At 71.6% G+C, this 56697-nt stretch carries 51 protein-coding genes (2 of these 51 only partly in view); 32 read left to right on the forward strand and 19 right to left on the reverse strand.

What is annotated here, in order from left to right; translation table 11 throughout:
• Positions 1-18: the final stretch of a VOC family protein gene (locus K8638_RS02800; protein WP_223752804.1), read on the forward strand. 384 nt of this gene lie to the left of the window's left edge; the window shows 18 of its 402 coding nt (coding positions 385-402); the start codon falls outside the window, past its left edge; the stop codon is at positions 16-18.
• Positions 19-90: 72 nt separating this feature from the next.
• On the opposite strand, the gene K8638_RS02805 is transcribed toward K8638_RS02800, so the two are convergent.
• The 3 genes from K8638_RS02805 to K8638_RS02815 form a co-directional block, all read right to left on the reverse strand.
• A complete protein-coding gene (locus tag K8638_RS02805; protein WP_223752805.1) occupies positions 91-1632 on the reverse strand; it encodes a DHA2 family efflux MFS transporter permease subunit in 1542 nt (513 codons plus the stop codon).
• 2 nt (positions 1633-1634) lie between these two features.
• Positions 1635-2885 carry an HlyD family secretion protein gene (locus K8638_RS02810; protein WP_223752806.1) on the reverse strand — a complete coding sequence of 417 codons (1251 nt, stop codon included), beginning with the start codon at positions 2883-2885 and terminating at the stop codon, positions 1635-1637.
• Positions 2886-2992: 107 nt separating this feature from the next.
• Entirely contained in the window at positions 2993-3535 is a 543-nt protein-coding gene (locus K8638_RS02815) for a MarR family transcriptional regulator (protein WP_223752807.1), read from the reverse strand.
• Positions 3536-3680: 145 nt separating this feature from the next.
• Between K8638_RS02815 and K8638_RS02820 the strand changes: the two genes are divergently transcribed.
• On the forward strand, positions 3681-3914 hold the full coding sequence (locus K8638_RS02820; protein WP_223752808.1) for a hypothetical protein: 234 nt from the start codon (positions 3681-3683) through the stop codon (positions 3912-3914).
• Between the two features lie 48 nt (positions 3915-3962).
• A complete protein-coding gene (locus K8638_RS02825; protein ID WP_223752809.1) occupies positions 3963-4514 on the forward strand; it encodes a metal-dependent hydrolase in 552 nt (183 codons plus the stop codon).
• 41 nt (positions 4515-4555) lie between these two features.
• Here K8638_RS02825 and K8638_RS44810 read toward each other — a convergent pair whose 3' ends face one another.
• Together K8638_RS44810 and K8638_RS02840 are read right to left on the reverse strand one after the other, a co-directional pair.
• Entirely contained in the window at positions 4556-5692 is a 1137-nt protein-coding gene (locus K8638_RS44810; protein ID WP_305071140.1) for a lipopolysaccharide assembly protein LapB, read from the reverse strand.
• A 13-nt stretch (positions 5693-5705) separates the two neighbouring features.
• Positions 5706-6911, reverse strand: a complete 1206-nt coding sequence (locus tag K8638_RS02840; RefSeq protein ID WP_223752810.1) for a hypothetical protein — start codon at positions 6909-6911, stop codon at positions 5706-5708.
• 489 nt (positions 6912-7400) lie between these two features.
• Here K8638_RS02840 and K8638_RS02845 point away from each other — a divergent pair, with 489 nt between their 5' ends.
• Together K8638_RS02845 and K8638_RS02850 are read left to right on the forward strand one after the other, a co-directional pair.
• Positions 7401-8861 carry a HAMP domain-containing sensor histidine kinase gene (locus K8638_RS02845; RefSeq protein WP_223752811.1) on the forward strand — a complete coding sequence of 487 codons (1461 nt, stop codon included), beginning with the start codon at positions 7401-7403 and terminating at the stop codon, positions 8859-8861.
• Positions 8861-10228 (forward strand): sigma-54 dependent transcriptional regulator, encoded by a 1368-nt coding sequence (locus K8638_RS02850; RefSeq protein ID WP_223752812.1) that lies wholly within the window; start codon positions 8861-8863, stop codon positions 10226-10228. The genes K8638_RS02845 and K8638_RS02850 overlap by 1 nt, the downstream gene beginning before the upstream one ends.
• 12 nt (positions 10229-10240) lie before the next feature.
• Here K8638_RS02850 and K8638_RS02855 read toward each other — a convergent pair whose 3' ends face one another.
• Entirely contained in the window at positions 10241-11053 is an 813-nt protein-coding gene (locus K8638_RS02855; RefSeq protein ID WP_223752813.1) for a glutaminyl-peptide cyclotransferase, read from the reverse strand.
• Between the two features lie 41 nt (positions 11054-11094).
• Positions 11095-11565 carry a response regulator transcription factor gene (locus K8638_RS02860; protein WP_223752814.1) on the reverse strand — a complete coding sequence of 157 codons (471 nt, stop codon included), beginning with the start codon at positions 11563-11565 and terminating at the stop codon, positions 11095-11097.
• Positions 11566-12138: 573 nt separating this feature from the next.
• Here K8638_RS02860 and K8638_RS02865 point away from each other — a divergent pair.
• Together K8638_RS02865 and K8638_RS02870 are read left to right on the forward strand one after the other, a co-directional pair.
• On the forward strand, positions 12139-13626 hold the full coding sequence (locus tag K8638_RS02865) for a Do family serine endopeptidase (protein WP_223752815.1): 1488 nt from the start codon (positions 12139-12141) through the stop codon (positions 13624-13626).
• Between the two features lie 159 nt (positions 13627-13785).
• Positions 13786-17811: a protein kinase gene (locus K8638_RS02870; protein ID WP_223752816.1), complete on the forward strand. Its 4026-nt coding sequence runs from the start codon at positions 13786-13788 to the stop codon at positions 17809-17811.
• Here the strand turns inward: K8638_RS02870 and K8638_RS02875 are convergent.
• Complete coding sequence (locus K8638_RS02875; protein ID WP_223752817.1) at positions 17795-19588, reverse strand: OPT/YSL family transporter; 1794 nt, start codon at positions 19586-19588, stop codon at positions 17795-17797. The two genes, K8638_RS02870 and K8638_RS02875, sit on opposite strands and share 17 nt — an antisense overlap.
• Positions 19585-21840: a PAS domain S-box protein gene (locus tag K8638_RS02880; RefSeq protein WP_223752945.1), complete on the reverse strand. Its 2256-nt coding sequence runs from the start codon at positions 21838-21840 to the stop codon at positions 19585-19587. Before K8638_RS02880 ends, K8638_RS02875 begins: the two co-directional genes overlap by 4 nt.
• Before the next feature lie 290 nt (positions 21841-22130).
• On the opposite strand from K8638_RS02880, the gene K8638_RS02885 reads away from it, so the two are divergent.
• The 9 genes from K8638_RS02885 to K8638_RS02925 all read left to right on the forward strand — a co-directional run bounded on the left by K8638_RS02885 (position 22131) and on the right by K8638_RS02925 (position 31774).
• Positions 22131-23540: a serine/threonine-protein kinase gene (locus tag K8638_RS02885; RefSeq protein WP_223752818.1), complete on the forward strand. Its 1410-nt coding sequence runs from the start codon at positions 22131-22133 to the stop codon at positions 23538-23540.
• A 488-nt stretch (positions 23541-24028) separates the two neighbouring features.
• Entirely contained in the window at positions 24029-24790 is a 762-nt protein-coding gene (locus K8638_RS02890; RefSeq protein ID WP_370643900.1) for a hypothetical protein, read from the forward strand.
• Positions 24791-25000: 210 nt separating this feature from the next.
• Entirely contained in the window at positions 25001-25483 is a 483-nt protein-coding gene (locus K8638_RS02895; RefSeq protein WP_223752820.1) for a hypothetical protein, read from the forward strand.
• 4 nt (positions 25484-25487) lie between these two features.
• Positions 25488-25853, forward strand: coding sequence for a hypothetical protein (locus K8638_RS02900; protein WP_223752821.1), 366 nt, complete (start codon positions 25488-25490; stop codon positions 25851-25853).
• Between the two features lie 5 nt (positions 25854-25858).
• Positions 25859-26254 carry a hypothetical protein gene (locus tag K8638_RS02905; protein WP_223752822.1) on the forward strand — a complete coding sequence of 132 codons (396 nt, stop codon included), beginning with the start codon at positions 25859-25861 and terminating at the stop codon, positions 26252-26254.
• A 224-nt stretch (positions 26255-26478) separates the two neighbouring features.
• Positions 26479-27444 (forward strand): sensor histidine kinase, encoded by a 966-nt coding sequence (locus K8638_RS02910; protein WP_223752946.1) that lies wholly within the window; start codon positions 26479-26481, stop codon positions 27442-27444.
• Positions 27445-27731: 287 nt separating this feature from the next.
• Positions 27732-29249 carry an FAD/NAD(P)-binding protein gene (locus K8638_RS02915; protein ID WP_223752823.1) on the forward strand — a complete coding sequence of 506 codons (1518 nt, stop codon included), beginning with the start codon at positions 27732-27734 and terminating at the stop codon, positions 29247-29249.
• A gap of 199 nt (positions 29250-29448) precedes the next feature.
• Positions 29449-30756 carry a hypothetical protein gene (locus tag K8638_RS02920; RefSeq protein ID WP_223752824.1) on the forward strand — a complete coding sequence of 436 codons (1308 nt, stop codon included), beginning with the start codon at positions 29449-29451 and terminating at the stop codon, positions 30754-30756.
• A 154-nt stretch (positions 30757-30910) separates the two neighbouring features.
• Positions 30911-31774, forward strand: a complete 864-nt coding sequence (locus K8638_RS02925; RefSeq protein ID WP_223752825.1) for an alpha/beta fold hydrolase — start codon at positions 30911-30913, stop codon at positions 31772-31774.
• Positions 31775-31789: 15 nt separating this feature from the next.
• Here K8638_RS02925 and K8638_RS02930 read toward each other — a convergent pair whose 3' ends face one another.
• The 3 genes from K8638_RS02930 to K8638_RS02940 all read right to left on the reverse strand — a co-directional run bounded on the left by K8638_RS02930 (position 31790) and on the right by K8638_RS02940 (position 33138).
• The gene (locus K8638_RS02930) at positions 31790-32575 is read right to left on the reverse strand and encodes a 2-keto-4-pentenoate hydratase (protein WP_223752826.1); all 786 of its coding nucleotides are present in this window, start codon (positions 32573-32575) and stop codon (positions 31790-31792) included.
• A 93-nt stretch (positions 32576-32668) separates the two neighbouring features.
• Positions 32669-32986, reverse strand: coding sequence for a hypothetical protein (locus K8638_RS02935; protein WP_223752827.1), 318 nt, complete (start codon positions 32984-32986; stop codon positions 32669-32671).
• The gene (locus K8638_RS02940) at positions 32983-33138 is read right to left on the reverse strand and encodes a DUF2625 family protein (RefSeq protein WP_223752828.1); all 156 of its coding nucleotides are present in this window, start codon (positions 33136-33138) and stop codon (positions 32983-32985) included. The genes K8638_RS02935 and K8638_RS02940 overlap by 4 nt, the downstream gene beginning before the upstream one ends.
• A gap of 160 nt (positions 33139-33298) precedes the next feature.
• Here K8638_RS02940 and K8638_RS02945 point away from each other — a divergent pair, with 160 nt between their 5' ends.
• Entirely contained in the window at positions 33299-33925 is a 627-nt protein-coding gene (locus tag K8638_RS02945; protein ID WP_223752829.1) for a hypothetical protein, read from the forward strand.
• 18 nt (positions 33926-33943) lie between these two features.
• Here K8638_RS02945 and K8638_RS02950 read toward each other — a convergent pair whose 3' ends face one another.
• The gene (locus tag K8638_RS02950) at positions 33944-34726 is read right to left on the reverse strand and encodes an SDR family oxidoreductase (RefSeq protein ID WP_223752830.1); all 783 of its coding nucleotides are present in this window, start codon (positions 34724-34726) and stop codon (positions 33944-33946) included.
• A gap of 179 nt (positions 34727-34905) precedes the next feature.
• On the opposite strand from K8638_RS02950, the gene K8638_RS02955 reads away from it, so the two are divergent.
• On the forward strand, positions 34906-36033 hold the full coding sequence (locus K8638_RS02955) for a UTP--glucose-1-phosphate uridylyltransferase (RefSeq protein WP_223752831.1): 1128 nt from the start codon (positions 34906-34908) through the stop codon (positions 36031-36033).
• A gap of 7 nt (positions 36034-36040) precedes the next feature.
• Here the strand turns inward: K8638_RS02955 and K8638_RS02960 are convergent, their stop codons facing one another.
• Positions 36041-38179: an ATP-binding protein gene (locus tag K8638_RS02960; protein WP_223752832.1), complete on the reverse strand. Its 2139-nt coding sequence runs from the start codon at positions 38177-38179 to the stop codon at positions 36041-36043.
• A 247-nt stretch (positions 38180-38426) separates the two neighbouring features.
• Here K8638_RS02960 and K8638_RS02965 point away from each other — a divergent pair, with 247 nt between their 5' ends.
• The 8 genes from K8638_RS02965 to K8638_RS03000 all read left to right on the forward strand — a co-directional run bounded on the left by K8638_RS02965 (position 38427) and on the right by K8638_RS03000 (position 46577).
• The gene (locus K8638_RS02965; RefSeq protein WP_223752833.1) at positions 38427-39581 is read left to right on the forward strand and encodes a serine hydrolase domain-containing protein; all 1155 of its coding nucleotides are present in this window, start codon (positions 38427-38429) and stop codon (positions 39579-39581) included.
• A gap of 189 nt (positions 39582-39770) precedes the next feature.
• The gene (locus K8638_RS02970; RefSeq protein ID WP_225936882.1) at positions 39771-41213 is read left to right on the forward strand and encodes an aldehyde dehydrogenase; all 1443 of its coding nucleotides are present in this window, start codon (positions 39771-39773) and stop codon (positions 41211-41213) included.
• Positions 41214-41234: 21 nt separating this feature from the next.
• On the forward strand, positions 41235-41663 hold the full coding sequence (locus tag K8638_RS02975) for a RidA family protein (protein ID WP_223752834.1): 429 nt from the start codon (positions 41235-41237) through the stop codon (positions 41661-41663).
• Positions 41664-42188 (forward strand): 3-hydroxyanthranilate 3,4-dioxygenase, encoded by a 525-nt coding sequence (gene nbaC, locus K8638_RS02980; RefSeq protein WP_223752835.1) that lies wholly within the window; start codon positions 41664-41666, stop codon positions 42186-42188.
• Positions 42185-43201 carry an amidohydrolase family protein gene (locus tag K8638_RS02985; RefSeq protein ID WP_223752836.1) on the forward strand — a complete coding sequence of 339 codons (1017 nt, stop codon included), beginning with the start codon at positions 42185-42187 and terminating at the stop codon, positions 43199-43201. The genes nbaC and K8638_RS02985 overlap by 4 nt, the downstream gene beginning before the upstream one ends.
• Positions 43198-44478 (forward strand): kynureninase, encoded by a 1281-nt coding sequence (gene kynU / locus K8638_RS02990; RefSeq protein ID WP_223752837.1) that lies wholly within the window; start codon positions 43198-43200, stop codon positions 44476-44478. Before K8638_RS02985 ends, kynU begins: the two co-directional genes overlap by 4 nt.
• A complete protein-coding gene (locus tag K8638_RS02995) occupies positions 44465-45862 on the forward strand; it encodes an NAD(P)/FAD-dependent oxidoreductase (RefSeq protein ID WP_223752838.1) in 1398 nt (465 codons plus the stop codon). The genes kynU and K8638_RS02995 overlap by 14 nt, the downstream gene beginning before the upstream one ends.
• Entirely contained in the window at positions 45840-46577 is a 738-nt protein-coding gene (locus tag K8638_RS03000; RefSeq protein ID WP_223752839.1) for an SDR family oxidoreductase, read from the forward strand. Before K8638_RS02995 ends, K8638_RS03000 begins: the two co-directional genes overlap by 23 nt.
• Before the next feature lie 27 nt (positions 46578-46604).
• Here the strand turns inward: K8638_RS03000 and K8638_RS03005 are convergent, their stop codons facing one another.
• Genes K8638_RS03005 through K8638_RS03015 form a run of 3 tightly spaced genes read right to left on the reverse strand, consistent with a single transcriptional unit; the run spans position 46605 to position 48002 of the window.
• Entirely contained in the window at positions 46605-47060 is a 456-nt protein-coding gene (locus tag K8638_RS03005) for a DUF4265 domain-containing protein (protein ID WP_223752840.1), read from the reverse strand.
• Positions 47057-47170, reverse strand: a complete 114-nt coding sequence (locus K8638_RS45090; protein WP_223752841.1) for an HNH endonuclease — start codon at positions 47168-47170, stop codon at positions 47057-47059. The genes K8638_RS03005 and K8638_RS45090 overlap by 4 nt, the downstream gene beginning before the upstream one ends.
• Positions 47171-47195: 25 nt before the next feature.
• A complete protein-coding gene (locus tag K8638_RS03015) occupies positions 47196-48002 on the reverse strand; it encodes a S9 family peptidase (RefSeq protein WP_223752842.1) in 807 nt (268 codons plus the stop codon).
• Between the two features lie 285 nt (positions 48003-48287).
• Between K8638_RS03015 and K8638_RS03020 the strand changes: the two genes are divergently transcribed.
• Positions 48288-49727 carry a glutamine synthetase family protein gene (locus tag K8638_RS03020; protein WP_223752843.1) on the forward strand — a complete coding sequence of 480 codons (1440 nt, stop codon included), beginning with the start codon at positions 48288-48290 and terminating at the stop codon, positions 49725-49727.
• Positions 49728-49924: 197 nt separating this feature from the next.
• Positions 49925-51457 (forward strand): hypothetical protein, encoded by a 1533-nt coding sequence (locus K8638_RS03025; protein WP_223752844.1) that lies wholly within the window; start codon positions 49925-49927, stop codon positions 51455-51457.
• Positions 51458-51492: 35 nt separating this feature from the next.
• On the opposite strand, the gene K8638_RS03030 is transcribed toward K8638_RS03025, so the two are convergent.
• A complete protein-coding gene (locus K8638_RS03030; RefSeq protein ID WP_223752845.1) occupies positions 51493-51909 on the reverse strand; it encodes a hypothetical protein in 417 nt (138 codons plus the stop codon).
• A 55-nt stretch (positions 51910-51964) separates the two neighbouring features.
• Positions 51965-52567, reverse strand: coding sequence for a hypothetical protein (locus tag K8638_RS03035; protein ID WP_223752846.1), 603 nt, complete (start codon positions 52565-52567; stop codon positions 51965-51967).
• Between the two features lie 311 nt (positions 52568-52878).
• Here K8638_RS03035 and K8638_RS03040 point away from each other — a divergent pair, with 311 nt between their 5' ends.
• The 4 genes from K8638_RS03040 to K8638_RS03055 all read left to right on the forward strand — a co-directional run.
• On the forward strand, positions 52879-54399 hold the full coding sequence (locus K8638_RS03040; protein WP_223752847.1) for a hypothetical protein: 1521 nt from the start codon (positions 52879-52881) through the stop codon (positions 54397-54399).
• Between the two features lie 230 nt (positions 54400-54629).
• The gene (locus tag K8638_RS03045; protein WP_223752848.1) at positions 54630-55142 is read left to right on the forward strand and encodes a hypothetical protein; all 513 of its coding nucleotides are present in this window, start codon (positions 54630-54632) and stop codon (positions 55140-55142) included.
• A gap of 5 nt (positions 55143-55147) precedes the next feature.
• Positions 55148-55822, forward strand: a complete 675-nt coding sequence (locus tag K8638_RS03050) for a hypothetical protein (protein ID WP_223752849.1) — start codon at positions 55148-55150, stop codon at positions 55820-55822.
• 95 nt (positions 55823-55917) lie between these two features.
• Positions 55918-56697, forward strand: the 5' portion of a protein-coding gene (locus K8638_RS03055; RefSeq protein ID WP_223752850.1) for a sigma 54-interacting transcriptional regulator. The gene runs 1047 nt beyond the window's last position; 780 of the gene's 1827 nt are visible here — the first part of the coding sequence; it begins with the start codon at positions 55918-55920; the stop codon falls past the right edge of the window.

Below are 56697 nucleotides of genomic sequence, written 5' to 3' on the forward strand. Positions count from 1 at the left end.
CCCAAGCACGTCCAGTAGCCCGTGCTCCACGGTGACGGGCGGGTCCCCCTGAATCGAGGGCCCGCCCGTCGTACAAGCGCCGGCCGGGCGTCAGTGCGCGCCTTCCACCTTCACGCCGGCGGCGGGCTTCTTCAGCATGAACACCAGCACCAGCGACAGGGCGAAGATGGCGGTGAGCACGGTGAAGTTGGCGTTGAAGGCGCGCACCAGCGCCTGCCCGTTGATGCGCTGGCCGATGAGGCTGTAGGCGGCGGACAGCGGGTCCGCCACGCGCGCGCCCACCGCGGCCTTGAGCGAGGCGACCTGCTCCTGCGTCACCTGGCTGTACGGGTCCACGTGCGACGACAGCGCGGTGACGTTCACCTTCGTCGCCCGGTTGAGGGCGCTGCTCATCCACGCGGTGCCGATGGAGCCGCCCAGCTCGCGCGTCAGGTTGTAGAGGCCCGCCGCGTTGCCGCGCTGCTCCGGCCGCAGGTTGCTCAGCGCCATGACGGACAGGGGCACGAAAATCAGCCCCAGCGAGCAGGCGCGGATGAAGACGGGCGCAATCAGCGCGGCCTCGTCCGCCGTGCTGGACAGGTGGCCGTTCGTCCACAGCGAGAAGCACATACCGGCGATGCCCACCCCCACCAGCACCCGGCCATCCACCTTCCCTCCGAAGCGGCCGATGAGCGGCATCAGCACTAACTGGATGGCGCTGCCCTTCAGGAAGATGAGGCCGATGTCGAGCGCCGAGTAGCGCATCACCGTGCCGCAGAAGAGGCTGAAGAGGAACGAGCCGGCGAACAGCGCCGTGCCGACGATGAGGTTGATGCCCGTGGCCGCCGTGTAGGAGCGGTTGGCGAACACGCGCAGGTCCACCACCGGCTGTGGCGTCTCCAGCTCGTGCACCACGAAGGTGATGAGCGCCACGGCCGCCACCACCGCGAGCACCGTGATTTCGAGGCTGTCGAACCAGTCCTTGCGGGTGCCCTCCTCCAGCACGAACTGGAGCGCCGCCATGCCCACTGCCAGCAGGGCGATGCCATACCGGTCCACCCTGTCCCGGGTGGGCTCGAAGGCCGGCTGTTCGATGTGACGCCACGCCATGTACGCGGCGAACAGGCCCACCGGCAGGTTGATGAGGAAAATCCAGTGCCAGCTCGCCGCCTCGATGAGCAGGCCACCCACGGTGGGCCCCAGCAGCGGCCCCGTCACCGCGCCCAGGCCGAACAGCGCGCCCGCCATGCCGTGCTCCTCGCGCGGGTAGCGGGCGAAGAGGATGGCCTGCGACGTGGGGATGATGGCCCCGCCTCCGACGCCCTGGAGGATGCGGAAGACGACCAGCGACGTCAGGTTCCACGACAGGCCGCACAGCACGCTGGCCGCGGTGAACACCAGGATGGAGCCGGTGAAGTAGCGCCGGTAGCCGAAGCGCCGCTGCAGCCACCCCGTCATGGGGATGACCACCACGTTGGCCATCATGTAGCCGGTGGACACCCAGGCAATCTGGTCCAGCGGAGTGCCGAAGCTGGCGCGGATGTCGCTGAGCGCCACGTTGACGATGGAGATGTCCAGCACGGACATCAGCGCCGCGGCCATGGCGGCGATGGTGATACCGGCCTTGGAGCCGGTGATGGTGTCACCGCTCACGGCTATCGGCTCCTCGTGTCCACCGTGACTTCGGCGCTCATGCCGGGCCGGAGCTGCACGTCCTTCGTGTCACCATCCAGGCGGATGAGCACGGGGATGCGCTGCACCACCTTCACGAAGTTGCCGGAGGCGTTGTCCGGAGGCAGCAGCGCGAAGCGCGCGCCGCTGGCGCCGGCCAGGCTGTCCACGTGGCCCCGGAACTCGCGGCCGCCGAAGGCGTCCACCGTCAGCGCCACCGGCTGGCCCGGCCGCATGTCCCCGACCTGGTCCTCCTTGAAGTTGGCCACCACCCAGATGTCGTCCTGCGGCACCAGCGCCATCAGCGGGCGCTCGGGGCCCACCACCTGCCCCACCTCCACCGTGCGGCGACTCACCACGCCCGACACCGGCGCGCGCACCTGCGTATAGGAGACGTTCAGCTCGGCCAGCCTCAGCGCCGCCTGGGCCTGCTTCAGCTTCGCCTCGGCCAGCTTCACCGCCGCCTGCGCCGCCTGCACCTGCACCTGCACCGTCTCCGCCGCCGCCAGCTTGCCCTGCGCCGCCTCCAGGCCGCCGGACGAGCCCTGCACACCCGCCTCGGTGGACGTCAGCCGCGCGCGCGCCACGTCCAGCGCCGCCTTCGCCTGGTCATACCCGGCCTGCCGCGCGTCCAGGTCCGCCTGCGTGACGGCCCCTTCCACCTTCAGCGTCTTCACGCGCGCCAGGTCCGCGTCCGCCAGCTTGAAGCGGGCCTCCGCCGCCTGCACGTCCCCGCGCGCCTGCTCCAGCGCCGCCTTCGACGAGTGGATGCCGCTGGAGGCCTGCACCACGCCGCCGCGCGCCTGGCGAAGGTTGGCGCCGGCGTTGGCCTCGGTGAGGGCGAGCTGCGACTGCGCGCTGGACAGCTGCGCCTCCGCGCTCAGCACGTCCGCGCGCGCCACCTCCAGCTTCGCGTTCAAATCGGAGGGGTCCAGCTCCACCAGCACGTCACCGGCCTTCACCGTCTGGTTGTCCGCCACCAGCACCTTCGCCACCTGCCCGGTGACGCGCGGCGACACGTTGGCGATGCGGCCCTCCACCTGCGCGTCGTCCGTGGACTCCTCGCCGAACGCCACCGCCCAGCGCGCGCCGCCGCCCACCAGCGCCACGGCCAGCAGGGCGGGCAGCACCCGCTTCGCCCGGGAGCGGGGCGCGGCGGGCTTCTTCACCTCGGCGGGCGAGGGGGCTTCGATGCTGGGGACGTCCTTCTCCAGGTTCACGCTCTGAGTGCTCATTTGAAAGACTCGAAGGTTCGACGGCTGATGATTTGGGGGCTAACCATCCGGCCCGACGAAGACGTCCGACGGAGCCGGAGGAAGGAATCAGGGGCGTGGGAGGGGCTTCAGGGGTCGCGGAGGGCGGGGATGCCGGAGGCGACCTTGGCCAGCAGCTCGCGGAGGGTGGTGCGCTCGGCCTCACTCAGGGGCGCCATGAGCCCCGCGACGCGGCGGTAATAGTCCGGCAGCATGCCCTCGAGCAGCTCCCGGGCCTTGGGGGTGAGGTGGACCGTGTACATGCGACGGTCCTCGGGGTGGTCCTGGCGCGAGATGAGGCCGTCCTTCTCCAGGGTGTCCAGGAGGCCCGTCATGGTGGCCCGGCTGACCGCCGAGCCCTCCGCCAGCTCGGCCGGGGTGAGCCCCCGCCCGGCCTCGGTCTCCTCCATGGAAAAGAGCCGGATGAGGACGATGAAGCGCCCCATGGACAGTCCGTGGCGCGCCATGTGCGCGTCATAGGCGCCCGTCAGTCCGTGCCCCAGATGCAGCATGAAGATGCACGTCTCGATGGCGCTCATGTCCATCTGGGGGAAGCGCGCGGCCAGCCGCTGCAGCCGTTCGTAGCGGGGCACTGGAGGAAGCGTCGGGAAGGAGGGTGTTCGTGTAGCCACTGTGCCCTTACCATAAGGCCCCTAACTATTTTGGCAACGGGAAGTGCGGGGGTGTGCTCCGACGGTTGCTCCGTGCGGGGAGTCGAGCGCGGGCCCGCCCGGCCGCCGGGCCTCACTCCCGGGCCCGCGCCGTTATGGAGTCGGGGTGCTGGACGTGAAGGACCCCACGGTGCAGGCCGCGCTGCGGCGCGCATGCGAGGAGGCCGGGTTGCCGGACTCGTTGCGGGGCTGCGTCTATCCGCTGCTGAGGGACGCGGAGGGCGAGTGGCCCCCGTGCTGTGGCGGAGGCTGCCATCCGTGTTCGTCGACGCTGGTGGACGTGGCCGTGCGCACGCTGGAGTTGCTGGGCACGCCCCGCCGCTCGCCCGTTGTGGGGTAGGCCGGGACCTGGGGGCGCATGCGCCGCCAAGGGCATACGCTGGCGGCAATGAATCCCATCGTCCATGGCGAGCTCGCGTGGCTCGCGGCCCAGGGCCTGCGCGAGCGCAGGGACCGCATCCTCGTCGTCTGCGCGGGGCTGGCCCCGGACCTGGACGGGCTCACCCTCCTCGCGGGTGAGGAGTGGTACGGGCGCTATCACCACGTCCTCTTCCATGGCTACGTGGGCGCGCTCCTCACCACCGCGGTGTGCGCGGCGCTGGCGCGGCAGCGCGCCTGGGTGGCGGGACTGTCGCTGTTCGCATTCCACCTCCACATCCTCTGCGACCTCGCGGGCAGCGGCCCCGGCTGGCCCATCCACTACTGGTGGCCGAACAGCATGAAGGAGTGGTTCTGGGACGGGCAGTGGGACCTGGCCTCGTGGCAGAACAGCGTCATCGGCCTCGCCGTCACGCTGGCGTGCCTCGCGTGCGCGCTGCGCTTCCGGCGCACCGTCGTGGAGGTGTTCTCCGCCCGGTGGGACGCGGAGGTCACCCGCACGCTGCGGCGCCGGTTCCTCGGCGAGGCGGACGCGCCGGACGCCACGCCGCCCATGAAGTGAGCGCGCGCGTCGCGCCGCGGAGCCTCCACGCGCCGCGCCGCTCACTCCGGCAGCTTGCACTCGCGCCGCAGAGCCTCCACGCGTTCCTTCGGCATGGCGCGCATCGTGGCAGGCGCGAGCGTCCGGAAGCGCTCGCACCGTTCATGCGCGTCCGGGTCCTCCTCCAGTTGGCGGGCGGCCACCTCCGCGGCCTGGGCCGTCTGGCCCTTGCGCTGGTAGAGCCGCTCCAGCAGGACGTGCGCGCCCTCCGGCTTCGGGTTCTCCGCCACCTGGCGCTTCGCCGCGTCAATCGCCTCGTCCACCCGGCCCTGCCGCTCCAGCTCCGCCGCGCGCTCCATGTCCTCCGTCCGCGTGCAGTAGGGCAGCAGCGCCTGTACCTTCTGCGCCACCTTCGTGTTCGCCTGGTACAGCTTCGGGTCCACCGAGCGCCAGATTTCGCAGCGCGTGGCGCGGCGCTCGCCCTGCACGAGCCCCGACACCTTGTCCGCCACCTGCGCCGCCGCGTCCGTCCGGCCCATGCCCTCCAGCCGCTTCGCGAACCGCAGGTGGTCCATCGCGTCCTGCGAGTCCCGGTACGGGCTCACCTCCAGATGCTTCTGGTAGCTCTCCACCGCGGCATCCACGTTCCCCTCGGCCAGCTCCGCCTGGGCCAGGTCCTTGTTCGCCTGCGGGTGCTTCGGGTTCAGCGCCACCGTGCGCTTGAGCAGCGGCAGCCGCTGCGTCTCGTTCTTCTGCCGCAGGCTCAGCTCCCAGTACGGCCGCGCATCCTTCACGTTCCGGTCCACCAGCTTCTGGTAGATGCCGAGCGCGCGCTGCCGCAACTCCCCGCGCGTGCGCGCCTGAGGGGCCTCCCGGTACGACGTGTTCCAGTACGCCTGCGCCAGCGCGAGCTGCACGTCCGTGTTCTCCGGGTCCGTCCGCGCGGCCTCCTGGAGCAGGCCGATGGCCTTGTCGCAGCCCTCCTTGTCGAAGCCGTCCGACGGGCAGTGCTCCTGCGCCAGGCGGATGCCCTCCTTCGCGGAGGAGGACAGCGCCGCGGGCGCCGCCACCGAGGGCGTCGGCGCGGCGGAGGGAGGCTGGGGCGGCGCCGTGGGCGTCGGGGCCGCCACCTGGGCCCACACCAGCACGGGGACGGCGAGCAGCGAGAGCCACACGCCTCGAAGTGAAAGCGACGTCATCTCACGCTCCTCCTCACCGCTGGATGTGGACGTGGTCCGCGGCCGGGTCGTTGCAATCGAGGAACGTCACCGGCCCGTTCTCGCTGAAGCTGTTCGGCTCGCCCGCCACACGGATGCCCGCCAGCTCCACCACGCACATGAGCTGGCGCGCGTCCTTGCCGGGGATGGACAGGGAGCGCGGGTCCAGGTCGAGCGCCAGGCCCCGCGTGTGGCGGCTGTTGATGGTGCCGGAGCCGATGAACTTGTTGCGCTGCGGGTTGCGGAAGGCACTGGTGACGATGGACGGCAGGCTCACCCGGGTGCCGCGGTTGTTGGCGCGCGTGTCGGCGACGCGGTTGGGCCCGGCGTGGATGGGCCCCGCGCAGCCGCCGTTGACGCGCGCGCCGGCGCACACGTCGTCGCCCTGGGGCTCGGTGTCCCCCAGGGGCCCGAGCATCAGCACCGACGGCCCCGGGGACACCACCACCGACGTGGGGCTCGGCGCCAGCGTCCCCACCGCCACCGCCTGCACGTCGTCATTGAGGAGGCGGTTCACCTCCGCCTCCACGTCCCGAAGCAGCTTGTCCAGCTCGCCCGGCTTCTCCTCGACGATGAGGGAGTAGTTGCCCCGGTTGAGGGTGGTGGTCTCCGGCACGAGCACATTGGCCGGCGCGGGCTGGAACTGCGTGCCGTAGTCCAGGTACTCCTGCCGCAGGATGTCCGCCTCCTCCTGGCGGATGAAGGTGGTGGGCGGCAGCTTCGCCTCCAGCGTGCGCCCCTCCACGTCCAGCGTGGCCGCCACCTCGTACTCCAGCGGCGGGTTGGGCTCGCGGCTTCCCGTGCGGGGCAGCGCGGAGCTGCCGCGGAACGCCAGCTCCGGTCCCGTCGTCTCGGTGGGCGTGGAGGGGCCGGTGTGCGCGCCCACCGGCTTCACCGCCCAGCGAATCTGGGCCTCCAGCCCCGGAGTGCCGCCCAGCACACGCGCGCGCGCGACCATCTCCTCCTGGGTGACGAACGAGGTCTGGGGCGTCGTCGCGCCCTCGCGCCGCGTGAGCACCTCGATGATTTCCAGCTTCACCTCCTGGCCGTCGACGTCCTTCGAGTCCTCGGCCAGCGGAGGCGTACCACCGCCGCCCGTGCCCGGGCCGGCCTCCTCCTTCTCGCTTCCGCACTTACAGGCCGTGGCGAGCACGGCGCAGGCCAGGCCCGCGGCCAGCCACCAGCGTGGATTCCTCTTCACGAGCGCTTCACCCCCCGCCGCGCCCGCCAGGAAGACTCCCGTCACGCGCGGCCGTGCAGCGACGCGCGCATCTTGCGCAGCCCCCCACGCGCGGCCACGCCTCCCCGCGCCGGGGATGTCGCGGGGACGACGCGCCCGCGAGAGACGACACACTCCCCGACGCGGGCCCTGCCCCGTGGGGCACCGCCCTCCTCCCGCGTGGCCCTCCCTCTGGGCCCCATGCCCGGTGAGGAAGGTGACAGCCGCGCCTCGACGGGCCCGGGGCATTCTGCCCCTCGAACGGGGCATTCCGCCCCACCGGCCGGGGACTCCGGCCGGGTCCTCCTCTCGGAGGACGCTGGCACAGCGGATGCTGTGGCTCCGGCTGGGGACGGCGGGGTTCCGCCTCCCTTGTTGCAGCACTCGCGGTACGTTGTGAGTACCCAGCCCCGGTCCGTGAGCTCCTTCCCCCTCGCTCACGGGCCGGGGTGCTCTCATCCAGGCCGGCCCGTGAGACTCGCCCGCAAGTTCACCCTCGCCCTCGTGCTGCTCGCCGTCGCCGTCATCTCCGGCCTGCAGTACGTCCTGGTGCGCCGCGAGCTGGAGCGCTCCGCGCTCGACATGCAGCTCGACCACCGCCTGCTCGGCCACACGCTCGCCGGCTCCATCGGCAAGGCCTGGCAGCTCGCCGGGGAGCGCGAGGCCTTCACCCTCCTCCACGAGGCCAACCGCTTCCAGGAGCAGGTCGCCCTGCGCTGGGTGTGGCTCGACGGCGGCCCCGGCACCCCGCCCCTGGCCGGCTTCCCGCCGCGCCTGCTCGCCACGCTGCGCAGCGGGCAGGACGGCTCCATGGTGGACCTCGACCCGGAGCCGGGCCTCTTGCACTCGTACACGCCGGTGCGGCTCGGCTCGCGCCTGGGCGCCATCGAAATCACCGAGTCCCTGGGCGAGCAGCGGCAGCACGTGCGCACCGTCGTGGTGGGCACCATCGCCGCCACCGCCGCGATGACGCTCGCCTTCCTCGTGGCCGCCATGGCCATGGGCCGCCGCCTCGTGGGCGAGCCCGTGGAGCAGCTCGTTCAGCTCGCGCACCGCATCGGCCAGGGGGACCTCACCGCCCGCGTGCGGCTGCCCCAGCGCAGCAACGACGAGCTCACCACGCTGGCCAGCGCCATGAACCGCATGGGCGAGCAGCTCCAGGAGACGCGCTCGCGCCTGGCCTCGGAGACGGCCGCCCGGCTGTCCGCCGTGGAGCACCTGCGGCACGCGGACCGGCTCACCACCGTGGGCAAGCTGGCCTCCGGCGTGGCCCACGAGCTGGGCACCCCGCTCAACGTCGTCATGGGCCGGGCGAAGATGATTGCCACCGGCGAGGCGGAGGGCGAGGAGGTGGCCGAGTCCGCCAACATCATCTCCCAGCAGGCCCAGCACATGACGGGCATCATCCGCCAGCTCCTGGACTTCGCCCGCCGCCGAGCGCCCCACCGCGCCCCGGAGGACGTGCAGGGGCTCGTCGAGCGCTCGCTCTCCCTGCTGCGGCCCATGGCCTCGAAGAAGAGCATCTCCCTGGAGCAGGAGGTGCCCGCGGGCCTGACGCTGGAGGTGGACGGCGGGCAGGTGCAGCAGGTCCTCACCAACCTGGTGATGAACGCCCTCCAGGCCATGAAGCGGCCGGGCACGGTGCGCGTGCGCGCCGAAGAGGTCCGCGCCGTGCCCCCGGAAGGCGTGGGCGGCGCCGAGGCCGACTACGTGCGGCTGGACGTGGAGGACGAGGGCGAGGGAATTCCCCCCGACGTGCTGGCCCACGTCTTCGAGCCCTTCTTCACCACCAAGGACGTGGGCGAGGGCACGGGGCTGGGCCTGTCCGTGTCCTACGGTCTGGTGAGAGACCATGGCGGCTGGATTGGCGTGCGCAGCGAGCCCGGACGCGGTACCTGCTTCTCCATCTACCTGCCGCGAGGAGGAAGCTGATGCCGGGCCGCGTCCTGGTCGTCGAGGACGAGCGCGAGATGCGCGTGATGTTGGAGAAGGGACTGACGCGCCGGGGCTTCACCCCGGTGGCGCTCCCTTCCGCGGACGAGGCCCTGGCGCGACTGGCCGACGAGGACTTCGACGTGGTGCTCACGGACCTGCGCATGCCCGGCATGGACGGGCTGGCGCTGTGCGAGCGCATCGTCCTCAACCGCCCGGACATCCCCGTGGTGGTGGTGACGGCCTTCGGCAGCCTGGAGACGGCGGTGGCCGCCATCCGTGCGGGCGCATACGACTTCGTCACCAAGCCCATCGACGTGGACGCGCTGGTGTTGGTGCTGGAGCGCGCGGTGGGGCACCGTGCCCTGCGCGACGAGGTGCGCCGGCTGCGCCAGGAGCTGGGCCGCAGGGACGTGGGCGACGCGGTGGTGGGCGACAGCCCGGCCATGAAGCAGGCGTACGCGCTCATCGACCGCGTGGCGGACCTGGACTCCACGGTGCTGATTACCGGCGAGAGCGGCACCGGCAAGGAGGTGGCCGCCCGGGCCGTGCACGCGCGCGGCCGGCGCAAGGACGGGCCCTTCGTGGCCCTCAACTGCGCGGCCATGCCGGAGGCGCTGCTGGAGAGCGAGCTGTTCGGCCACGCCAAGGGCGCCTTCACCGACGCGAAGGCGGCGCGCACCGGCCTCTTCGTCCAGGCGCACGGCGGCACCCTCTTCCTGGACGAGGTGGGCGAGCTGCCCCTCACGCTCCAGCCCAAGCTCCTGCGCGCGCTCCAGGAGCGCGTGGTGCGCCCGGTGGGCGGGGACACGGAGGTGCCCTTCGACGCGCGCATCGTCGCGGCCACCAACCGGGATTTGGAGCTGGCCGTGGAGGAGGGCCGCTTCCGCGAGGACCTCTACTACCGGCTCAACGTCATCGGCATCGAGCTGCCGCCGCTGCGGGCGCGGGGCAACGACGTGCTCGCGCTGTCCCAGCGCTTCATCGAGCAGTTCGCCTCGCGCACCGGCAAGCGCGTGGTGGGCCTGTCCCCGGCGGCGGCGCAGCGGCTGCTGGCCTACGGGTGGCCGGGCAACGTGCGCGAGCTGCAGAACTGCATCGAGCGCGCGGTGGCCCTCACCTCCTTCGAGCAGCTCACCGTGGACGATTTGCCCGAGCGCGTGCGCAACTACAGCCAGCCGAAGGCGGTGCCGGAGAACACGGACCCGTCGGAGCTGGTGACGCTGGAGGAGCTGGAGCGACGCTACATCCACCGCGTGCTGGAGGCGGTGGGAGGCAGCCGCACGCTGGCCGCGCGCGTGCTGGGCGTGGACCGCAAGACGCTCTACCGGAAGCTGGAGCGCGACGACGAGGCGAAGAAGCCCTGACGCCGCTGTGCTTCACCCCGCGCCGCCCGCGGGCTCCAGGCGCACCTCGAACAGCCGGGGCCACAGCTTGCCCGTCATGAACATGCGGCCCGTGCCCGGCTCCACGGCGATGCCGTTGAGCACCGCCTCGGTGCTGCTGAGCTCCGGCGCCACCGCGCGCACCAGCTCGGACGCGTCGATGACGGCCACCACGTTGCCGGTGGTGGGGTCGATTTCGAGCACGCTCGAGCTGTGCCAGACGTTGGCGTAGATGACGCCGTTGGCGCACTCCAGCTCGTTGAGCTGCTCCTGCGGCTGGCCCTGGAGCGTCACCTCCACGGAGCCCAGCACGCGGAAGGTGCCCGGCTCATGGAACGTCAGGATGGAGCTGCCGTCGCTGCGCACCAGCTTCCCATTCCAGTAACAGAGGCCCCAGCCCTCGCCGTCGTAGCGCGTCATCCGCTCCTGGCGCGGCGGCATGCCGCTCCACGTGTAGAGGAGGCCCTCCGTCCAGGTGAGCTGGTAGAGGCGCTCGCCGTCGCTGGCCAGCCCCTCGGTGAAGATGTCCCCGAGTTCCTCCATCCACTCCGGCTCCGCCGACTCGAAGGAGAGGCGCCGCAGCGTGCCCTGGTGGCCGGTGCTCTCGAAGAGCCCGCCCTGATGGAAGACCAGCCCCTGCGTGAAGGCGTCCGTCGCGTGGGGATACTCCGCGACGATTCGCGCCACCCGCCGCAGGGGCGCTGGCCCCTCCGTGCCATCCAGGATGGGCCGGTGCGCGGGAGCACAGCTCGCCCCCAGTGCGCACAGCGACAGCAACCAGGACGACTTGATGGGGGTGGGCCTCATGGGGGCGCACCTTATCTCGCGCGGCGGCGGTGACCAGGGACTCAGCGCGGCAGCGGCACGAGCGCCTCTACTGCCTCACAGAGGTCCTCCATGGCGAAGGGCTTGTTGAGCACGCACGCCGCGCCGAGCTGTGCCGCCTCCTCGTGGAGCTTCGCGTCTCCGAAGGCGGTGATGAGGATGACGGGCGTGGTCCACCCCTCGCGCCTCAGCCGGGCGAGCACCTCCAGGCCAGAGAAGCCGGGCATGCGGACGTCGGTGACGATGAGGTCCGGAATCTGGGTCTCCTTCGCCATCAGCCCTTCCACGATGGCGCGGATGAGCTCCGGGCCGTCCGGGGCGTCCACCACGTCGTAGCCCCGGCGCTTCAGGGCCCGCAGCAGCAGCGCGCGCATCTCAGGCTGGTCCTCCGCCAGGAGGACGCGGGGCGCGCTCCCGCGCGTCACCCACTCCCGCGTCGACAGCGGCCCGTGCCGCGATTCCACCTGTGCTCCAGCGCTCTCTTCCGGCCCCATCAATATCGGCTCCTTGGTCGTGGTGTGGTGGGCTCGCCCGTCACCCGCGCTCCTCCCACATGGGGAGCCGGGGCGCGGACAGGCACGCCCGGACAGAGCATCCGCCGTGCCACGAGGGCTTCACGGAGCGCGGCGCTTCCTCGCCCACCGAGCCGCACATCCTCGGCACCCACTGCGCGCCATCGACATGGAGCGCCGCGGGCATCGGCCTTCGCCGCCCGGCTGCCCGCCCCACGTGGGGCACCCTGCCCCGGGGAGAAATGCCCCGGCCGGGGCACTTTGCCCCGCCGTCCCTGGGGCATCGGGCCACGAAAGCCCCACGCCCCAGGGGGAAGCACCGGGCGGAAGGCGTTGGCCCACGGCCTGCAATGTCACCCGGCATCGGTTCGGGCACGGGGCCTCGCACGATGAGCCCCAGGCACTGATTGACCACCGCGGGAGTCGGGGGACGCCAGCGGACGGACATCACGCCATACCCCTCCAAGGTGGGACGCGCCGTGCGTCGCCCCGCGCCCGAACCGACCCTTTCACCTCTTCCCGCCGGAGCACCTCCGGCCTCAAAGGAGAACGAACATGCCCTGCTCGCTCCCCTCGCGTCGTTTCCTCAGCGCCCTGGCCCTGCTTCCCGCCGCCACGCTCGGTGCTTGCGGCGGCCAGGCCCTGGGCTCCCAGACCTCGGCGGCCCCCACCGCCGCGCTGTCCACCCCGGCGCCCGCGAAGGCCGCCGCGCCGTCCACGCCCGCCGCGCCCGTGCAGCAGGCGCTCTACAGCCCCGCGGCGTCGGGCGCGCCGGGCACGCTCACCTCGCTGGCGCCGCTGGTGGACGCGGTGAAGGGCGCGGTGGTGAACGTGGAGGTGCGGTCCCGTCCCCGCCCCGTCTCCAGCATGCGGCGCCTGCCGCCGGGCTTCGGCTTCGAGGGGCAGACGCCTTCGCGGCAGGGCGCGGGCTCCGGCTTCATCATCGACCCGGCCGGCACCGTCCTCACCAACAACCACGTGGTGCAGGACGCGGACCTCGTGCGCGTGAAGCTGGACGACGGCCGCGCCTTCGACGCCGAGGTGCTGGGGCGCGACCCGCTCACCGACGTGGCGCTGCTGAAGATGAAGAACGCGCCGGGCAACCTGCCCTCCGTGCCGCTGGGGGATTCGGACGCGCTGCGCGTGGGCGACGCGGTGATGGCCATCGGCAACCCGTTCGGCCTCGCCTCCAGCGTGAGCGCCGGCATCCTCTCCGCGCGGGCCCGCGACATCCACGCCGGCCCGTATGACGACTTCCTCCAGACGGACGCCGCCATCAACCCCGGCAACTCCGGCGGGCCGCTCTTCAACATGAAGGGCGAGGTGGTGGGCATGAACACGGCCATCATCGGCGGCGCCACCGGCATCGGCTTCGCGGTGCCCAGCAACCTCATCCGCAACCTGCTGTCCCAGCTCCAGGAGACGGGCGTGGTGCGGCGTGGCTGGCTGGGCCTGGCCATCCAGGACCTCACGCCCGACATCGCGCGGGCCCTGGGTGTGGAGGTGACGAAGGGCGCGGTGGTGGCCGGCGTCAACAGCGGCGGGCCGGGCGCGCGCGCGGGCCTGCGCGAGGAGGACGTCATCACCTCCGTGGACGGCAAGCCGGTGGACTCGGCCGGTGCCCTCACCCGCGCCGTGGGCCAGCTGCGGCCCGACAGCCGGGTGAAGGTGGAGCTGGTGCGCGGAGGCAAGGCGCAGACGGTGGAGGTGACGCTCGGCACGCGTCCGGCCATGGAGGGTGAGGAGGAGGTGGCCCCGCGCAACGGCCCCACCGCCACCGCGCCGCGCCGCATCGGCGTGCAGCTCGCCAACACCCAGGACGGCGTGCGGGTGATGGCGGTGGAGCCCGGCAGCCCCGCCGAGCGCGCGGGCCTGGTGCCGGGCATGGTGCTCGTCCAGGTGGGGGACCAGAAGATTTCCTCCCCGGAGGACGTGTCGAAGGCGCTCAACGCCGCGAAGCCCGGCGCGGCGCTGCTGCTGCGCGTGCGAGCCCCCAACTCGGACACCACGCTGCTGCGCGCGGTGGAGGTGCCGGAGCGCTGACGCAGGCGTCCCGGGGCCGTGCTGGGGCCATCCGAACCCTGTCCTGAAGGGAGGGGTCCCACGCCCGCTCGGCGGGTGATGGAGGACGACCCATCGGGTCACCCCGCGGCCGTCCGTCCGATTCTGAAACACGGTGGCACATGACGTAGAGTGCCGCCCGTGCCGCGCTGCCAGACATGCGGGCGGCGTTGGGAGGGTTCCCACGCGCCGTGCCCGCCGAGCCCCCCTCCTCCGGGGGAGGACCTCGCGCCGTCCGCCGAGCCGTCCACCCTGCCCTCCATCCCGGGCTACCAGGTGGAGCGGGTGCTGGCGCACGGCGGCTTTGGCGTGCTGCTGGACGCGAGGCGCAGCTCGGACGGCCAGCGCACGGCCATCAAGTTGGCGCGCAGCGGCAACGCGCTGGGCCGCGCGCAGCTCGTCCGGGAGTCGGAGGCGCTGCGGGTGCTGGGCCCTCCCACCGTGCCCGCCCTGTACGAGGCCGGCACACTTCCGGGCGGCGCGCGCTTCCTCGCCATGGAGCACGTGGCCCTGCCCACGCTGGCCGAGCGCCTGGCGCGCGCCGCCGGGCCGCTGCCCGCGGGCGAGCTGGCCACCCGGGCCCTGGCGGTGGTGGACGCGGCGGCCCGGGTCCACGAGCACGGGCTCGCCCACTGTGACTTGAAGCCGGAGCACCTCTTCCTGGACGACGCGGCCGGCCGCGTGCGCGTCTTCGACTTCGGCCTGGTGCGCGGCACCTCGCTGGAGAACGTGGCCCTGCCCGGCGAGGGCGCCACCCCCAGCGACACGTCCGGCTTCGCGGGCACCGCGGAGTACATGGCGCCGGAGCAGTGCGCGGGCAACTCGGACGTGGACGCGCGCACGGACGTGTACGCGCTGGGCGTGCTCCTCTACGAGCTGCTCACCGGCCGGCCGCCCTTCTTCGGCCCCACGCCGGACGTGCTCCAGGCGCACCTGTCGCTGCGGCCGCCACCGCCCTCCGACTTCGCGCCCGTCCCTCCCGCGCTGGAAGAGGTGGTGCTGCGCTGCCTCGCCAAGGAGCGCGCCCGCCGCCCGGAGGACGCCGCCGCGCTGGCCACCCTGCTGCGGGCCGCCTTCGAGCACGCGCACCGCCCCGCCGAGCCTTCCGCGCCCCGGCCGATGGCCCCCGGAGAGCCCCGCCCCGCCCAGGTGCGCCGCTCCGTCGCCATCCTCTTCCTCACCTCGCGCGCCAACCCCGTCTCCCTCCAGAAGGCCCTGGCCTCCTACGGCGGCCACATGGCCTTCACGGACGGGCCGCGCATCGCCGCCGTGTTCGACCCGGACGTGGGGGAGAACCCGGTGCGCCGCGCCATGCGCGCCGCGGAGGGGCTGGCCGAGCGGGGGCTGGCCCCCGGCGCGCTGGTGGACGTGTCCGCCGTCACCGTGCAGCGCCGCCCCACCGGTGCCCCGCGCTACCTCGGCGCCATCCTCTCTCGCGAGGACCACTACCCCAGCGGGCCGGACGCGCACGGGCTGCTCTTGTCCCCCGCCGCCGCGGAGGCGGTGCCCGAGGTGCCCTGCATGGAGGTGCCGGGCCTGCGCGGCCTCTTGCGCCCCGCGCCTCCGGGGGCCGCGCCGCGCCCGGACATCACCGTGCTCCAGCTCGGCAGCGAGGTGCTGGTGGGCCGCGAGTCGGAGGTGGCCTCGCTGCTGGAGAGCGCGCGCTCGGCGGTGGGCGAGGCCTCGCCCACGCTGGTGACGGTGCTGGGCGAGCGGGGCCACGGCAAGAGCCACCTCGCCGCCATGCTGGCCCGCCGGCTCCAGGCACAGCTCCCGCACGCGCGGGTCTTCGCCACGCGCTCGCGAGAGCCGGTGCAGGGCGACCCGGACGGAACCCTGCGCACGCTCCTGCGCTGCGCCCTCAACGCCTTCGAGCGCGACGACACGGACACGGAGGAGCAGGGCCACGCGGCCATGCAGCAGCGGCTGGGCCCCACGCTGGGCACGGAGCTGTGGCCCGGCGTGGCCGCCACGCTGGGCTGGTACGCGCCCGGCGGGCCGGAGCTGCAGAGCTGGGCGGCGGCCCCGGGCGCGCTGCGCTCGCTGGCCATGCGCGCCGCCGGAGAGCTGCTGGCCGCCAACGCCCGCGAGCGCCCGCTGTGCCTCATCATCGACGACGCGCACTTCGCCGAGGAGACGGCGCTGGACGCGCTGGAGTACGCCTGCCTCGCCGAGGCCAGCGTGCCGCTGTGGGTGTGCGTGCTGGCCCGCCCGGGCTTCGAGAAGAGCCGCCCCATGTGGGGCGCCCGCGCGGCGCGGCAGGCCACGCTGTCCTTGCCCGCGCTGCCGGTGGACCAGGCCCAGCAGCTCTGCCGCATGCTGCTCAAGCCGGTGGAGAACGTGCCCGCGCAGGCGGTGGAGCGCATCGTCGAGCGCGCCCAGCACGTGCCCCTCTACGTGGTGGAGCTGGTGCGCGGCCTCAAGCGCCAGGGGCTGGTGCGCCAGCGCGCGCCCGGCGGGAGCTGGTACCTCGTCACCGACGGGCTGGAGAAGGTGCCGGAGCTGCGCCTCGTGGAGTGGCTGGCGGACCGCGAGCTGGGCGCGCTGCCCCCGTCGCTGGCCGCGCACGCGCGGCTGTGCGCCCTGCTGGGCACGGACTTCACCGCCGCCACCGCGGAGGGCGTGGTGCGCGAGCTGGAGCGCGACGGCGCCGCGGGCGGCTTCCCCCTGGACGCGGGCCACGCCACGCGGCGGCTGCTGGACTCCGGCCTGCTGGTGTCCCACCGCCAGGAAGGGCTGAGCTTCCGCAACGAGCTGCTGCGCCAGGCGGTGGCCGCCACCCTGCCCGCCGCCGAGCGCCAGCGCATCCACGCCGCCGCCTACCGCTACTACCTGGGCCCGGCGGGCGCCAGCGAGCGCCAGCGCCTGCCCCGCCTCGCCCTGCACGCCGCCGCCGCGGGCCTGCGCGAGGAAGCCGCCGCGCTCTCCATCGACCTGGCCGAGTCCGCGCGAGGCCGCCACGCCTTCCTCGACGCGGAGGCCATGTACACCCGCGCGCTGGAGCTGCTGGAGGCGTCGGACGAGTTGCGCTGCCTCACCGCGCTGCGCGGCCGGGGACTGATGCGCATCCGCATCGGCCGGTATGACGACTCGCTGGCGGACTTCGCCGCCGCGCGCGAGCGGGCCCGCCGCCTGGGTGACTCGCGCACGGAGGTGGAGCTGCTGCTGGACGAAGCCATGGCGCTGGACTGGACCAACGACTACGCGCGCAGCGAGGCCCGCGCGCTGGAGGCCCAGGCCCTGGCGGCCCGCGTGGAGTCCCCCTACGTGCAGGCCCGGCTGCTGCTCGCGCTGGGCCGCGCCCAGTTCCGCAAGGGCGAGTGGCAGGAGGCGCGCATGCCGCTGGAGGCCGCCGCCGAGCGCGCCCGCCGCCTGGGAGACGCGGGCTACGAGACGCAGGTGGTGGCGCAGCTGCTGCTCGCCGTCATCCTCCCCAACCTGGGCGACATCGACGAGACGGACCGCGTGCTGACGGAGGTCATCGACGCCTGCACCGAGCGTGGAGATCGCTTCCACCTGGGCAGCGCCATCAACAACCGCCGCAACCTCTGGGTGGCGCGGAAGGACCTGGCCAACGCGCTGAAGGACCAGGAGCGCTTCATGCACCTGGGCCGCGAGCTGGGCATGGTGGGCTGGGAGTACTTCGCCGAGCACAACCTGGGCGAGCTGCACTACCAGGCGGGCGACGTGGACGCGGCCACCCCACACATCGCCCGCGCCATTGCCCTCGAGCGCCGGCACCCGGAGGTGGCGCCGCGACCGTGGGCGCTGCTGCTGCAGGCGCGGGCCATGGCGTGGACGGGCCGGCACGCTCGCGGGAGGGAGTTGCTGGCGCAGGTGCGGCAGGTGCTGGCGGACGGCAGGCACGGCGTGGAGCTGAGCCCCTCGGAGGAGGTGCTCTTCGCCATGGTGGAGCTGGCCACGCGCGAAGCGTCGGCGGAGGCATGGCGGGCGCTGCGTGAGCGCTCCTCCCATGTGTCCGTGGAGCAGGAGCCCCTGGAGGTGCTGGAGATGATGGGGCTGGCGGCGCTGCGCCGGGGCGACCGCGAGGAGGCCTCGCGCGTGCTCGAGGAGGCGCTGGAGCGAGCCCTCCACGTGCCCAACCTCATGGAGGGGCGCATCCGCCGCTCGCTGGAGCGCGTGAGGGACATCACCCCTGCGGCATGAGCCCCAGTGCGACGAGGGCGGCGATGAGCACGCCCGTGAGTGACTCACCGGCGATGGCGCCCGCGCCCATCGTCGGCACGTTCCGGTCCGTGGCCTCCGGCCACTTCCGCCGCGCCACCGCCACCGCCACCGCGCCCAGGCAGATGGACACCGCGTAGAAGGCCGGGAGGATGAAGCCGATGCCCAGGGCCACCGGCAGCGGCAGCCACCGTGCCGTCCGGCCTCGCGATGCCAGCGTCAGCAGCGCGCCCACTCCGGCCGCGATGCCCGCCGCCAGCGCCGCGTGTGGAGGCAGCCCGTCGAAGCCACGCACCGCCACCTCCGCCACCGCGCGGAACTGGCGCGCGAAGGGCGCGGGCAACGCCTCCGAGCCCAGGCCATACGCCTTCGACAGGAACAGGTAGGCCGGCACGCCCACCACCGAGCCCGCCAGCACGCCCACCAACTGCGCGGCGAGCTGCCGGCGCGGCGTGGCCCCCAGGAGGTGCCCCGCCTTGAGCGACCACATGCTGACGCCCGTCTGCGCCGCCGCGCCCGACACCACCGCGCCCGCCGCCACGTTGGGCCCCATCGCCCCGGGCAGCAGCGCGCCGAAGATGACCTGCGTAATCTGCCCCATCTGCGTCACCGGCGAGACGTCCGCCTGCCCCGCGCCGCGCGCGCACACCGCGCACAGGGGCAGCACCAGCACCAGCGCCAGCAGCATGTACGGCACGCTCAGCCCGAAGAGCGCACCGCCCAGCACCACCGCCAGCACACACGCGGCCAGCCCCGCGCCCAGGGCCCACCGCGGCAGCACCTCGCCACGGCCCATGGCGCCCACATCCCTCGCGGCCTTGAGGAAGTCGCGCGCCTGCGCCAGCAGGGACGCCAGCGCCGAGCCCACCAGCAGCCCCACGCCCGGCCAGGTGAGCCAGCCGGACAGGTCGCTCTCGTAGCCGGTGCCCTTCAACACACCCGAGCCCATCAGCCAGGGCGCGAGCACGCCATAGGCCACCACCGCCCCGGCCAGCATGCTCAGCCCCAGGCGCAGGCCCGTCATCATCCCAATCGCCAGCAGCATGGGGCTCCACCCGATGCCCCACGTCAGCGTCGCCGCCGGCACGCCGCCCAGCGTCCCCGGCAGCGCCGTCATTCCCGGCAGCCACTTGAAGCCATCCCTCAGCGCGGTGACGGCCACCGACACGCCGCTCACGCCCGCGAGCAGCCACCCGCGCCCGGTGCGGCGCTCCGGCTGCGAGGGCGCATGCATGGCGGTAATCAACTCCGCCGTGGCGATGCCGGTGGGGAACGGCAGCGCCTCCTCCGCCACCAGCCTGCGCCGCAGGAGATACGCGGCCAGCACGCCCAGCGCCCCCAGCGCCACGCTCCACGCGGCCACGCCCCAGCCGGGCACGGACACGCCCAGCATCGCCAGCGCGGGCAGCGCGCCCAGCAGGCCCGCCGCCGCCGGCATCGCGCCCACCGAGGACGCGGCCGACTGGGTGATGTTGTTCTCCAGCCGCGTGTACGGTGAGCCCCGGCGGCGAGACACCGCCGCCAGCGCGCTGAAGCCCAGCACCGCCGCGGTGACGGAGCCGCTCTCCCACCAACCCGTCTTCAGGCCCATGTACACGTTGGTGACGGCCAGCATCCCGCCGATGAGCAGGCCCACGCCCAGCGCGCGCGCCGTCAGCTCGCGCGGCGCCTCGGCCAGCGGCGCCACGGAGGACAGCGGCGGCCGCGCCCCCTCGGAAGTCTGGAGCCCGGACGCGGAGGGGTTCGCGGGAGGACTCATCGCCCCGCCTCCGCGGAGCGGCCCACCAGCTCGCGAAGCTGGGTGAGGTCCAGCGGCTTGGAAATCTTGAGGTTCGGCACGTCGCGCAGGAAGGACACCGTGCGCGGGGTGAAGGCACCGCCCGTCATGAACACCATGCGGCCAGCCTGCTCCGGGGCGCAGCGGCCCAGCTCGTTGTACAGGTCCATGCCCGTCATGCCCGGCATCATCACGTCACAGAGGATGAGGTCGAACCGCCCGCCCTCGCTCACCAGCCGCAGCGCGGCCTGGGCGCTGTTGGCCGTGGCCACCTCGTGGTCCGCCGCCAGCGAGCGCTGCAAGGCCAGCGTCACGTTGGGCTCGTCGTCCACGACGAGGATGCGCGCCCGCGCGTTGGACTGCACCACCGTGGCCAGCCGCGGCACCACCTCCAGCTCGCGCGTGGCGGCGCGCAGCACCACGCGGAAGGTGCTGCCCCTGCCCGGCTCGCTCTCCGCCTGGATGGAGCCGCCCATGGACTCGATGATGCCGTGGCAGATGGACAGCCCCAGCCCCGTGCCCACCCCCACCGGCTTGGTGGTGAAGAACGGGTCGAAGATGCGGTCCAGCACCTCCGGCGTCATCCCCACGCCGGTGTCGCGCACCTCCACCACCACCCGCCCCCGCTCGCCCGAGCGGATGACCACGCGGATTTCATGCTCCCGCGTGCCCTCCTCGGGAATGGCCTGCGCCGCGTTGAGCAGCAGGTTGAGGAACACCTGGCACAGCCGCGACTCGCTGGCCTCCACCGGCGCCACCGGCTCGAACTCCGTCACCAGCCGCGCGCGGTGGCGGATGACGTTGTCCGCCATCTTGCACGCCAGCTCCACCGCCCGGCGCACGTCCACCGGCATCAGCCGCGCCTCCTGCTCGCCGCGCGCGAAGACCTTCAAGTCCCTCACAATCGTGGCGATGCGCTCGGCGCCCTCCGTCGTCTCGCGCACCAGCTGCTGCAGCGAGGCGATGGGCGCCGCGGGCGCCTGGCTCTCCAGCCGCTCCAGCCCCTCGCGGATGAGGTGCAGGTTGACCATCATGTAGGCCAGCGGGTTGTTGATTTCGTGCGCCACGCCGGCGCCCAGCGTGCCCACCGACGCCAGCCGGTCCGCCACCACCAGGTGCGCCTGGAGCTGCTTCCGCTCCGTCGTGTCGCGGTGGACCATGATGTTGGCGATGGCGCGCCCCTCGCTGTCGCGCAGCGGCACCACCACGGACTCACACCAGCACGTGTTGCCGTCCTTGCGGCGGAACTCCAGCTCCCCGGACCAGCGCCCCTGCTTCTCCAGCCCGGAGAGCACCTCGGCCGTGAGCCGGTCCGCCTCCCCGGGGTGCAGCACGCTGAAGAGCGTCTGTCCCAGCGCCTCGGACTTGTTGCGGCCGAACATGCGCTCCGCGCTGGGGTTCCAGTCGATGATGCCGCCGCCCAGGTCGGTAATCACCACGCCGTCGTAGATGCTCTCGAAGATGAGCGACTGGCGCTGCAATTCCTGCTCGGCCAGCTTGCGCGCGGTGATGTCCATCACCGTGCCCGTCACCCGCGCCGGCGCGCCCGTCGCGTCGCACAGCACGTCGCCCTTACAGGAAATCCAGCGCAGCGCGCTGCCCTTGGGCTCGATGCGGTACTCGACGTCCACCTGCGTCTTCTTCTCCAGCGCCACGCGCAGCGCCTCGCGCACCCGGGGCAGGTCCGCCGGGTGCACCACCTCGTCCAGGTCCATGGCGCGCCCGGACAGCTTGCCCACGGCCAGCCCGAGCAGCCGGTCCACCTGCTCGCTCCACGTCACCCGGCCGCTCTGCGCGTTCCAATCCCAGATGCCCACGCGCGCGGCGGACAGCGCCTGCCGGAGCTGCTCCTCGCGCTGCTCCAGCACCTCGCGCTTGGAGAAGCGGAACACGGTGACGGTGCCAATCTGGAGCCTGTCACCCTCCTGCAATTCGGCGGTGGAGATGGGCACGCCGTTGAGCAGCGTGCCGTTGGTGGACTCCAGGTCCGTCACCTGGCAGGCACCGTCGTCGGTGCGGATGATGCGCGCGTGCTTGCGCGACACCCCGTGGTCGTCGATGCGCACCGTGGCCTCGGAGCCACGGCCGATGACGTGCTCGCCCGGCTCCAGGCGGTACGCCTTGCCGATGGCGGCCGGCGTCGTGGTGCTGATGAGGATGAGACACGCCCCCGTCGAGGAGGGCGGAGCCAACGCAAGGCCCGCGCACGTGGTGAGGTCGTCCAGCGTTGTCATGTCGATGCCCCCCGGCACCCACGAGCGTTGCAGCCCCGCCCAGCCCACCCCGGCCTCTGCCTCCGCGTGTGTCGCCACGCGCGAAATCCAGCAGCCCCGGGCACTGGCCGTCCAATCCCCGGGGGCCTCGCGGGAACCCGGAGCATATGCCAGCCGACACCCGGTCCACCGGAGGCCTCCCACGATGATGGATGGTGAACGACTGCCCCCAGGTGGCGCGGCGCGGCGAGCGCTCGGGGCCCGGGCCGTGCAGCGGGAACCGGGGGGAATGGTGGTAGAGTCGTCCACCCATGGCGGCGGACTCCGAGAGCACCTTCCGCATCCAGGCCCGGGCGGACCTCAGCTCCTTTGAAAGGGAGCGTGGGGAGCCCCCCCGGTCCGAGCGCGGCCCCGGGACGCTGGCCGGGGAGTACGTCCTCAAGGCGCTGCTGGCCTCGGGCGGCCACGGAAGCGTGTATGAGGCCGAGCACCGGATTCTCGGCCGCCGGGCCGCGGTGAAGGTGCTGCACCCGCACCTGGCGGACCAGGGAGAGATGCTCAAGCGCTTCGTGCGCGAGGCGCGGGTGGTGAACCAGATTCGCCACCCCAACATCGTGGACGTGTACGACTTCGGCCTGATGCCGGATGGCAGCCCCTATTACGTCATGGAGCTGTTGACGGGGCGCACGCTGAGCCAGGTCGTCCAGGAGCGCGGCAGGCTGACCTCGTCCCGCGCGCTGGCGTACCTGGAGCCGGTGTGCGCGGCGCTCGAGGCGGCGCACCGCGCGGGCGTGGTCCACCGGGACTTGAAGGCCAGCAACGTGCTGGTGATGGAGGAGGGAGAGCGGCCGCGGGTGAAGCTGCTGGACTTCGGCATCGCCAAGCTGCTGCACGCGGAGTCCTCGCAGGAGGGCCTCACCATCGCCGGCCAGCGGCTGGGCACCGCGCACGCCATGGCGCCCGAGCAGTTCCGCGGCGGCCCCATCGGCCCCCACACGGACATCTACGCGCTGGGCGTGCTGCTGCACCAGCTGCTCACCGGCCGCTATCCCTTCCAGTGCGAGGACCGGATGGAGCTGGAGCGGCTGCACCTGGAGGCCCCCGCGCCCCGGCCCAGCGCCATTGCCCCCGTGTCGCCCGCCGTGGACGCGGTGGTGCTGCGCTGCCTGGAGAAGGACGGCGGCCGCCGCTACGGCAGCGTGGGCGTCTTCCTCGCCGCCCTCGGCGAGGCCGCCGAGGAGCCCGTGCAGCCCGCCCGCCGCACCCGCCTGGCGCTCGCCGTCCACTGCGAGGTGGTGCTGGCCGAGGCCGCCCAGGACGACGACGCGGTGTACGCCGTGCTCGCGGACGTGCTGGACGGCCTGGAGCAGGGCCTGCGCGGCGGAGGCTTCCTCCTGGCGCTCCAGTCCGGCACCACCCTGCTCGCCGTGCGCCCGCTGGAGAATGGCGCCCCCAGCCCGGAGCGCACCGAGTACCTGCGCGAGGCGGAGAACTCGCTGCGCATCCTCCAGCAGGCCGCCCAGAAGCTGGCGGACCCCGTGGGCGCCCAGGTCCACCTCTGCATGCACCTGGGCCAGGCCGAGACGCGCGGAGACCTGGCCGAGTCCGAGGTGGTGGGAGGCCCCGTCACCGACGTCGGCGCCTGGCGCCTGCGCACTCCCGACGGCTTCGCCCTCACCCCCGCCGCCTCGCTGGCCCTGGAATTCCCAGAGCCCGGGTAGCAACCCAAATCAGGACAGACCGCTGATCCAGGCCCACCCCGAGTGCAGGGCGTCCTGCATCATACACACGGCATGTCTGCGTTTGGACCCAGGCGGCAATTTTCCCGTCTGGTCGCATTTCATCGCACCGGCCAACCTCGTCACACTTCCCTCACTCACCAATTACAGCGTTTTTGTTTTGGCACGCTGGAACGGGTGGGCGTCAAGACGGCCATCGCACCGGCCGTCGCAACGGGGGGAAGTCCATGCGCCACACACCAGCCGAGCAATCTGGAATGGGAATCAACGTCAGCCTCGCCCCGAGCCGCCACCGAGGGCTCACCGGGGGACTCCTGAGTCTGACACTGGCGGTGGGGGCGGCGGGATGCGGGCCCATGGCCGGGCCGGAGGAAGCACCCGAGACCCTGGGAGTCCTCCGAGCGGAGGAGCAGAGCGACAACGGATTGTCGACGAATGGCTTGTCGACAAATGGCCTGTCCACGAATGGCTTGTCGACAAATGGCCTGTCCACGAATGGCCTGTCGACGAATGGCCTGTCCACGAATGGCTTCTCCACCTGGTTCAACCAGGACACGGCGAGCGCGGAGGTGGTGATGAAGTACCTGGTGCGGTGCGCGTTGCCGGCGGGGCAGACGCGCACCTTCACCAACTCCGTGACGGGGGTGACGTACACCTGGACGGGCAGCGTGGGGCTGGCGCCGGGCTGGGGCTCGGGGCTGGCGGCGACGGCGCTGGAGCAGCAGGTGGTGTCCGCGTGCCTGGCGGCGCACGTCAACAAGTACGGCGTGTCCATTCCCTTCTCCGTGCTGGGCCGCACCGCGCAGGGAGCGGCCATTGCGTACACGGCCTCGGAGCTGTCGACGTTCAGCGAGAAGGAGGCGTGCTTCTTCGGCAACCTCTTCGACGGCAGCGGCATCTACGCGGCCAATGACCAGAACTCCCTCAACCATCGCGAGAGCACCTCGCGTGGGTGCGGGCTGTCCTCGAACGTGCCGAACGCCGAGTGCTCGCCCCTCCTCCACGTGGGCACGTGCAGCTCGCTGTGCGAGCGGGCCTACGACGGCGGCGAAGCGAAGCCGTACTACGCGAAGTGCACGTACAACGGGAAGGAGTACCGGCCCATCACCACGCGCATCCGCCCGCAGGACCTCTACAAGTGTGGCGACGGCGTGTGCCAGTTCACCGAGAGCTGTGGCACCGGCAACTCCTACGACAACTGCCAGGCCGACTGTGGGACGTGCTCGCCCTGAGCGGATGACTCGCTCCGGGCGGCACGCGCGGTCCGCCAGATTCGACCGCGCGCGCGGCGAGCGCATGCGGGCCGGTGCCGCGCCGGGTGAACTCCAGAATGGCACGTCGGCTGGCCGGCCCTCGTCAGCGGCCCGTGTCGGCACCTCCTGGTATTTCCTGGATTTTCAGGAGGCATCTCACGATGGATTGTCAGGCCCGGTGTGCCGCGAGTGCCCGCCGTCTGGGAGCGTTGGCGTTGGTGGGGCAAGTACCCGCGCTTCAACTTCACGCCGGACTCGAAGTGGGAGCGCATGTACCGCACCGTGCTGGAGAACGCGGGCCACGGCGGAGAATTCGAGCTTCAGGTGCTCCAGAAGCAGGGCTACCAGAAGAACACCGCCCTCACGCTGCCACCTCCGGGCGTCAAGGCGGAGCAGGGCTTCATCCCGGACTCAGTGGTGGGCAACCCCGAGGAGTTGGTGTGGGGCAGGCCCTACCGCTTCGTCGAGGTGAAGGCCCGCGCCGAGATGGCACTGACTGGCAACCTCAAGGCCATGATGAACTACGTCCGAACCCATGGTGGACATATCGAGGTGTGGTTCCGCTCCGACCTGCATCCTGCAGGAAGAACGCACCCAACGGGTCCCCTCCAAGGCGATTTGCGCCGTCTCGAAGATCTCGGCAGAGCCACGGTGCGGTACTTTCCCGAGTAGGCACATGGCGCTGAGCTACATCGACACATCCTTCTGGTTGCCGCCCGCCCCGCCCTCAGCGGCGGTCGTACGAGAACTCCTGCAACGCATCTTCGAGGAGTACCGCTGGTTCCAGCCCATGCGTGACGGGCTGGTCTTCACCGACGAACGTCTTGAGCCAGGTCACATCGACTACGACGCCGTGGTGTCCTTCTATTCCCAGCACCGGGGCGTAACGGTACTCGCCGACACGGACCGCGACTTCATCATGCTCGCGCCGACCCTTCCCGACGCCCCCCCTTCGTGGGCAGGTTCACCTGGTGCACCGCCGTCACCGAGGCCACGAGCGCCGACTGGCGAGAGGCTCACCTGCACCAAGTCACGGAATTGATGCGTTTGCTGGGCTCCCATCTGGTCCAGACGTGTCTGGGTGAAGACCTCGAACACAAGCAGCGGAGGCGCATCCCCGCCCCAGATGGCGTTGGCTCCGTCCGCACTTCCACGGTCCGCGACCCCAGCGAAGGACTCGCCGGCCTCTACTGGCGCAACTTCTTCGGCCCGCCCTTCATCCGGCTGTTCGGAGACCGCCTCCTGTCCCTCCCTCCCGACACCGTCCAGCAGCTCGGAGACGGCCTCGTCCTCGTCCAGCCCTACGCGCTCCCCACCCAGGCCATGACTCCAGAGGGAGACGCCGCGGAGGAGCGCCTCATCACCGTGCTCGGCCCCGAGTGCTTCTACGACTTCCAGCACCACCGCAAACCCACGCGCCTTCCCGACCTCTCCCCACCGTGAGCGGCGCATCCCTCACGACGTCATCGGAAACATCCACTCTGCAACGCTATCCGGGTGCAATCGCATGGCGTCTCCTCAACGGGCGCCTGGGCGGTTGGCGTGGGTCGCTCCGGCTCCTCACCGCAGGTCCCTTGCCCCTCCCCTCGCGCCGGTGTTGACTGCGCGGGTCCGCCGCGCCCGGAGGCCCGGGATGGGGCGGACAGCGGACGCCGGAGCAGGACGTGATGACGCTACGAGCGAGGGTGTTGCTGATGTCGTCGGTGGCGCGGCGCCGCGGTACGCTGAGGCGCGCCTTCGATGCGCTGCATCCGCCCCGGCGCCCTCGCGCGGCGTTCGAACCGCTGGAGGACACGGTGCGCGAGCGCACCGCGGAGCTGGAGGCCGCCAACGCCAAGCTGTCCCGCAGCCTGGAGCAGCTCCGCGCCACCCAGGCCCAGCTCCTCTTCGCGGACCGGCTGATTGCGCTCGGGCGCATCGCCGCGGGCGTGGGGCACGAAATCAACAACCCGCTCGCCTTCATCCTCAGCAACCTCGAGTACATCCACCAGGAGCTGCAACAGAAGGAGCAGCTCCCCGAGCAGGAGCGGCAGGAGGTGCTGGAGGCCCTGGCCGAGACGCGCGACGGCGCGGAGCGCATCCGGCTCATCGTCCGTGACTTGCAGTCGCTGTCGCGCGCGGAGGACGTGGGCACCGGCCCGTCGGACCTCGCGGCGGTGCTGCGCACGGCGGCGAAGATGGCCATGCACGAGCTGCGGCACCGGGCGCGCCTGGTGGTGGAGTGCGAAGGCCTGCCGCCAGTTCAGGGCAACGGCGCGCGGCTGGGGCAGGTGTTCCTCAACCTGCTGCTCAACGCGGCGCAGGCCATCCCCCCCGGCCGGGTGGAGGAGAACGAGGTGCGCGTGGTGGCCCGCGCGGCCCTCCCCGGCCCCGTCGTGGTGGAGGTGCGCGACACCGGCTGCGGCATCTCCCCCGAGCACCGCGAGCGCATCTTCGACCCGTTCTTCACCACCAAGCCGCTGGGCGTGGGCACCGGCCTGGGGCTCGCCGTGTGCCATGGCATCGTCACGTCCCTCGGCGGCACCCTGACGGTGGACAGCGAACCCGGCCAGGGCAGCATCTTCCGCGTCACCCTGCCCGTGGCCGGAGCCTTCGCGCAGCCCCCGAGGCAGCAGGCGGACGCGGCGGCCTGAGGACGGCGTCCCCCACGCGGGAGCGCTGCCCCGGCATCCCGCAGACGCGCGGCGGCTCACACGCTCGCCGGTCCGCTCCAGGAGCGGCCAGCCGAGCAGCGCCGCCACCTCGGGACGGCCCCCGCTGCCTTCGCCGCCCGTGCGGGGTGCCCTCCCGGGGTGTGCGTCGGAGTGTGAACATCGGGTCCGCGCCTGCCCGGGGTGATGTGTTTCACACCCAGGTGTGACGTCCGGGCAGGGGGCGTCCGCGAGGTGCTCCCCGTCAGTGCGCGACATACAATCGCGGGGTGCCAGCATTCAGTGGTTGTGACGTAGCCATCGTCGGAGGAGGGGCCAGCGGGACGCTGTTGGCGGTGAACCTCCTGAGGAGCGCGCGGGCGCCCTTCCGGGTGGTCATCGTGGAACGAAGTGGCCTCCTCGGGCGGGGACTGGCGTACTCCACGCGGAGCCCCCGCCACCTGTTGAACGTCCCCGCGGCGAGGATGGGGGCCCTCCCGGAGGACGCGGAACACTTCCTGCGCTGGCTGCGCAAGACGTGGCCCGACACGGCACCCGGTGACTTCGTCCCCCGCGACCGCTACGGCCTCTACCTGGAGTCGCTGCTGCGCGACGTGGCGGCGCGCGCGCCCGCGGGCGTCCAGCTCGAAACGGTGCCCGCCGAGGTCGTGTCCGTCCAGGAGGAGGGCGGCCGCGTCCGGCTGGCCCTGGCGTCGGGTGGCTGGGTGGAGGCGCGCGCCGCGGTGCTGGCGGTGGGCAACGCGGTGCCGGCGGACCTGCGGGTGCCCGACGGCGGCCTGTACGCCAGTGAGCGCTACCACCGCTCGCCCTGGGCGTCGTGGGCACTGCGCGACGTGGGGCCACGGGACTCGGTGCTGCTCATCGGCACGGGCCTTACCATGGTGGACACGGTGCTGTCGCTGGAGGAGCAGGGGCACCAGGGCGTCATGCACGCGCTGTCGCGGCACGGGCTGCTGCCCCATGTGCACCGGGCCGGGGCGCTGGAGCGCTCGATGGCGTATTCGTCTCCCGGCATCCGGGACGTCCTGCGCGCACTGCGCCAGGAGGTGATGCGCGAGTGCGAGGAGGCCGTGGGCGCCGACGGCCACCTGCACCCCATTCCCGTCCGCATCCGCGCCGTGCTGCGCATCATGCGCCAGGAGGTGAAGCGCGCGACGGACGCGGGCGCGGACTGGCGGGCGGTGGTGGACGCGCTGCGGCCGGCCACGGTGCCGCTGTGGCACCGGCTGACACCGGGAGAGCGGCGGCGCTTCCTGCGGCACCTGCGCTCGCACTGGGAGGTGCACCGGCACCGGATGGCGCCGGCCATTGGCGAAACGGTGGAGCGGCTGCGGCGCGAGGGCCGGCTGGTCCTCCACGCGGGGCGGGTGCGGAGCTTCCGGCTGGAGGACTCGGGCGTGGAGGTGCGGCTGCGGCCCCGGGGACGCGAGGCCGAGGAGGTGCTGCACGTCCAGCACGTCGTGAATTGCACGGGGCCGGAGGGCGCCATCACCCGCGCGCACCCGCTGCTCCAGGAGATGGTGGCGGCGGGGCGGGTGTGCCCGGACGTGCTGGGCATGGGACTGGCCACGGACGCGCATGGCGCGCTGATGGACCTGAGCGGCCACGCCTCCGGCCTCCTCTTCACACTGGGCCCGCCGCGCCGGGGGGAGCTGTGGGAGACGACGGCCGTGCCGGAGATTCGCGTCCAGGCCCGGGCCCTGGCGGAGCACCTGCTGCAGCGCCTGGGGACGGCGCCGGTGACTCGCGTGCCGATGGTGCACACGGGCCTTCCGCTCGACAGGTGAGCGGCGCCCGTCCGGGCGGCGGGAGCGGCCCCCTCCATCAGGGTGGGAAGGGGCGGAACGACCCCTCGGGTTCCCCCGTGCCCTGCCCGGGAGAAGGGCACCCGGACGGACGGTGAAGCGCGGCCGGCGCCGATGCGGGAAGTCCCGGGACGGGGCGTTTCGTGCGAACCTCGGACTCCCCCTCTGGAGTCCCCCGCCCATGTCCCGTTCCCGTCCCCTCCTCGCCCTGGTTGGTGGCGCGCTCGCCATCACCGCCGCGAGCGTTGGGGGCACGGCGTACCTGACGCTGCGCACGGGGCCGCTGGCCGAGCGGCTGGTGCGAGAGGTGAACGCGCTGGCGCGAGCCCGCCACCCGCGCCCCTCGCACGTGACGCCCGCGAAGCCGGGCACGTTCGCGGAGCACCTGGAGCCGCTGATGGGCGAGGTGCTCCGGCTGTATCGCGAGCGGCCCGAGGCGCTCCGGGATTCGGCCTCCGAGTGGCCATGTCTCGCGGTGCTGGAGGGGCGGGCGCCCGTCTCCGAGCTGCCGCCCTCCTGCCTCGCGGCGGTGGAGCAGGGCCGGGAGCTGGTGGCCCGGGTGCTGGAGGCCACGCACGCGGAGGAAGGCGGATTGCCGGAGGGGCTGGGGCCGCTGGCGTCTCCGGCGCATGCCCACGCGCGCGACGGCATGCTCGCGCTGCAGTACGTGGTGCGGCTGGCGGGGCTGGAGACGCGGCTGCGGCTCGCGCGGGGCAAGGCGGAGGAGGCGGTGGACGTCTGCCTGGACTCGCTGGCGCTGAGCCGGGAGCTGGCGGGTGGAGGGCTCCTCGGACACATGGTCTCCGCGGCGGGCCATGGGGCGCTGTACCGGCCCTGCGCGGACGCGCTGGACGCGGCGCCCTGGGAGCGCAAGCGGAGCGCGGTGACGCAGCTGTCGCGGCTGGAGGAGGGGCTGGTGCCGTTCTCGTGGACGATGAAGCAGGAGTCCGCGGCGGTGCAGCTCATGGCCTTCGGCGGGCTGATGTCGGCGAAGGCGCGGGCCTCCCTGCCGGTGGGCGCGCGGGAGTTGGCCACGCAGTCGCACGGCCTCGCGTTGGCCCCGGGCAACCCGCTCGACGCCCGGCTGTCGTGGCGGAAGATGGCGAGGGTGTTCGACGCGTTGGTGCCGGTGGCGGACCTGGGCCCGGAGGCGCGGCGGCGGGCCTTCACCGCCATCGAAGCGAGGAACACCGGAGGGCTCTACCCCGTCGAGGGCCCGGACGTGATGGCCTACGAGCGGTTCGCGGAGCGGCTCGAGCTGCTCCGCCTCCAGCAGGACGCGCTCCGCGTGCTGGTGGAGGTGGACATGCACCGCGCGGAGACGGGCCGCTGGCCGGAGGCGGTGCCGAACCGGGCCGCGTACACCTTCGTGCTGGAGGCGCCCCTTCCCACGGAGGCGCTCTTGAGGCCCTGCGCCGCGGACCTCCAGCAGCACGGGCTGCGCGTGACGGCCGACGTTCGCTCCGCCTCGTGGGTGCCGGTGCCATGAGCCAGCAGGTGCCCCGGGTCATCACCCGCCACGCGGCCTGAGCATCCTCGCCCGCTCCCTCCGTGCCCGGGCGGGCGGGCGGGGGGCGGCAGGCTGCCTGGGTGCGGCGCGGGGGCTACCTTCCTGGCGAACCTCCTTCAGCCGGGGAGCGGAAATGGGCCTGCTGGCACACACGAGTCTGCGCATCGCCGAGCGCGCGGGGAGCCGCCGGGGACTGGAAGCACTGGGCGGCATGCCCATTGGCGCGCTGCGCAGCACCTGGCACCACGTGGATGACCTGCGCATCCACACCCGCGTGTCCGCACAGCCCGTGCCGGGACGCGCGTGGAGCGTCGTCCTCCTCCACGGCCTCGTCGCCTCCAGCACGTACATGGTGCCCACCGCCATGGGCCTCGCCCCGTACTTCCGCGTCTACGCGCCGGACCTGCCCGGCTTCGGCCGCAGCGAGAAGCCCCGCCGCCCCCTGGACGTCGCCGGACTCGCGGACTCGCTCGCCGCGTGGATGGACGAGGCCGGCCTCGAGCACCCCGCCATCGTCGCCCACTCCTCCGGCTGCCAGTTCGCCGTGGACTTCGCCTCGCGCTACCCGGAGCGCCGCGGGCCGCTCGTCCTCCTCGGGCCCTCGCTGGACACGAAGCAGCGCGGCACCCCGGCCCAGGTGCTGCGCCGGCTCGTGGACGGCGTGCGAGAGCCCGCGTCCCTCGGCGTCATCCTGGCCCAGGACTACCGCACCTTCGGCTTCCTCCGCGCCCTGCGCGCGGTCCGCTCCGCCCGCCAGGACGTCCCCACCGGGAAGCTGCCCCTCATCCACACGCCGGTGCTGGTGGCGCGCGGAGAGAAGGACCGCGTCGTCCCGCGCGCCCAGGCGGAGGCGCTGGTGCGCAGCCTCCCCCAGGGCCGGCTGGCGGAGGTCCCCGGCGCCGGACACACGCTCAACTTCAACTCGCCCGAGGCCGTGGTGAAGCTCATCCGCCGCTACCTCTACGAACTGGAGGCGCGCGGCGAGGCCCACCCCTGAGCTCCGGCGGCGCCGCTACGCGGCCGACACCGCCACCGAGCCCAGCCCCTCCACCGTGAGCTGCACCCTGTCTCCGGGCCGCAGCATGTGCGCGGCCGTGGCCGCCCCCGCCAGGACGATGCTCCCGGCCGGCAGCACCTGCCCGCGCTGCGCCAGCAACTCGCAGAGCTGGATGACGGACACCACCGGGTCCCCGGAGATGGCATCCGAGCGAGCCGCCTGCACCACCTCGCCATTCACGGACATCTTCATCTCCAGCCGCGTCAGGTCCATGGCGCGCGGAGGGTGCTCGGCGGTGCCCAGCACGAACAGCGACGACGACGAGTTGTCCGCCACCACGTCCGGCAGGGAGAAGTACTTGAAGTCCCGGTAGCGCGAGTCGAGGATTTCCATCGCCGCGAAGACGGACACACACGCGTCCAGCACCTCGTCGCGCGTCACCTTCCCGCCCAGCTCGCGCCCGGTGCGGAAGGCAATCTCCGGCTCAATCTTCGGGTGGATGCCCTGGGCGAGCTGAATCACGCCGTCCGCCGGCACCTGCATCCGGTCCGTGAGCACGCCGTACACGGGCGAGTCCAGGTTCATCTGCCGGCGCTTGGCCTCCGAGGTGAGCCCCATCTTCAGGCCCACCACGCGCTCGCCCCGGGACAGGCGCAGCCGGATGCCCGCCTCCTGGATGGCGTAGGCGTCCGGCAGCGCGAGCTGCGGCACCTCGCGGGTGAGCGGCGCCACCTCGCGGCGCTCCAGCCGCGCGGAGTCCAGCGCACGGGCAAGCTCCTGGTGGTCCACGGTCGCGGTCATCCCCTTCCCTTCCTCTCTGTCATGTCGGACGCGCCCGGAGGGCACGTGGTGGCCGCGGAGCTTCCGGCCCCGCGCGCGGGCGCGCAAGCACCGTCAGCGGTTGAAGGCCACCAGGGTCATGAAGGCGAGCAGCGCCAGCACCACGAGCGCCACGAGCCCGTACCCCGCCGTGCCCAGGAGCCGGGCGTTCCGGGCGACGTCCATCCTGCCCAGCCCCCGGTACACGACGGCGATGCCCGCCAGGAAGGTGGCCGCCGTCAGCGCCAGCGTCACCATCATCCCGAAGCCGGCGCGAGCCCCCAGCGCCTTCCCCGCGATGAGCAGCCCCACCATCAGCCACAGGCCGGACAGCACGAGGCTGCCCCCGAGCGTCCCCGCGGCGACGAGCAGGCTCCGCAGGAGCGTGCTCATGTCGCGTCCGCCAGCTCGAGGTTCATGCCCAGCAGCTCCACCATGGGCACGTCGAGCACCTCCACGGGCTTGTTGGCGCGGTCGAGCCACTCCCGCACCACCGCCCAGCCGGGCTCCTTCGCGTTGATGAGCTCGTCCAGGGTCTTGGCCATGAAGGCAGAGGCTACCCGAGACACCCCGCCTCCGGGGACTCCCGGTGGACGCCGCACGGCGCCACCTCTACGCGTGAATACTGGCCAGCCCCCACCGTCGTAGCGGATAACGCGGTGTGCCCGTGGCCGGGGCGGGACCATCAACCAAGGAATCCTCTTCATGCGACACACATGGATTATCGCGGCAGTGCTCCTCACGGCGTCGGTGGCGAGCGCCCAGGGCCGGAGAGAGCGGGGAAACCACGATGACGGCCGGCATGAGCACGACGGCTTCTACCTGCGCTTCCAGCTGGGCGGCGGCTACACCCAGGCCACCGTCGTCGGCGAGGACTTCGCCATCAAGGGTACCGGGTACGGCTTCAACGCGGAGTTCGGCGGCGCGCCGGTGCGCAACCTCATCCTCTTCGGCAAGCTCTACGGCACGTCCGCGCCGAACCCGGACATCGAGATGGGTGACATCACCATCGAGGGCCAGGACGACGACGTGAGCCAGAACATCGGCGCCGTGGGCGCGGGCGTCGCGTATTACATCATGCCCGCCAACGTCTACCTGTCGGGCGCGCTCACCTTCGCCCAGCTCACCGTCAGCGAGGACGGCGACACCGTCGCGGAGTCCGACCTGGGCGGCGCCCTCCACCTGGGCGTGGGCAAGGAGTGGTGGGTGAGCGACAACTGGGGCCTGGGCCTCGGCGCCGAGCTCGCGCTCGGACGTGTCCCGGAGAAGAACGACAGCTCGAAGTGGAACGTCGTCAACGCGATGCTGCTCCTCTCCGCGACCTTCAACTGAGGCCCTGGGGCAGGAGCCTCAGGCCTGCTGGTTGAGGCTGGCGGCGATGGAGCGCACGGCGAAACGCGGGCTGAAGCGCACCATCACCGCCGCCAGCCAGTTGAGGACGCCGTGCACCGCGAGCACGCGTCCCCGCATCATCATCGCGTAGGCGTGGGCGGCCACGTCCGGCGCCTTCGCCACGCCCGGCCGCTGGAACAGACGCGTCTTGCCGTTGCCCGCCCGCTGGGCGAACTCGGTGTGCGTGGCGCCGGGGCAGTAACACGTCACCGTCACGCCGGTGCCCTTCAGCTCGTGCGCCAGCGCCTCCGAGAAGGACACCACGAAGGCCTTGGTCGCGAAGTACGTGGCCATGTACGGCCCGGGCTGGAAGCCGGCGGTGGAGGCGACGTTGAGGATGCGCCCGCTGCCGCGCTCGCGCATGGGGCGCGCGAAGAGGTGCGTCAGCTTCAGGAGCGCGGTGCAGTTCACCTCCACCATCTCCGCCTCGCGCCCCAGGTCCTGCTCCAGGAACGGGCCGGTGGAGCCGAAGCCCGCGTTGTTGACGAGGAAGTCCACCGCCAGCCCCTTCGCGCGCACTGTCTCGAAGACGTGCTGGGGCGCTTCGGGCCGGCCCAGGTCCGCCGGCACCACGTGGGCCGTCACCCCGTGGTCCTTCTCCAGCCGCGCCGCGAGCGCCTCCAGCTTCGCGGCGCCGCGCGCCACCAGGATGACGTCGTGCCCGTCCCGGGCGAAGCACTGCGCGAACTGCTCTCCCAGGCCCGCCGAGGCTCCGGTGATGAGCGCCACCTTGCGCGACATGATGTTCCCTCCTGCCCCCCTTATAGCCGAGCCGCTCCGCGGCCGTGGCCCGGGGCTCCCGGGCCGCGCCCAAGTCCCGTTCCACCCACCATGTCTCATGCTTCTCACCGTTCAAGAACAGACGCGCGGCCGCCTTTTTGGCGTTGCATTCGCGCATGGGGTCGCGAAAGCCTCTCTCCATGTCCACCGAAAAGACCGACGCGGAACTCGAAAGTCCCCAGCTCGCGCGAGACGGCTTCGACGTCGCCAGCTTTCGCGACCTGCTCGCGAAGCTGAAGCGCGGTGAGCTGGCCGAAGCCGCGGCGCCCTCGGGCGCCCTGCAGCCGCTGCTCGATGGCGACGTCCAGCCGCTCCCCCGTCCGGGCACGCCCGCATATGAGCGGTGCCGGGCGCGTGGCGAGGAGGCCTTCCGGAAGGGGCAGGTGGCGGCCCTCATCGTGGCCGGCGGCGCGGGCACGCGCTTCGGCGGCGCGGTGAAGGCGCTGGTGCCCGTGGTGGGCGAGCGCACCTTCCTGGACATCAAGCTGGAGGAAGGCCGCCGGCTGGAGGAGCGCTTCGGGCGCCCGGTGCCCATGGCGGTGATGACGTCGTACCTCACGCACGACGGCATCGAGGAGCACCTGAAGCAGACGGGGCAGACGAAGAACGTGTACCTGTTCCGCCAGCGGATGCTGCCGCGCCTGACGGCGAACGGCGAGCTGTGGCGGGACGCGGAGGGGAAGCTCTCCTTCGCGCCGTCCGGCCATGGCGACGTCTTCCGCGCCCTGCGCGAGAGCGGCGTGGGCGAGGCGCTGCGCAAGCAGGGCGTCAAGCAGGTCTACTTCTCCAACGTGGACAACCTCGCCGCCACGCTGGACCCGGTGGTCATCGGGATGCACCTGGAGCTGGGCAAGCAGATGACGGTGGAGGTGACGCCTCGCACCAACCCCAGCGGCGCGCTGGACGCGGGTGCCGCGCCGGTGCGCATCAACGGGCAGCTCCAGCTCGTGGAGAAGGTGGACCCGACGAAGCACGCCACCATCTCCACCAACAACATCACCTTCGACCTGGAGCCCCTGCTCGACAAGGAAATCCCCATCCCCTACCGCGTCGTCACCAAGAAGGTGGACGGCCATCCGGTGGTGCAGCTGGAGCAGGTGACGGCGGAGGCCAGCAGCCTCACCCGTCCGGACGGCCAGCCGCTCCTGCCGGTGACGTTCATCGAGGTGGAGCGCGTGGACCCGGCCACCAGCCGGTTCGAGCCGGTGAAGGCCCCCGAGGACTTCCCCCGCGTGAAGGAGCGGCTCAAGGCGCGGCTCGGCGGGTAGGCGCGGCTCACCGGGGGAGGACGACCTCGAAGCGGCTGCCCTGGCCGGGCGTGCTGTGCACGAGGACCTCTCCCCCGTGGGACTCGACAATCTGCCGGGTGATGTAGAGCCCCAGGCCGAGGCCGCCGTAGTGCCGCTCGCTGACGGCGCGCCCGAAGCGCTCGAAGATGCGGGACAGGTGCTCGGGCGCGATGCCGATGCCCGAGTCCTCCACGGCGATGCGCACGTGGACCTCGTCCCCGGAGAGGCGCACGGCCACCGGCCTTCCCGCGCCGTATTTCAGCGCGTTGGTGAGCAGGTTGGTGAGCACCTGGTCCACGCGCAGCCGGTCCCAGCTTCCGCGCATGTCGTCCTGGGCGTACAGCGTCACGGGGCTGCCGGCCTGGTTCGCCGTCACCGAGAAGCGGGACACCACGTCGCGCGCCAGCTCGGCCAGGTCCAGGGGCTCCTTGTCCAGCGTCAGCCGCCCGCTGGAGATGCGCGACACGTCCAGCAGCCCGTTGACGAGCGCCGACATCTTCGTCACCTGGCGCTGCACCACATCCAACTGCGAGACCACCAGGGACGTGGGAATGGAGGCGGCGCCCTTCTGCGTCTCGCGCCGCAGCGCCTGGAGGCGGAGCTGCAGGGGCGTGAGCGGCGTCTTCAGCTCGTGGCTGGCGATGGAGAGGAACTCGTCGCGCAGGAGCACCGACTTGCGGGCCTCGCGGTAGAGGATGGCGTTGTCCAGGAGGAGGGCCGCGCGCCGCGCGAGGTCCTGCGCGGTGTGGAGGTCCGCCTGCGTGTAGCGCCGCGACTGCCGCACCGCGAGGAAGGTGAGCGCCCCCAGCGCGCGCCCCCGCGCCAGCAGCGGGACGGACATGATGCAGTGGAAGCCCACGGCCTTCATGAGCGCGTAGTGCCTGTCACTCACCGCCACCTTGCGCAGCCACGCGTCGGAGACGTCGTCCACCAGGAGGGACTCGCCCCGGCGCACCACGCACGTGGTGGGGTGACGGGAGCCGTCCGGGCCGGGCGGGAAGTCCCGCACCTCGCAGGCGAGCGCCTTGTCGGCCGCGTTCGCGTGCGCCACCGCCATGCGCTGCGCCGCGCCCGCCTCGTCCATGACGTCCACGAAGCACCAGTCCGCCAGCGTGGGCACGGTGAGCCAGGCGAGCGTGCTGAGCGTCGCCTTGGGGTCCAGCGACGAGGAGGCCAGCACCCGGCTCGCCTCCGCCAGGAAAGCCGAGCGCTGCTCGGCGACCTCGGCCTCGGTGCGCGCGGCATGCTCCTCGCGCAGCCGCCGCTCCAGCTCGTCCTCGGACACCTGGACGGACGCGAGGTTGACGGTCATGCCCACCCACTCCCGCGGGGTGCCGTCCTCGTTCAGCACGGGCAGCGCCCGCGCGAGCGCCGTCATGTACGTGCCGTCGCGCCTGCGCAGCCGGTACTCGCATTCGTAGGGCCCCAGCACGGCCGCCGTGCGGCGCACGACATCCGCCACCCGGGCGTGGTCATCGGGGTGGACGGCGCTCATCCACCCCCAGCCGGCGTACTCCTCGCGTGTCTGCCCGGTGAAGTCCTCCCAGGTGGAGCTCGGCCGGTTGACGGCGCCGTGGGCATCCGTCAGCCACACCACCTGCCTCGACGCGCCGGCCAGGGCCTGGAACCGCTGCTCGCCGAGCTGGACCTCCTGGCGCAGCGCCTGGTTCTCCTCGCGCAGCCGCGCGGTCTCGAGCGCCACGTCCGCCAATCCGGCCAGCCCGGTGAGGGCTTCCTCGTCCTCCGGGGTGAAATCCTCTCCTGACTCCGGGTCGAAGAGATGGATGTGCCCCTCCAGGGTCCGGAGTGGCACCACGAGCCAGCCACGCGGCCTCTCCGCCCCGCCTTCGAGGACGGGCCGTGAGGCACCGGGGTTCAAGGGCGGCACCGAGTATCCCCCCCAGGCCTCGAACGCCCTGGACAGGGACGTAGCGCTCACGCCGTGGGGCCTGCTGGCCGTGGGTGCGAGCGTGACGGTGGCCTGGTGTGCCCGCGCCAGCCGCCGGGCCGACCTCGCCAGGCGGAGGAGCGTCTCCTCGGCGCTCGGCCCGGAGAAGGCCGGGCGTGGGCCGTCCTCCTCGTCGGGCAGCTCTTGCGTCAAGGGCGCGGCAGGTTCCGTGCGCATCAAAAATCCCCTGGAGGACAACTCCTTGGCCCCTCACGCACATTTGCCTGTCATGGGCTTCCCCGGGGCCGCCCGCACGGCAGGCGGCCCGGAGCGAGAGCACGCAGGAGCGCGCTCACAGGCCATGGGCCCGGTGTCATCAGATGCTGGAAGCCGTGGCATCGGAAAATCTGCTCACCCGGAAGCCGTGCTGACTTCACTCCGAGAGGGTGGGCGTACCCTGCCGCGCGAAACCGGGGAGGAACCGATGCGACGCATGCAAGTCGAGGGGGAGTGCGCGCCCGAGCTCGCGAAGCTCCGGGCGGTGTTCGAGGAGAACTTCCAGCGGCACGGAGAGGTCGGCGCCGCCGTCTCGGTGTGCATCGACGGCAGGCCCGTGGTCGACCTGTGGGGCGGACTCGCCCGCCGCGAGGAGGGCCTCCCGTGGGAGCGCGACACGCGGGTGTGCATGATGTCGGTGAGCAAGGCGATGGCGGCGATATGCGTCCACCTGCTCGCGCAGGACGGGCGCATCGACCTGGAGGCGCCGGTGGCGCGCTACTGGCCGGCGTTCGGCAACGCGGGCAAGGAGCACATCACCGTCACGCAGGTGCTCTCCCATACGAGCGGCGTGCTCGACATGGATGCCCTGAAGCGCGGGCAGCTCTTCGATCCGGCGCTGGCCGCCGCGGCCCTGGAGGCGCAGAAGCCCAGGTGGCCTCCGGAGAAGAAGCGCGGCGCGTACCACTCCGCCACGTACGGCATCATCCTGTCGGAGCTGGTCCGCCGCGTCAGTGGCGAGCCGCTGGACGACTTCTTCGAGCGCCGGGTGAACGGGCCGCTCGGCACCGACTACCACTTCCGCAGCCGGGACGAGGAGCTGGGGCGCACGGCGCACCTCATCGAGCGGCGCTTCAACACGCTGCGCATGCTGCTGCTCGAGGAGCCCTACTCCATGCGCATGGCCATGCAGTGGAAGGCCATGCCTCCGCTGGGGAAGCCCGGCTTCAACTCGCCCGTGTTCCTGCGGTCCGGCTTCCCCTCGGGCGCGGGCACCGGGACGGCGCGCGGGGTGGCGCGCATCTATGGGGAGCTGGCGCGGAACTCGGAGGACGCGGTGCTGCTGCGGCCCGCCGCGGTGGAGCGCGTGTCCCGGGCCGAGTGGGAGGGCAGGTGCTGGACCACGGGCCAGCCGATGCGCCTGTCGCCGGGGTTCATGATGAACACGCCGGGTGGCGCGTACTTCGGCCCGGGGCAGCGGACCTTCGGGCAGGCGGGCCGGGGTGGCTCCTTCGGCTTCGCGGACCCCGAGCGGCGGGTGGGCTTCAGCTACTGCACCAACCGCCTGTCGGAGACGGGCTACCCGGACGCGCGCAGCCAGCGGCTCGTGGCCGCGCTTTACGACGCGGTGAGCCGAGCCTGAGACGGACCTCCACCGCCCCCTTCAGGACAGTGGACAGGGCGCATCCGTGGTGCTGGTGACGGGCGGAGGGGCGGCATAGATTGCGCCCCGCCCCACCGGGCCGGCGCGGTCCCCTTCCCTGTGAGCGACCGGGGAAGCGGGAGTCCGTGGCCGGGCCGTGTGGGTTGGCACACACGGAGGGCTTCCGCCTTGGAGAAGGTGCTCAACTACATCGGTGGCGAGCTGCTGCCCGCGAGCAGCGGCGCGTGGCTGGACAAGCCCGAGCCGGCGACGGCGCGGACGTATGCCCAGGTGCCGGACTCGGACGAGCCGGACGTGCAGCGCGCCGTGGAGGCCGCCTCGCGCGCCTTCCCCGCCTGGTCCGCCACCCCGGCCACCGAGCGTGCGCGAATGCTGCGCCGCATCGCGGACGCGATTCGCTCGCGCCTGGACGCCTTCGCCCGCGCGGAGTCCATCGACACGGGCAAGCCCCTGTCCGTCGCCTCCACCGTGGACATCCCCCGCAGCATCCTCAACTTCGAGTTCTTCGCGGACGCGGTGACGCAGTTCTCCAGCGAGGCGCACCCGACGGACAACGTCGCCCTCAACTACACCCTGCGCTCGCCGCTGGGCGTGGTGGGCTGCATCTCCCCGTGGAACCTGCCGCTCTACCTGCTCACGTGGAAGATTGCGCCCGCGCTGGCCATCGGTAACTGCGTGGTGGCCAAGCCGTCCGAAGTCACGCCCATGACGGCGTACCTCCTGTCGCAGGTCTGCCGCGAGGTGGGCCTGCCCCCGGGCGTGCTCAACCTCGTGCACGGCCTGGGCCCCAAGGTGGGCGCGGCCATGAGCCGCCACCCGGACATCAGCGCCATCTCCTTCACCGGCAGCACCCGCACCGGCGCGGAGATTGCCCGCGTCGCCGCGCCCGCCTTCAAGAAGCTGTCGCTGGAGATGGGCGGGAAGAACCCCAACGTCATCTTCGCGGACTGCGACTTCGACGAGGCGCTGGCCACCACCCTGCGCTCGTCCTTCGCCAACCAGGGGCAAATCTGCCTCTGCGGCCCGCGCATCTTCGTGCAGCGCCCCCTCTATGAGCGCTTCAAGGAGGCGCTCGTCACCCGCACCCGCGCCCTCAAGGTGGGAGACCCGCTGGAGCCCGGCACGGACCAGGGCGCGCTGGTGTCGCAGCAGCACTTCGAGAAGGTGCTGGGCTACATCGACCTGGCGAAGCAGGAGGGCGGGCGCATCCTCACCGGAGGCCAGCGCGCCAGCGTGCCCGGCCGGTGCCGCGACGGCTGGTTCGTGGAGCCCACCCTCATCGAGGGCCTGGACGCCGCGTGCCGCACCAACCAGGAGGAAATCTTCGGCCCCGTGGCCAGCCTCATCCCCTTCGACCAGGAGGAGGAGGTCCTCGCCTGGGCCAACTCCACGAAGTACGGGCTGGCGGCCAGCGTGTGGACGAAGGACTTGCAGCGCGCGCACCGCTTCGCCTCGCGGCTGCACAGCGGCATCGTCTGGGTGAACTGCTGGATGCTGCGTGACTTGCGCACGCCGTTCGGCGGGGTGAAGGACTCGGGCGTGGGGCGCGAAGGCGGCTGGGACGCGCTGCGCTTCTTCACCGAGCCGAAGAACGTGTGCATCAAGCTGTGAGCCCGTCGTTTGGAGACACGCGTGAGCACGAGTGAGCGAGTCGATTCCCAGAAGGCCCCGGAGCCGGTGGGCCTGTACCCCCACGCCCGGCGCGTGGGCAACCTCCTGTTCCTGTCCGGCGTGGGCCCGCGCGAGCGCGGCACCCGGAAGATTCCCGGCGTGGAATTGGACGCTGAGGGCAACATCATCTCGTACGACATCGAGGCGCAGTGCCACTCGGTGTTCCGCAACGTCCGCTACATCCTGGAGGACGCCGGCTCGTCCTGGGACAAGCTGGTGGACGTCACGGTGTACCTCACCAACATGAAGAAGGACTTCCCCACCTACAACCGGCTGTGGGCGGAGTACTTCAAGGACAACCCGCCGTGCAGGACGACGCTCGAAATCAACCGGCTGCCCACGCCGATTGCCATCGAGCTCAAGTGCATCGCCACCATCGGAGATGAATGAATGGGCCGCCTGACTCCCATCAACTTCAAGAAGTGGATTGACGAGCACCGCCACCTGCTCAAGCCGCCCGTCGGCAACCAGCAGGTGTGGGCCGACCGCGAGTTCATGGTCACCGTCGTCGGTGGCCCCAACTCGCGCACGGACTTCCACATCAACGAGGGCGAGGAGTTCTTCTACCAGCTCGAGGGCACGATGAACCTGCGGGTCATCGACGAGGGGAAGCAGCAGGACATCCCCATCCACGAGGGGGAAATCTTCCTGCTGCCGCCCAAGGTGCCGCACTCGCCGCAGCGCCCCGCGGGCACGGTGGGGCTGGTGCTGGAGCGCCGCCGCCTGCCGCATGAGCTGGACGGCTTCATGTGGCTGTGCCCCAACTGCGGCGAGAAGCTCTACGAGGAGTTCGTGCACGTCACCAACCTCGTGACGCAGCTGCCGCCCATCTTCGAGCACTTCTACGGGAACCCGGACCACTGCACCTGCAAGAAGTGCGGGACGAAGGTGACCAAGGGGAGCCCCGCCCGTTGAAGGTCGACATCCACACCCACCTGCTGCCGGAGAAGCTCCCCCGCTTCGCCGAGCGGTACGGCCATGGCGGCTTCATCACCCTGGACCACCACGCGCCGTGCCGGGCGCGCATGCTCCGCGATGACGGGAAGTTCTTCCGTGAAATCGAGAGCAACTGCTGGGACCCGGTGAAGCGCATCGAGGAGTGCGACGGGCACGGCGTCCACGTGCAGGTGCTGTCCACCATTCCGGTGATGTTCAGCTACTGGACGAAGCCGGAGCACGGCGCGGACCTGTCGCGCTTCCTCAACGACCACCTGGCTTCCGTCGTCCGAGAGCACCCGAAGCGCTTCGTGGGGCTGGGCACGGTGCCGCTCCAGTCGCCGGAGCTGGCGGTGCGCGAGCTGGAGCGCTGCGTGAAGGAGCTGGGGCTGGCGGGCGTGCAGATTGGCAGCCACGTCAACGACTGGAACCTGTCAGACGCGGCGCTGTTCCCCTTCTTCCAGGCCGCGAGCGAGCTGGGCGCCGCCATCTTCGTCCACCCGTGGGACATGATGGGCGAGGCGAAGATGCAGAAGTACTGGCTGCCGTGGCTGGTGGGCATGCCGGCGGAGGTGTCGCTCGCCATCTGCTCGCTCATCTTCGGCGGTGTCATGGAGCGGCTGCCGAAGCTGCGCTTCGCCTTCGCGCACGGCGGCGGCGCCTTCCCCCACACGCTGGGCCGGATTCAACACGGCTTCGAGGCGAGGCCGGACCTGGTGGCGGTGGACAACAAGGTGCCGCCCCGGGACTACCTCGGGCGCTTCTGGGTGGACTCGCTGGTCCACGACGTGGAGGCGCTGCGCTTCATCGTCCGGCTGTTCGGCCAGGACAAGGTGGCGCTCGGCAGTGACTACCCCTTCCCCCTGGGCGAGGACCGCCCGGGCACACTCATCGAGTCCCTGAAGGAGCTGGAGCCGGCCTCGCGCGAGCGGCTGCTCTGGCGCAACGCCCTGGAGTGGCTGGGACGCTCGCGCGAGGACTTCGCACCATGACGACGCCGTACCCCTTCGAGGACACCGAGTCCTTCGCTGCCAGGCTGGACGCCGAGGACCCGCTGCGCTCCTTCCGCGACGAGTTCCTCTTCCCCAAGGGCCCGGACGGAAAGCCCGTCGTCTACCTCGCGGGCAACTCGCTGGGCCTGCAGCCGCGCAACGCCTCGCGCTACATCCAGGAGGAGCTGGAGGACTGGGCCCGGCTGGGCGTGGAGGGCCACCACGAGGGCCGCCACCCGTGGCTGCACTACCACGAGCTCGTCATGGACAAGGCCGCGCGGCTGGTGGGCGCGAAGCCGCTGGAAGTGGTGGTGATGAACACCCTCACGGTGAACCTGCACCTGATGATGGTGTCCTTCTACCGGCCCACGAAGGAGCGCTTCAAAATCCTGATGGAGGGCGGCGCCTTCCCTTCGGACCAGTACGCGGTGGCCTCGCAGGTGCGCTTCCACGGTTACGACGTGCGCGAGGCGGTGCTGGAGCTGAAGCCGCGCGCCGGCGAGGAGACGCTGCGCACCGAGGACATCCTCGCGACGATTGACCGGCACGGCCACGAGGTGTCGCTGGTGCTGCTGGGCAGCGTGAACTACCTCACCGGGCAGGCCTTCGACATCGCCGCGATTACGAAGGCGGCGCACGCGAAGGGCTGCTTCGTGGGCTTCGACCTGGCGCACGGCGCGGGCAACCTCAAGGTGTCCCTGCACGACGACGGGCCGGACTTCGCGGTGTGGTGCTCGTACAAGTACCTCAACGGCGGCCCGGGCAACCTGGGCGGCGTCTTCGTCCACGAGCGGCACGCGCACGAGAAGGACCTGCCCCGCTTCGAGGGCTGGTGGGGGCACAACAAGACGACGCGCTTCCAGATGGGACCCACCTTCGACCCGCTGCCGGGCGCGGAGGGGTGGCAGCTCTCGAATCCGCCCATCTTCCAGCTCGCGGCGCTGCGCGCGTCCCTGGAGCTGTTCGACCAGGCCGGCATGGAGGCGCTGCGCGCCAAGAGCGAGCGGCTCACCGGCTACCTGGAGTTCCTGCTGGACAAGCTGCCCCCGGGCTTCGTGAGCATCACCACGCCCCGGGACGCGAAGCAGCGCGGGGCGCAGCTCTCGCTGCGCTTCAAGGGCGAGCCCCAGGGCATGCTGAAGCGGCTGGCGGACGCGGGCATCGTCTGCGACTTCCGCAAGCCGGACATCATCCGCGCGGCGCCCGCGCCGCTCTACTGCAACTACACCGACGTGTACCGCTTCGTGAGGACGCTCGAAGGCCATGCCCGAGACTGAACGGAAGGAAGCCGTCACCGTGGTGGGCGCGGGACTGGTGGGCTCGCTGCTCGCCATGTACCTGGCCCGCAGGGGCTACACCGTGGAGGTGCTGGAGCGCCGCCCCGACATGCGCCGGGAGGTCATCGACGCGGGCCGCTCCATCAACCTCGCCATCTCCACGCGCGGGCTGCACGCGCTGCGGCAGGTGGGCCTGGAGGCGGAGGCGCTGAAGCACGCCATCCCCATGCGCGGAAGGATGATTCATTCCGCGAAGGGCGAGCTGACCTACCAGCCCTACGGCAAGGACGACTCGCAGCACATCAACTCGCTGTCGCGCGCGTGGCTGAACACGTTCCTGATGACGGAGGCGGAGCGCACCGGCCGCGTCCACATCCGCTTCAAGCAGCGTGTCACGCACGCGGACTTCGACACGGGCGCGCTCACGGTGCACGACGAGGCCACCGGCGAGACGCGCCGCGAGGAGGGCCGCGTGCTGTTCGGCACGGACGGCTCCGGCTCGGCGGTGCGGCAGGAGATGGACCGGCTGCCGGGCTTCGCCGCGACGCAGGAGCAGCTCGGCCACGGGTACAAGGAGCTGACGATTCCGCCGGGCCCTGGCGGCGCGTTCCAGATGGAGAAGCACGCGCTGCACATCTGGCCTCGCGGCACGTACATGCTGATTGCCCTGCCCAACGAGGACGGCAGCTTCACGTGCACGCTGTTCCTGCCGTGGAAGGGGCCCGTGAGCTTCGAGTCGCTGGACACGCCCGCCCGGCTGGAGTCGTTCTTCCAGGACCAGTTCCCGGACGCGAAGGCGCTCATTCCCGACCTGGTGGACGCGTACTTCTCGCGCCCCACGGGCAGCATGGTGACGGTGAAGTGCGCGCCGTGGCGCGTGGGCGGACAGGCGGTGGCGCTGGGCGACGCGGCGCACGCCATCGTCCCGTTCTTCGGACAGGGGATGAACTGCGGCTTCGAGGACTGCGTGGTGCTGGACGGGCTGCTGGGCCGGCACGGGCGGTGGGAGGACGTGTTCGCCGACTTCGAGCGGCTGCGGAAGACGAACGCGGACGCCATCGCCGACATGGCGGTGGAGAACTTCATCGAGATGCGCGACAGCACCGGCAACCCGCGCTTCCTGCTGGAGAAGGCGGTGGAGAAGGTGCTGCTCAACGCCTTCCCTGGTGAGTTCGTCAGCCGCTACACGCTGGTGAGCTTCAGCCGGGTGCCGTACCGGCTGGCGTACGAGGTGGGAGCGATTGCCGGCGGCATCGTCTCCGAGCTGTCCGAGGGGCTGACGCGGGCGGAGGACGTCAATCTGGAGCGCGCGGGGCAGCTCATCCGCGGACGGCTGGTGCCTTTCATGAAGGAGCACGCGGATGGATTTCGGACTGAAGGGTAGGCGCGCGCTGGTGATGGGCGCGTCCGCGGGCCTGGGCTACTCGATTGCGCAGGCGCTCGTGAGGGAGGGGGCCACGGTGGCCATCTGCTCGCGCGGCGGGGACAAGCTGGAGCGCGCCGCGAAGGAGCTGGGCGCGGCCATGGCGGTGCCCTGTGATTTGACGCAGCCCGGGGCGGCGCGGCGGCTGGTGGAGGACGTGGCCGCGAAGCTGGGCGGCGTGGACGTGCTGGTGGTGAACACGGGTGGCCCTCCGGCGGGCGGCTTCGAGGCGCTGACGGCGGAGCAGTGGCAGCTCGGCTTCCAGAGCCTGTGGATGGCGGCGGTGGACGGCATCCAGGCGGCGCTGCCCGGCATGAAGGAGCGCAAGTGGGGCCGCATCGTCCTGGTGACGTCGCTGGCCGCGCGCGAGGCGATGCCGAACCTGACCATCTCCAACGGCCTGCGCGCGGGCCTGCTGGGGCTGGTGAAGACGGTGAGCAACGAGGTGGCGCAGCACGGCGTCACGGTGAATGCGGTGCTGCCCGGCTACCACGCGACGGAGCGGATGACGCAGCTGGGGCTGACGGACGAGAAGGTGGCGCCGCAGATTCCCGCGCGGCGGCTGGGACGGCCGGAGGAGCTGGCCGCGCTGGCGGCGTTCCTGTCGTCGGAGCAGGCCTCGTACATCACCGGCCAGTCGATTGCCGTGGACGGCGGGGCGCAGCGGGGGTTCTGACGCGGCGCCCGTGAGTGTCGGGAGCCCTCAGGGGGAGGCGAGGCACGCCTCCTCGTAGCCCCAGCGCTCCTGGGCCTCACCTTCGTCCAGGATTGGCTTCAGTGTCGCCATGGGCACGGCGGGGGGCACGTCCACGGAGATGAGGCCGGGGATATGACTTCGCTCGATGGAGCACCCCAGCCTCTCGAGCAGGGCTTTGACGGAAGGCACGTCCTGCTCGTCATGAATGATGAGGCGCAAGGTGCTGTGCCCCGAAGGCCTGACGACTTCCAGGAAGCGAAGCTCTTGCTCCACCTGTGAAGCCGAAATGACGTCGCCACAGGCAATGCCCCTGGCGAAGAAGGGGATGTTGTCGATCTGGAATAGCCCTTCGCCTAGAGGGCGTGCCCACAGGCCTTCGTAATCCGCGGGAGGGTAGTCGTCCTCGTCCTTCTCCAGCTTGACGACCACCTTGACCCGGTCATCGACTCGTGGAGTGGTCATGGGGAGTCCTCACCTGGCGGCATCTTGTCGCCCTTCTTGAGGTTGCAGTCCCGGCAAAGCACCTGGCCGTTATCCACCTCGCCCGCGCCTCCCTTATCTTCCGGGCGCATGGCCACCCGTCGCGCTGAGGGGAGCTCACATGCAGGAGCGCACCGCCTCCACCACGTGAGTCCATTCCCGGGAGCGCGGGTCGATGACCTCGAAGTGTCCGGCACCGGGGAGCGTGACGCAGCGGATGGGGTCCCCCAGCTCGCGACCTCGCGCACAGAAGGCCTCGCTCATGGACACGGGGACGGTGTCGTCCTTGGTGCCATGCACGAGCACCTGCGGCAGTCCGAGCGGCTGGAGCGCCGCGGGCGAGGCCGTGCGGTAGCGCTCGGGCACGCTCGCGGGCGGGCCACCGAGGAACGTCTCCACGATGCCGTCACCGAGCCGAAGCTCGAAGCCCCGCTCCAGGTCCACGACGCCCGCCAGCGAAACGACGCCTCGAAGCCGCAGCGGGTCCACACTGTGGAGCGGACCGCCCGGTGGAAGCCGATGCCGGGCGCCAAGCCACATGGCCAGGTGCCCGCCCGCGGAGTGCCCCAGCGCCACGACTCGCGAGAGGTCCAGCGCGTGTGAGCGCTCCAGGGTGCGCAGGAAGTCCGCGCCGAGCGCCACGTCCTCCAGCGTCCCGGGCCAGCCTCCGCCTTCGTGACCCACACGGCGGTACTCCAGGCTCCAGGTGGCGAAGCCTCGACGGGGCAGGTCGGCACAGAGATGCGCCACATGCTCCAGGTCGTACTTCGCGCGCCAGAAGCCACCATGGATGACGACCACCACCGGGTGAGGGCCCGGACCGGCGGGCAGCCTCAGGTCACCGAACTGGTGCGGCAGCGGGCCATACGGGATGCGCGCATCGGCAGGGGGCGCGGGCGTCTCCAGGACCCACATCGAGCTCATGCCGGCATCTTCGAGACCCGTATCTGACACCGCAAGCCCGCCCGCCCGCCCTCTGGCCGGGCACACGGGCGGTGAAAGAGCCCATTGTCCACGGTCCGACACTCCGGCCCGACTCCTGGCCTTCCGGACTGTTCGCAAGCGGGCTCCAAGCTTTGTATCCCCACGTTTTTAGGCTTCCTGTCAGAAAATTTAGGCTTGATTTCAGAACCTGAAATGTAAATACCTGCCCCCACGGAGTTGACCCGCCGCGTTGACGGCGTGGAACCCGGCCTGGGAGGCACGGACATGGAGACGAAGGGCCTGCGGACGTTCCTGGAGATTCCCTACGACGAGCTGGAGGAGCGCAACCTCCGCGTGAAGGAGCAGCGCCTCAAGCACGAGTCGGCGGACAAGGTCCGTGAGGAGCGCCTCAAGTACCTCACCGACGAGCGCAACCTGAAGGCCGTCACGGTGTGCTTCACCGACCTCGAGGGTCGGCTGCACATGCTGGACTACGACAAGAAGTTCCTCCTCAAGAGCGCCGACAACCTCACCTTCGACGGCTCGTCCATCCGCGGCTTCTCGCAGCAGGCGGAGAGCGACCTGCGCCTGAACGTGGACTGGGGCTCCTTCTACTGGCTGCCCTCCGACATCTTCGGCCCCGGCAAGGTGCTGGTGTTCAGCGAGGTGCTGGAGCGCGACGGCACGCCGTACCACGCCGACATGCGCGGCCAGCTCAAGCGCATCACCGAGGCCATGTACCAGAAGGACGGCACCGTGTTCCACACGGCGCCCGAGGTCGAGGGCTTCCTCTTCAAGGGCCGTGACGCCGAGCGCCACTACCACGAGACGGGCAAGTTCGAGTTCATCTCCACCGGCGGCTACTACCACTCGCTGCCCGGCGACCCGCTGCGCGCCTTCATCGACAAGGCCGCCGAGGCCCAGCGCGCCATGGGCTTCCAGAACGAGAAGGACCACCCCGAGGTGGCCCCCAGCCAGTTCGAGATGAACTTCTCGTACAGCGAGGCGCTCATCTCCGCCGACCAGATCCAGCTCTACAAGCTGCTGTGCCGCCAGGTCGCCGCGCAGATGGACACCACCGCCAGCTTCCTCCCGAAGCCGGTGACGGGCGTCAACGGCAACGGCATGCACATGAACATGTCGCTGTCCAAGGGCGGCAAGAACCTCTTCTACGAGAAGGGCGGCCAGGACGGCCTCAGCCAGATGGGCTGGGACTTCATCGACCGGCTCCTCACCAACGCGAACGACATCTGCCTGGTGCTCAACTCCAGCGTCAACGCGTACCGCCGGCTGGACCCGCACTTCGAGGCGCCCAACCAAATCAAGGCCAGCGCCAACAACCGCGGCGCCATGGTGCGCATCCCCTACGGCAACGAGCGCAGCGCGCGCGTCGAGTGCCGCTCGGTGGCCCCGGACGCCAACCCGTACCTGGTGCTCTACACCCTGCTGCGCACCGGCCTGGAAGGCCCGCAGCCGCAGGAGGACGCGGAGACCAAGCGCAGCCGCACCCGCTTCCTGCCGGACAACATCTTCGACGCCATCCGCCTCTTCAAGGGCAGCACGTTCGTCGCCTCCATCCTCGGTGAGAACGTGCAGGGCAAGTTCGCGGAGCTGAAGACGGGCTCCGCCGAGCGCTGCCCGAAGCAGCTCGGCACGCGCGTGAAGGCCTCGGAAATCCAGTTCCACCACGAAATCACCAACCAGTACCTCTGGAGCCAGTTCTAGGCTCCGGCCTCCCGCGAGGCCCCGGCCCTCACCCGGGGCCTCGCGAGGCACAGGGGTAGGAGTTCATTACAGACCCACCCCGCGCACCAACCCACCGGAGTGTCCACGCCGATATGACTCGGACTCCCGAGCGTTGCGGTGGGTGGACCGGGCCGTGCATACGAAAAGCGGCCTGCCCGGGCTCCACGGAGGATGCGATGCGCCGGTACGCAATGGTGATGGGTCTACTGTGCACGACGGGCTGCGCGAGCCTGACACGGAACCTCGGGGCGGAGCCCGACCCGGAGACCGGCGAGTACGAGACGCCCAAGCAGGAGACCGTGTACCTGGTGCCCGCCGAGGACGCGATGATGATGGCCCGGCGCATCCTCGAGGAGCAGCGCTACGACGTGCTGGAGAAGGAGGGCGGGCTGGAGATGTTCACCTCCGCCCACGAGCCCGGGAACAACCAGCGCGGCCTGCGCACCCTGGAGCGCTACTACATCAAGGGCCAGCGGCTGGGCCCCCGTCAGACGCTCGTCCGCATCTTCCGCCTCAGCTACAACGAGATGGAGCGGGAGGTGGAGATCGGCACCGCCATGACGGCGTCGCACATGAGGAAGCGGTTCCTCGACGAGGAGACCCACCCCTTCGACGCCAACAAGACCTTCAAGACCGCGCCCAACATGCAGGGGCAGCGGCTGATGGACCTGGATGACCCCTTCCAGGATGCACCGGAGCTGGAGCGCTTCCAGCTCGTACGCGGCAACCGGGACCTCGGCATCGAGCGCACGCTGCTGGAGCGGCTGGAGATGGTGCCCTCGCTGGAGCTGGTCGGCGGCAATACCTCCGTCCCGGCCCGCTCCGTCGTACTCGAAGGTTGGACGGAGGCCGTGGAGGGGGCACAGGTGCCCGAGGCCGAGTGCGGCACTCCCGTGGACGGGACCGCGCCGCTGATGGCACAGGGCCATACCCTGCTGCTGGCCGACCCGCTGGGCACGCGTGAGCTGCCCTCGGCCGCGCTGCGGATGCTGTGCGAGGCCTCCTCGAAGGGCCTGCCGGTGACGCTGGCCCTGTCGCTGCCCTCCACCGAGCAGCCGCTGCTCGACACGTACATGGCCAGCGCGGGCTCCTCGCAAGACGCACAGGAGCTGCTGAGCGGCAGCTCCTTCTGGCGCCGGGTTCATCAGGACGGACGTAGCAGCCGCGCCATGCTCTGGCTGGTGGAGCAGGCCCGCAGGCTGCGGGCCTCCGGACGCGCGGTGTCCCTGGTGGCCTTCGACACGGACAAGGGCCATGGCAACGAGCGCGAAGCGCAGATGGCCCAGCACCTGCTGGAGTACCGGAGCAGGAACGCCGATACCTTCATGGTGGTGCTGGCGGGTGGCGCGCACGTGCGCACCACGAACGCGGGCCGGGACGGTGACTTCGAGCCGCTCGGCATGAGGCTGGCGAAGGCGCTGCCGTCGGTGAAGGCGCTGGACGTGGGCTTCCAGCGGGGCACCCAGTTCTCCTGCCGCTACAATGTCTGGGACGCGGTGGAGTGCGATGTCTTCGCCATCAGCCCCACGAAGCAGGCCCGGCAGGCGTCGACCGTCTCCGCGGGCGTGCAGCTCTTCCCGCAGCCGCTCGAAGAGGGCTTCCACGGGCGGCTCTACGTGGGCGCGCTGAGCGCCTCTCCCCCGGCGCTGCAGGCCGGGGCCGGCACCGCCAGCGCCAGCGCCGGGACGGCGCCCCGGACCGCGCAGTAGGCCGCGGGACGAGGCGGGCGTCCGCGAGACGCCCGCTATTGCTTGCGCGCGAGGATGCGCCGCCCTGGCACGTCGATGGCGTAGGTCGCCCCCATGTCCAGGATGATGTTCTGCTTCTCGCACGTGCCGGGCCGGAGCGAGACCTCGACGAAGGTGATGCCCTCGGGCCCGGGCGAGGCCGCCACGTCGTAGGACTCACGCTGATAGAGGCAGAGCTCCATGGCGGTCGCTCCCTTGTGCGGCTTCACGTCCAGGGGGAGGAAGTCATCCAGCGCGAGCTGCATGGCCGTCACCCGCTCCGCCGAAAGCGTCGTTGAATCGGCCGGCAGCGTCAGGGGGAACTGGACGCGCGCCGCTTCCTCGGGCGAAGCGCGTGGGGGGCGTGAGGAGCGCTGGAACAGCGCGCACGCCGGCAACAGCAGGCACAGGGGGAGAAGCAGGCCGCGCTTCATGGTGTTTCCAGGTCGGAGCGTAAGCAGGTTTCGCGCGCGCATGACGTTCGAGGCCCTAGTCACCGACGGGGGTGACGTAACCGGCGGCCTTGTGCTCGGGTTTGATGATGCCAACAAGGGCCCAGTGCCCGCCGCGCCGCTCGTACACTTCCCCTGGGCGTGACTCGCCGACGTAGGGCACCAGCTTCATGACCCGGCACTTCGTGTCGAACTGGACACGAATGAGCCAGCGCTGGCGTGCCTCGACCATGTCCCGCCGGGACATGCGCGAGTCCGCCCACGGGTGGCTGTGGTAATCCGCGAGGACTCGCGCCGTGCCGCGTGAGTCGTCCACGTAGCGCGGCACGAAGCAGGCCTTCACCGGCTCCGGCGTGCCCTTGAGGATGGGCCCCAGCGGGGACGGAAGGCTGGCGTGGTAGGTGCCATCCCCCAGCGAGTAGATGGCCCCGCAGTACTCCTGCCCGTACTCCCGCCCCTGCGCGCGCGGGAGCCGCATGACGGCGGGGCAGAGCTGGTCGATGACCGCATCCACGTCCGGGGACGGTGAGATGGCCTCCCAGGGGCCTCGCACCCAGATGTCGCCGTTGCGGTAGCCGTAGTCCGCGCCTTCGACGGGCCCGCTCGGGGTGCTGGCACATGCCACGAGCCAGAGCCCCATGAACGCGCTCCATCCGGACAAATAGGAATTCATGCTGTTCTGGCTATCTAGGTTACGCGCGACGACAGAACAAGGCTGGTTTTCCCAGAAATCCGGCACGGATTCCAGCAGAAGAGTAAAGCTCCGCCATTGATGGGGATTGGATGTAAAGCGGCTTGTCAAAACCCACCCAGCAGGTAGGTGGCGGAGCTTCTCACAGCCGCGCCGCGGAGGGCCAGGAATTGGACTTCTGAGGTCGTGAACAGTGCGTCGCGCTCGATATGCGGCGGGACACCGGAGCGTTGCCCTGCCCCGACACCCCGGAGGATTCGATGCGTCGGTATGCGCTTTGGCTGGGACTGGTATGCACGACGGGCTGCGCGGCCCTGTCCCGGGACCTGGGAGCGGTCCCCGACCCGGAGACCGGAAAGTACGAGCTCCCGAAAGAGGAGACGGTGTACCTGGCGCCCGTCGAGGAGGCGATGATGCTGGCGGGGCGCATCCTCCAGGAGCAGCGCTACGACGTGATGGAGCGGGAGGGCGGGCTGGAGCTGTTCACCTCCGCCCACGAGCCCGGGAAGAACGAGCCCGGCGCCCGCGCCTTCGAGCGCTACTACATCAAGGGCGAGCGGGTGGCGCCGCGCCAGTCCATCGTCCGCGTCTTCCGGCTCAGGTACCACGAGATGGAGGACACGGTGGAGGTCCCCGTCCGCGCCGCCGGCAGCCGCGCCGGAGAGGTGAACGCCGCGAACGCCATCCATCCCTTCGACGCCAACAAGACCTTCAAGACCGCGTCCACCCTCGAGGGGGCGGACCTGACGGACCTGGACGACCCCTTCCAGAATGCACCAGAGCTGGAGCGCTTCCGGTTCGTGCGCGGCATCCGGGACCTCGGCATCGAACGCACGCTGCTGGAGCGGCTGGAGATGGTGCCCTCGCTGGAGCTGGTCGGCGGCAATACCTCCGTCCCGGCCCGCTCCGTCGTGCTCGAAGGTTGGACGGAGGCCGTGGACGGAGCACAAGCCCCCGTGGCCGAGTGCGGCACGCCCGTGGACGGCGCGGCCCCGCTGATGGCGAAGGGCCACACCCTGCTGCTGGCCGACCCGCTGGGTACGCGCGAGCTGCCCTCGGCCGCGCTGCGGATGCTGTGCGAGGCCTCCTCCAAGGGCCTGCCGGTGACGCTGGCCCTGTCGCTGCCCTCCACCGAGCAGCCGCTGCTCGACACGTACATGGCCAGCGCGGGCTCCTCGCAGGACGCGCAGGAGCTGCTGAGCGGCAGCTCCTTCTGGCGCCGCGTGCACCAGGACGGGCGCAGCAGCCGCGCCATGCTCTGGCTGGTGGAGCAGGCCCGCAGGCTGCGGACCTCCGGACGCGCGGTGTCCCTGGTGGCCTTCGATGCCGAGAAGACCTCGGGCAACGAGCGCGAGGAGCACATGGCCCGGCACCTGCTGGAGTACCGGAAGCAGCACCCTGACGCGTGGCTGCTGGTACTGGCCGGCGGCGCGCACGTGCGCACGACGAGCGCGGGCCGGGACGGTGACTTCGAGCCGCTCGGCATGCGGCTGGCCCGGGCGCTGCCGTCGGTGAAGGCGCTGGACGTGGGCTTCCAGCGGGGCACCCAGTTCTCCTGCCGCTACAGCGTCTGGGAGGACGTGGAGTGCAACCTGTTCGCCATCAGCCCCACGGATGCGGCGCGGCAGTTCTCCACCATGCCCTCCGGTGTGACGCTCTTCCCCCAGCCCATCGAGGAAGGCTTCCACGGGCGGCTCTACGTGGGTGAGCTGAGCGCGTCACCTCCGGCGCTGCAGGCCAGCGCCACCGCCAGCAGCGCGGCCCCGGGCGCCGCGAAGTAGCCCCAGGGGAGCCACCGCGAGCACCGGAGCCGGCAAGCCCTGCCGGGGCTGGCAATCCTTGCCGGGCCCGGCAGCGCCCGGAGCGGCAATCTCCGCCGGTCCGCGCGCCTTCCCGCCGGGAGCACGCGCGATTCGCGGCTGGCACCGGGGTTGCTCTACCGGTCCGCGCACGCATCCCCGGGCCGTATGACACGGCATCCGCTGGACGATGCGCTGACCAGGAACATCCCATGAAGAAGACGCACGGGTTCGTGTCGAAGTCCGTTGTCGCCCTCGCGCTGCTGGGCGCCCTTCCCGCCGCCGCCGGTACGGCGACCTACGCGGGCGCGCTGTGCGCCGCCGTGTCGGGCACGCCGACCATCTTCCGCAGCGGCCGCCTCATCAACCAGACGGGCTCCGACATGGAGGTCGTCTGCCCCATCCAGCGCAACATCACCAACGTCCCCTACTACACCGAGGACATGACCATCACCGCCACGGTGCTGGACCCGAGCATCACGGATGACGTCTGCTGCACCGCCGCCGTGTCGGAGGCGGATGGCACCTACCTCGCCACGGCCCGGACGTGCACCCCGGCGAACAGCGGGGACTACGACACCCACCGGACCCTCTCGATGAACCTGCCCTCGGTGTACGCGGGCCCGGGCGGCTACCTGAGCCTGCGCTGCGAGCTGCCGAAGCAGGTCTCCATCGACGGCGCGATGCGCTCCTCCGTCCTCGCCAGCTTCATCGTCACGGAGTAGCCGCCATGCGCCAGGTCCGCTGGGGAGTCCTGGGCGCGGCCATGGCCGCCGTGGCCGCCGCCGGGGTGTGGAGTCTGAGGGGGAATGCGCCGGAAACGGCCATCGCGCCCCCGGTGGCCACCGAGTCCCGGGCCCCCGCGGAGCTGGAGCGCGAGCTGCGGGCGCTCCGCGCGGAGTTGGAGTCGCTGCGCCAGGGCCAGGGCCGGCTGGCGCGGCAGGTGGAATCCGTGGAGGGGGCCGCCCCGCGGTCCGTGAATGCGGAGGGCCCGCCACCCGCTCCCGAGCCCACGCGGCCCGGGGACGCGGAGAGGGCCGCGGCGGAAGAGGCCCGGCAGGCGCGGGTGGCCGAGCTGGACGCCGAGCTGGAAGCCGCCCTCCACACGGAGCCCCTGGACGCGGAGTGGGCGCGGAACACCGAGGCCCTGGTCAGCGGCGCCTTCCAGGGCCCGGACCTGGCCGGCTCCCGGCTGGCGCGCGTGGAGTGCCGCACCCGCGTGTGTGTGCTGGAGGTGGAGCACGAAGGGCAGGAGGCACGGGCGGAGCTGCTGGACTCGCTGATGCGCGTGCGCGGACTCCAGGGACAGGCAGTGATGCGTCCAGCAGCCGACGGTAGCCCGTTGACGTCCCGCGTCTATCTGTCGCGCGCGGGGGAGCGCCTGCCGCTGACGCTGCGCCCGTGAGCGCCCGCTCATCGAAGCCCTGGGCGTGGCGCACCGTCACGCCGCCCCCGGGTTGCTCCTCTCGTCGCGGGCGTGCCAGCATGGACGGCCGCGCGATGTCCGTCCCGCACCCCAGCGCCCGCGACACCCGGCCCCTCGGGGCCACATCGGAGCCGTCCGAGTCTGGCGCCGCGTACCTGCTGGTGCTGGAGGGCGACTCCTCCTGGCGTTTCCCCCTGCCCAACGAGGGAATGGTGCTCGTGGGGCGCGACGAGCAGGCGGACCTGCGGCTGCGCGACGACAGCGTGTCGCGCCGCCATGCCCGCCTCCTCCTCACCGACGAGGGCGCGCGCGTGGTGGACCTGGGCAGCCACAACGGCACGTCCATCAACGGCCGGCCCGTGGACAGCGCGCAGCCGGTGCTGTCCGGAGACGTGCTCTCCTTCGGCGCGGTGGTGGCGGTGGTGCGCTCACGCACGCGGGCCGCGCCCGCCCGCAGGGCCCTGGAGGTGGAGCGGCTGATGGGGCAGCTCCGCGAGGAGGTGGAGCGCGCGCTGCGCTACGGCCGGCCCCTGACGATGCTGGTGCTCGCGCTGCCGGAGCCGGGCGGCGCGGGCCGCGAGGCGGTGGAGGCGCTGCTGGCGACGGAGGCCGGCCCGGCCGAGGCCGCGGGCTGGCTGGACGGCGCGCACCTCCTGTGGATGCTGCCCGAGGTCTCCGGAGAGCCGGGCGAGGAGGGCCTGGGCGAGCGCGTGGAGGCGCTGCTGGCCGCGTGCCCGAAGGCGCGGCTGGGCATCTCCTCCTGTCCCTCGGACGGCTGTGACGTGGAGACGCTGGTGGCCTCCGCGCGCACCGCCGCGCAGACGGCCGCTCCGGGGGCGTGGGCCTCCGCCGCG

Source organism: Myxococcus sp. RHSTA-1-4 (assembly GCF_020037125.1).
Lineage (GTDB): Bacteria > Myxococcota > Myxococcia > Myxococcales > Myxococcaceae > Myxococcus.

Excerpts from the sequence above, each read along its gene's own strand:
- K8638_RS02935 (WP_223752827.1), bottom strand. The coding sequence starts at position 32,986 with ATGAGCACGCTCCTGCGGAGCCTGCTCGTCGCCGCGGGGACGCTCGGG.
- K8638_RS02850 (WP_223752812.1), top strand. The coding sequence starts at position 8,861 with ATGCCGGGCCGCGTCCTGGTCGTCGAGGACGAGCGCGAGATGCGCGTG.
- K8638_RS03025 (WP_223752844.1), top strand. The coding sequence starts at position 49,925 with ATGCGCCGGTACGCAATGGTGATGGGTCTACTGTGCACGACGGGCTGC.
- K8638_RS02930 (WP_223752826.1), bottom strand. The coding sequence starts at position 32,575 with ATGACCGCGACCGTGGACCACCAGGAGCTTGCCCGTGCGCTGGACTCC.
- K8638_RS02995 (WP_223752838.1), top strand. The coding sequence starts at position 44,465 with ATGCCCGAGACTGAACGGAAGGAAGCCGTCACCGTGGTGGGCGCGGGA.
- K8638_RS02860 (WP_223752814.1), bottom strand. The coding sequence starts at position 11,565 with ATGGGGCCGGAAGAGAGCGCTGGAGCACAGGTGGAATCGCGGCACGGG.
- K8638_RS02920 (WP_223752824.1), top strand. The coding sequence starts at position 29,449 with ATGTCCCGTTCCCGTCCCCTCCTCGCCCTGGTTGGTGGCGCGCTCGCC.
- K8638_RS03005 (WP_223752840.1), bottom strand. The coding sequence starts at position 47,060 with ATGACCACTCCACGAGTCGATGACCGGGTCAAGGTGGTCGTCAAGCTG.
- K8638_RS02940 (WP_223752828.1), bottom strand. The coding sequence starts at position 33,138 with ATGGCCAAGACCCTGGACGAGCTCATCAACGCGAAGGAGCCCGGCTGG.
- K8638_RS03045 (WP_223752848.1), top strand. The coding sequence starts at position 54,630 with ATGAAGAAGACGCACGGGTTCGTGTCGAAGTCCGTTGTCGCCCTCGCG.
- K8638_RS02825 (WP_223752809.1), top strand. The coding sequence starts at position 3,963 with ATGAATCCCATCGTCCATGGCGAGCTCGCGTGGCTCGCGGCCCAGGGC.
- K8638_RS02900 (WP_223752821.1), top strand. The coding sequence starts at position 25,488 with ATGGCGCTGAGCTACATCGACACATCCTTCTGGTTGCCGCCCGCCCCG.
- K8638_RS03015 (WP_223752842.1), bottom strand. The coding sequence starts at position 48,002 with ATGAGCTCGATGTGGGTCCTGGAGACGCCCGCGCCCCCTGCCGATGCG.
- K8638_RS02810 (WP_223752806.1), bottom strand. The coding sequence starts at position 2,885 with ATGAGCACTCAGAGCGTGAACCTGGAGAAGGACGTCCCCAGCATCGAA.
- K8638_RS03050 (WP_223752849.1), top strand. The coding sequence starts at position 55,148 with ATGCGCCAGGTCCGCTGGGGAGTCCTGGGCGCGGCCATGGCCGCCGTG.
- K8638_RS02955 (WP_223752831.1), top strand. The coding sequence starts at position 34,906 with ATGTCCACCGAAAAGACCGACGCGGAACTCGAAAGTCCCCAGCTCGCG.
- K8638_RS03000 (WP_223752839.1), top strand. The coding sequence starts at position 45,840 with ATGGATTTCGGACTGAAGGGTAGGCGCGCGCTGGTGATGGGCGCGTCC.
- K8638_RS03030 (WP_223752845.1), bottom strand. The coding sequence starts at position 51,909 with ATGAAGCGCGGCCTGCTTCTCCCCCTGTGCCTGCTGTTGCCGGCGTGC.
- K8638_RS03020 (WP_223752843.1), top strand. The coding sequence starts at position 48,288 with ATGGAGACGAAGGGCCTGCGGACGTTCCTGGAGATTCCCTACGACGAG.
- K8638_RS03035 (WP_223752846.1), bottom strand. The coding sequence starts at position 52,567 with ATGGGGCTCTGGCTCGTGGCATGTGCCAGCACCCCGAGCGGGCCCGTC.
- K8638_RS02950 (WP_223752830.1), bottom strand. The coding sequence starts at position 34,726 with ATGTCGCGCAAGGTGGCGCTCATCACCGGAGCCTCGGCGGGCCTGGGA.
- K8638_RS03040 (WP_223752847.1), top strand. The coding sequence starts at position 52,879 with ATGCGTCGGTATGCGCTTTGGCTGGGACTGGTATGCACGACGGGCTGC.
- K8638_RS02885 (WP_223752818.1), top strand. The coding sequence starts at position 22,131 with ATGGCGGCGGACTCCGAGAGCACCTTCCGCATCCAGGCCCGGGCGGAC.
- K8638_RS02880 (WP_223752945.1), bottom strand. The coding sequence starts at position 21,840 with ATGACAACGCTGGACGACCTCACCACGTGCGCGGGCCTTGCGTTGGCT.
- K8638_RS02965 (WP_223752833.1), top strand. The coding sequence starts at position 38,427 with ATGCGACGCATGCAAGTCGAGGGGGAGTGCGCGCCCGAGCTCGCGAAG.
- K8638_RS02910 (WP_223752946.1), top strand. The coding sequence starts at position 26,479 with ATGACGCTACGAGCGAGGGTGTTGCTGATGTCGTCGGTGGCGCGGCGC.
- kynU (WP_223752837.1), top strand. The coding sequence starts at position 43,198 with ATGACGACGCCGTACCCCTTCGAGGACACCGAGTCCTTCGCTGCCAGG.
- K8638_RS44810 (WP_305071140.1), bottom strand. The coding sequence starts at position 5,692 with ATGACGTCGCTTTCACTTCGAGGCGTGTGGCTCTCGCTGCTCGCCGTC.
- nbaC (WP_223752835.1), top strand. The coding sequence starts at position 41,664 with ATGGGCCGCCTGACTCCCATCAACTTCAAGAAGTGGATTGACGAGCAC.
- K8638_RS02925 (WP_223752825.1), top strand. The coding sequence starts at position 30,911 with ATGGGCCTGCTGGCACACACGAGTCTGCGCATCGCCGAGCGCGCGGGG.
- K8638_RS02855 (WP_223752813.1), bottom strand. The coding sequence starts at position 11,053 with ATGAGGCCCACCCCCATCAAGTCGTCCTGGTTGCTGTCGCTGTGCGCA.
- K8638_RS02960 (WP_223752832.1), bottom strand. The coding sequence starts at position 38,179 with ATGCGCACGGAACCTGCCGCGCCCTTGACGCAAGAGCTGCCCGACGAG.
- K8638_RS02945 (WP_223752829.1), top strand. The coding sequence starts at position 33,299 with ATGCGACACACATGGATTATCGCGGCAGTGCTCCTCACGGCGTCGGTG.
- K8638_RS02865 (WP_223752815.1), top strand. The coding sequence starts at position 12,139 with ATGCCCTGCTCGCTCCCCTCGCGTCGTTTCCTCAGCGCCCTGGCCCTG.
- K8638_RS45090 (WP_223752841.1), bottom strand. The coding sequence starts at position 47,170 with ATGCGCCCGGAAGATAAGGGAGGCGCGGGCGAGGTGGATAACGGCCAG.
- K8638_RS02875 (WP_223752817.1), bottom strand. The coding sequence starts at position 19,588 with ATGAGTCCTCCCGCGAACCCCTCCGCGTCCGGGCTCCAGACTTCCGAG.